This window comes from Streptomyces sp. NPDC046909, from assembly GCF_040644695.1.
Lineage (GTDB): Bacteria > Actinomycetota > Actinomycetes > Streptomycetales > Streptomycetaceae > Streptomyces.
The window spans coordinates 1-57,264 of sequence record NZ_JBEYXC010000020.1; the positions used below are offsets into that span (position 1 = coordinate 1).

The 57,264-nt window shown below is 70.8% G+C and carries 49 protein-coding genes and 1 pseudogene (1 of these 50 only partly in view); 17 read left to right on the plus strand and 33 right to left on the minus strand.

Annotated elements, in window-relative coordinates:
- Positions 1 to 90: 90 nt before the first annotated feature.
- Together ABZ928_RS44380 and ABZ928_RS44385 are read left to right on the plus strand one after the other, a co-directional pair.
- A pseudogene (locus tag ABZ928_RS44380) lies at positions 91 to 282 on the plus strand (peptide ABC transporter ATP-binding protein); the annotation flags it as partial.
- Positions 282 to 1,217, plus strand: a complete 936-nt coding sequence (locus ABZ928_RS44385; protein ID WP_361532650.1) for a dihydrodipicolinate synthase family protein — start codon at positions 282 to 284, stop codon at positions 1,215 to 1,217. The pseudogene ABZ928_RS44380 and the gene ABZ928_RS44385, both read left to right, overlap by 1 nt.
- 3 nt (positions 1,218 to 1,220) lie before the next feature.
- Here ABZ928_RS44385 and fxsT read toward each other — a convergent pair whose 3' ends face one another.
- From fxsT to leuA, 6 genes are all read right to left on the minus strand, one after another.
- Positions 1,221 to 3,662 carry an FxSxx-COOH system tetratricopeptide repeat protein gene (gene fxsT, locus ABZ928_RS44390; RefSeq protein ID WP_361532653.1) on the minus strand — a complete coding sequence of 814 codons (2,442 nt, stop codon included), beginning with the start codon at positions 3,660 to 3,662 and terminating at the stop codon, positions 1,221 to 1,223.
- A 51-nt stretch (positions 3,663 to 3,713) separates the two neighbouring features.
- Positions 3,714 to 4,394 carry a response regulator transcription factor gene (locus ABZ928_RS44395; protein WP_361532656.1) on the minus strand — a complete coding sequence of 227 codons (681 nt, stop codon included), beginning with the start codon at positions 4,392 to 4,394 and terminating at the stop codon, positions 3,714 to 3,716.
- Positions 4,391 to 5,662 (minus strand): histidine kinase, encoded by a 1,272-nt coding sequence (locus ABZ928_RS44400; RefSeq protein ID WP_361532659.1) that lies wholly within the window; start codon positions 5,660 to 5,662, stop codon positions 4,391 to 4,393. Before ABZ928_RS44400 ends, ABZ928_RS44395 begins: the two co-directional genes overlap by 4 nt.
- Before the next feature lie 118 nt (positions 5,663 to 5,780).
- Positions 5,781 to 7,880, minus strand: coding sequence for an MMPL family transporter (locus ABZ928_RS44405; protein WP_361532662.1), 2,100 nt, complete (start codon positions 7,878 to 7,880; stop codon positions 5,781 to 5,783).
- A 221-nt stretch (positions 7,881 to 8,101) separates the two neighbouring features.
- A complete protein-coding gene (locus ABZ928_RS44410) occupies positions 8,102 to 8,797 on the minus strand; it encodes a TerB family tellurite resistance protein (RefSeq protein WP_361532665.1) in 696 nt (231 codons plus the stop codon).
- A 263-nt stretch (positions 8,798 to 9,060) separates the two neighbouring features.
- Positions 9,061 to 10,782, minus strand: a complete 1,722-nt coding sequence (gene leuA / locus ABZ928_RS44415; protein ID WP_361532668.1) for a 2-isopropylmalate synthase — start codon at positions 10,780 to 10,782, stop codon at positions 9,061 to 9,063.
- Between the two features lie 319 nt (positions 10,783 to 11,101).
- Here leuA and ABZ928_RS44420 point away from each other — a divergent pair, with 319 nt between their 5' ends.
- Genes ABZ928_RS44420 through ABZ928_RS44435 form a run of 4 tightly spaced genes read left to right on the plus strand, consistent with a single transcriptional unit; the run spans position 11,102 to position 15,098 of the window.
- A complete protein-coding gene (locus ABZ928_RS44420; RefSeq protein ID WP_361532671.1) occupies positions 11,102 to 12,172 on the plus strand; it encodes a M4 family metallopeptidase in 1,071 nt (356 codons plus the stop codon).
- A 43-nt stretch (positions 12,173 to 12,215) separates the two neighbouring features.
- Positions 12,216 to 12,482, plus strand: coding sequence for a protealysin inhibitor emfourin (locus ABZ928_RS44425; protein ID WP_361532674.1), 267 nt, complete (start codon positions 12,216 to 12,218; stop codon positions 12,480 to 12,482).
- 58 nt (positions 12,483 to 12,540) lie between these two features.
- Positions 12,541 to 13,863, plus strand: coding sequence for a GH1 family beta-glucosidase (locus tag ABZ928_RS44430; RefSeq protein ID WP_361532677.1), 1,323 nt, complete (start codon positions 12,541 to 12,543; stop codon positions 13,861 to 13,863).
- On the plus strand, positions 13,860 to 15,098 hold the full coding sequence (locus ABZ928_RS44435; RefSeq protein WP_361532680.1) for an MFS transporter: 1,239 nt from the start codon (positions 13,860 to 13,862) through the stop codon (positions 15,096 to 15,098). The genes ABZ928_RS44430 and ABZ928_RS44435 overlap by 4 nt, the downstream gene beginning before the upstream one ends.
- Here ABZ928_RS44435 and ABZ928_RS44440 read toward each other — a convergent pair.
- On the minus strand, positions 15,095 to 15,949 hold the full coding sequence (locus ABZ928_RS44440) for an NAD(P)-dependent oxidoreductase (protein WP_361532683.1): 855 nt from the start codon (positions 15,947 to 15,949) through the stop codon (positions 15,095 to 15,097). The genes ABZ928_RS44435 and ABZ928_RS44440 overlap by 4 nt on opposite strands.
- A 136-nt stretch (positions 15,950 to 16,085) precedes the next feature.
- Between ABZ928_RS44440 and ABZ928_RS44445 the strand changes: the two genes are divergently transcribed.
- Entirely contained in the window at positions 16,086 to 16,940 is an 855-nt protein-coding gene (locus ABZ928_RS44445) for a helix-turn-helix transcriptional regulator (RefSeq protein WP_361532686.1), read from the plus strand.
- Here ABZ928_RS44445 and era read toward each other — a convergent pair.
- Positions 16,937 to 17,905 carry a GTPase Era gene (era, locus tag ABZ928_RS44450; RefSeq protein WP_361532689.1) on the minus strand — a complete coding sequence of 323 codons (969 nt, stop codon included), beginning with the start codon at positions 17,903 to 17,905 and terminating at the stop codon, positions 16,937 to 16,939. The two genes, ABZ928_RS44445 and era, sit on opposite strands and share 4 nt — an antisense overlap.
- Positions 17,906 to 18,047: 142 nt before the next feature.
- Between era and ABZ928_RS44455 the strand changes: the two genes are divergently transcribed.
- Positions 18,048 to 19,382: an ammonium transporter gene (locus ABZ928_RS44455; RefSeq protein WP_361532692.1), complete on the plus strand. Its 1,335-nt coding sequence runs from the start codon at positions 18,048 to 18,050 to the stop codon at positions 19,380 to 19,382.
- A complete protein-coding gene (locus ABZ928_RS44460) occupies positions 19,379 to 19,717 on the plus strand; it encodes a P-II family nitrogen regulator (RefSeq protein WP_361532695.1) in 339 nt (112 codons plus the stop codon). The genes ABZ928_RS44455 and ABZ928_RS44460 overlap by 4 nt, the downstream gene beginning before the upstream one ends.
- 50 nt (positions 19,718 to 19,767) lie before the next feature.
- On the opposite strand, the gene ABZ928_RS44465 is transcribed toward ABZ928_RS44460, so the two are convergent.
- The 8 genes from ABZ928_RS44465 to ABZ928_RS44500 form a co-directional block, all read right to left on the minus strand.
- A complete protein-coding gene (locus ABZ928_RS44465; protein ID WP_361532698.1) occupies positions 19,768 to 20,823 on the minus strand; it encodes a DUF916 domain-containing protein in 1,056 nt (351 codons plus the stop codon).
- A 174-nt stretch (positions 20,824 to 20,997) separates the two neighbouring features.
- A complete protein-coding gene (locus tag ABZ928_RS44470; protein WP_361532701.1) occupies positions 20,998 to 22,308 on the minus strand; it encodes a beta-xylosidase in 1,311 nt (436 codons plus the stop codon).
- A 187-nt stretch (positions 22,309 to 22,495) separates the two neighbouring features.
- The gene (locus tag ABZ928_RS44475; protein WP_361532703.1) at positions 22,496 to 22,969 is read right to left on the minus strand and encodes a hypothetical protein; all 474 of its coding nucleotides are present in this window, start codon (positions 22,967 to 22,969) and stop codon (positions 22,496 to 22,498) included.
- 245 nt (positions 22,970 to 23,214) lie between these two features.
- Positions 23,215 to 23,568, minus strand: coding sequence for a cytidine deaminase (locus tag ABZ928_RS44480; protein WP_361532705.1), 354 nt, complete (start codon positions 23,566 to 23,568; stop codon positions 23,215 to 23,217).
- A gap of 23 nt (positions 23,569 to 23,591) precedes the next feature.
- On the minus strand, positions 23,592 to 23,951 hold the full coding sequence (locus ABZ928_RS44485; RefSeq protein ID WP_361532707.1) for an MmcQ/YjbR family DNA-binding protein: 360 nt from the start codon (positions 23,949 to 23,951) through the stop codon (positions 23,592 to 23,594).
- The gene (locus tag ABZ928_RS44490; RefSeq protein WP_361532710.1) at positions 23,948 to 25,249 is read right to left on the minus strand and encodes a hemolysin family protein; all 1,302 of its coding nucleotides are present in this window, start codon (positions 25,247 to 25,249) and stop codon (positions 23,948 to 23,950) included. Before ABZ928_RS44490 ends, ABZ928_RS44485 begins: the two co-directional genes overlap by 4 nt.
- Entirely contained in the window at positions 25,246 to 25,743 is a 498-nt protein-coding gene (gene ybeY / locus ABZ928_RS44495; RefSeq protein ID WP_361532712.1) for an rRNA maturation RNase YbeY, read from the minus strand. The genes ABZ928_RS44490 and ybeY overlap by 4 nt, the downstream gene beginning before the upstream one ends.
- 13 nt (positions 25,744 to 25,756) lie before the next feature.
- Entirely contained in the window at positions 25,757 to 26,815 is a 1,059-nt protein-coding gene (locus ABZ928_RS44500; protein ID WP_361532715.1) for a PhoH family protein, read from the minus strand.
- Between the two features lie 277 nt (positions 26,816 to 27,092).
- On the opposite strand from ABZ928_RS44500, the gene ABZ928_RS44505 reads away from it, so the two are divergent.
- Entirely contained in the window at positions 27,093 to 27,806 is a 714-nt protein-coding gene (locus ABZ928_RS44505; protein ID WP_361532718.1) for an FAD binding domain-containing protein, read from the plus strand.
- Positions 27,807 to 27,842: 36 nt separating this feature from the next.
- Here ABZ928_RS44505 and ABZ928_RS44510 read toward each other — a convergent pair whose 3' ends face one another.
- The 3 genes from ABZ928_RS44510 to ABZ928_RS44520 all read right to left on the minus strand — a co-directional run bounded on the left by ABZ928_RS44510 (position 27,843) and on the right by ABZ928_RS44520 (position 31,466).
- Positions 27,843 to 28,997, minus strand: a complete 1,155-nt coding sequence (locus ABZ928_RS44510) for a PfkB family carbohydrate kinase (protein ID WP_361532721.1) — start codon at positions 28,995 to 28,997, stop codon at positions 27,843 to 27,845.
- Positions 28,998 to 29,280: 283 nt separating this feature from the next.
- Positions 29,281 to 30,573: a glucarate dehydratase family protein gene (locus ABZ928_RS44515; protein ID WP_361532724.1), complete on the minus strand. Its 1,293-nt coding sequence runs from the start codon at positions 30,571 to 30,573 to the stop codon at positions 29,281 to 29,283.
- Entirely contained in the window at positions 30,570 to 31,466 is an 897-nt protein-coding gene (locus tag ABZ928_RS44520; protein WP_361533067.1) for a 5-dehydro-4-deoxyglucarate dehydratase, read from the minus strand. Before ABZ928_RS44520 ends, ABZ928_RS44515 begins: the two co-directional genes overlap by 4 nt.
- A gap of 149 nt (positions 31,467 to 31,615) precedes the next feature.
- On the opposite strand from ABZ928_RS44520, the gene ABZ928_RS44525 reads away from it, so the two are divergent.
- Both ABZ928_RS44525 and ABZ928_RS44530 read left to right on the plus strand, forming a co-directional pair.
- Complete coding sequence (locus tag ABZ928_RS44525) at positions 31,616 to 32,401, plus strand: IclR family transcriptional regulator (RefSeq protein ID WP_361532727.1); 786 nt, start codon at positions 31,616 to 31,618, stop codon at positions 32,399 to 32,401.
- A 222-nt stretch (positions 32,402 to 32,623) separates the two neighbouring features.
- Positions 32,624 to 33,832, plus strand: coding sequence for an MFS transporter (locus ABZ928_RS44530; protein WP_361532730.1), 1,209 nt, complete (start codon positions 32,624 to 32,626; stop codon positions 33,830 to 33,832).
- Positions 33,833 to 33,878: 46 nt separating this feature from the next.
- Here the strand turns inward: ABZ928_RS44530 and ABZ928_RS44535 are convergent, their stop codons facing one another.
- The 5 genes from ABZ928_RS44535 to ABZ928_RS44555 are packed head-to-tail and all read right to left on the minus strand — an operon-like array spanning position 33,879 to position 40,041.
- A complete protein-coding gene (locus tag ABZ928_RS44535; RefSeq protein ID WP_361532733.1) occupies positions 33,879 to 34,871 on the minus strand; it encodes an adenosine deaminase in 993 nt (330 codons plus the stop codon).
- Positions 34,872 to 34,916: 45 nt separating this feature from the next.
- Positions 34,917 to 35,822 carry a ribonuclease Z gene (locus ABZ928_RS44540; protein WP_361532736.1) on the minus strand — a complete coding sequence of 302 codons (906 nt, stop codon included), beginning with the start codon at positions 35,820 to 35,822 and terminating at the stop codon, positions 34,917 to 34,919.
- 6 nt (positions 35,823 to 35,828) lie between these two features.
- Positions 35,829 to 36,182 carry a histidine triad nucleotide-binding protein gene (locus ABZ928_RS44545; RefSeq protein WP_361532739.1) on the minus strand — a complete coding sequence of 118 codons (354 nt, stop codon included), beginning with the start codon at positions 36,180 to 36,182 and terminating at the stop codon, positions 35,829 to 35,831.
- A 49-nt stretch (positions 36,183 to 36,231) separates the two neighbouring features.
- Positions 36,232 to 39,444, minus strand: coding sequence for a S41 family peptidase (locus ABZ928_RS44550; protein WP_361532742.1), 3,213 nt, complete (start codon positions 39,442 to 39,444; stop codon positions 36,232 to 36,234).
- Positions 39,445 to 39,501: 57 nt separating this feature from the next.
- Positions 39,502 to 40,041 (minus strand): hypothetical protein, encoded by a 540-nt coding sequence (locus tag ABZ928_RS44555; RefSeq protein WP_361532745.1) that lies wholly within the window; start codon positions 40,039 to 40,041, stop codon positions 39,502 to 39,504.
- A gap of 131 nt (positions 40,042 to 40,172) precedes the next feature.
- Here ABZ928_RS44555 and ABZ928_RS44560 point away from each other — a divergent pair, with 131 nt between their 5' ends.
- Complete coding sequence (locus tag ABZ928_RS44560) at positions 40,173 to 40,595, plus strand: hypothetical protein (protein WP_361532748.1); 423 nt, start codon at positions 40,173 to 40,175, stop codon at positions 40,593 to 40,595.
- Here ABZ928_RS44560 and ABZ928_RS44565 read toward each other — a convergent pair.
- From ABZ928_RS44565 to hrcA, 5 genes are all read right to left on the minus strand, one after another.
- Positions 40,537 to 40,929 (minus strand): VOC family protein, encoded by a 393-nt coding sequence (locus ABZ928_RS44565; RefSeq protein WP_361532751.1) that lies wholly within the window; start codon positions 40,927 to 40,929, stop codon positions 40,537 to 40,539. The genes ABZ928_RS44560 and ABZ928_RS44565 overlap by 59 nt on opposite strands.
- A 16-nt stretch (positions 40,930 to 40,945) precedes the next feature.
- Entirely contained in the window at positions 40,946 to 41,698 is a 753-nt protein-coding gene (locus tag ABZ928_RS44570) for a 16S rRNA (uracil(1498)-N(3))-methyltransferase (RefSeq protein WP_361532754.1), read from the minus strand.
- On the minus strand, positions 41,695 to 42,798 hold the full coding sequence (locus tag ABZ928_RS44575; RefSeq protein ID WP_361532757.1) for a nitronate monooxygenase: 1,104 nt from the start codon (positions 42,796 to 42,798) through the stop codon (positions 41,695 to 41,697). The genes ABZ928_RS44570 and ABZ928_RS44575 overlap by 4 nt, the downstream gene beginning before the upstream one ends.
- A gap of 158 nt (positions 42,799 to 42,956) precedes the next feature.
- Positions 42,957 to 44,093 carry a molecular chaperone DnaJ gene (dnaJ, locus tag ABZ928_RS44580; protein WP_361532760.1) on the minus strand — a complete coding sequence of 379 codons (1,137 nt, stop codon included), beginning with the start codon at positions 44,091 to 44,093 and terminating at the stop codon, positions 42,957 to 42,959.
- Complete coding sequence (hrcA, locus tag ABZ928_RS44585; protein WP_361532763.1) at positions 44,094 to 45,110, minus strand: heat-inducible transcriptional repressor HrcA; 1,017 nt, start codon at positions 45,108 to 45,110, stop codon at positions 44,094 to 44,096.
- 151 nt (positions 45,111 to 45,261) lie between these two features.
- Here hrcA and ABZ928_RS44590 point away from each other — a divergent pair, with 151 nt between their 5' ends.
- Both ABZ928_RS44590 and ABZ928_RS44595 read left to right on the plus strand, forming a co-directional pair.
- The gene (locus ABZ928_RS44590) at positions 45,262 to 45,993 is read left to right on the plus strand and encodes an MBL fold metallo-hydrolase (protein WP_361532766.1); all 732 of its coding nucleotides are present in this window, start codon (positions 45,262 to 45,264) and stop codon (positions 45,991 to 45,993) included.
- Positions 45,994 to 46,024: 31 nt separating this feature from the next.
- On the plus strand, positions 46,025 to 46,828 hold the full coding sequence (locus ABZ928_RS44595; protein ID WP_361532769.1) for a DUF3097 domain-containing protein: 804 nt from the start codon (positions 46,025 to 46,027) through the stop codon (positions 46,826 to 46,828).
- Between the two features lie 85 nt (positions 46,829 to 46,913).
- Here the strand turns inward: ABZ928_RS44595 and hemW are convergent, their stop codons facing one another.
- On the minus strand, positions 46,914 to 48,146 hold the full coding sequence (hemW, locus tag ABZ928_RS44600) for a radical SAM family heme chaperone HemW (protein WP_361532772.1): 1,233 nt from the start codon (positions 48,144 to 48,146) through the stop codon (positions 46,914 to 46,916).
- Positions 48,147 to 48,188: 42 nt separating this feature from the next.
- Entirely contained in the window at positions 48,189 to 50,102 is a 1,914-nt protein-coding gene (locus tag ABZ928_RS44605) for an ATP-binding SpoIIE family protein phosphatase (RefSeq protein ID WP_361532775.1), read from the minus strand.
- A gap of 102 nt (positions 50,103 to 50,204) precedes the next feature.
- Between ABZ928_RS44605 and ABZ928_RS44610 the strand changes: the two genes are divergently transcribed.
- Positions 50,205 to 54,365 (plus strand): HAMP domain-containing protein, encoded by a 4,161-nt coding sequence (locus ABZ928_RS44610; protein ID WP_361532778.1) that lies wholly within the window; start codon positions 50,205 to 50,207, stop codon positions 54,363 to 54,365.
- A gap of 12 nt (positions 54,366 to 54,377) precedes the next feature.
- Complete coding sequence (locus ABZ928_RS44615; RefSeq protein ID WP_361532781.1) at positions 54,378 to 54,950, plus strand: response regulator; 573 nt, start codon at positions 54,378 to 54,380, stop codon at positions 54,948 to 54,950.
- Between the two features lie 102 nt (positions 54,951 to 55,052).
- On the opposite strand, the gene ABZ928_RS44620 is transcribed toward ABZ928_RS44615, so the two are convergent.
- Together ABZ928_RS44620 and lepA are read right to left on the minus strand one after the other, a co-directional pair.
- A complete protein-coding gene (locus tag ABZ928_RS44620) occupies positions 55,053 to 56,927 on the minus strand; it encodes an AMP-dependent synthetase/ligase (RefSeq protein WP_361532784.1) in 1,875 nt (624 codons plus the stop codon).
- 248 nt (positions 56,928 to 57,175) lie between these two features.
- A protein-coding gene (gene lepA, locus ABZ928_RS44625) for a translation elongation factor 4 (RefSeq protein WP_361532787.1) crosses the window boundary here: on the minus strand, positions 57,176 to 57,264 show its final stretch. It continues 1,780 nt past the right edge of the window; 89 of the gene's 1,869 nt are visible here — the last part of the coding sequence; the start codon falls outside the window, past its right edge; its stop codon occupies positions 57,176 to 57,178.

Consider the following 57,264-nt stretch of genomic DNA (forward strand, 5'->3'; position numbering starts at 1 on the left):
ATGCTCCGCGACGGCACCTTCTACGAACCACGAGACCCCGAGCTGGCCGCCGCATGACCAGCTCAGCTTGACGAAGGACATAGAGGCACCCCCCCGACCGGCTGCCCTTTCCGCACCCGCTGCTGGAAGGCGGACGAGGAGTGCGCGACGCGCATGCCGGCCTTCTCGGCCGCGTCGGCCCCAGGACACCGCTTCCGCTGCCACCATCCGGTGGAGGAGGGTGAACAGACCCGCGACCTCGTACGCGCCCGCCCCGGCGAACCTCACGAAAGGGAGCCTTGATGACGATCCCCACCCCGCTGACCGGTGTCGTCCCGCCCGTCTGCACGCCCCTGACACCGGAAGGCGAGGTGGACGTGGTGTCGCTGCTGCGGCTGGTCGACCATCTGGTGGAGGGCGGGGTGCACGGCCTGTTCGTCCTCGGTACGACGTCGGAGGCCGCGTATCTGACGGACGGGCAGCGGCGTGTGGTGGTGGAGACGGTCACGGCCCATGTCGCCGGTCAACTCCCCGTCCTGGCGGGCGCGATCGACATGACGACCCCGCGCGTCCTGGAGCAGGTCGCTTCGGTGACGGCGGCGGGGGCGGACGCGGTGGTGGTGATCTCACCGTTCTACACGCGCACGCACCCGGTGGAAATCGCGCGCCACTATCGCCTGGTCGCGGCGGCGAGTCCGGTACCCGTGGTGGCCTACGACCTTCCTGTGGCCGTCCACACCAAGCTGCCCGCGGATGTGGTGCTGGAACTGGCGGCGGAGGGGGTGCTGGCCGGGTTGAAGGACTCCAGTGGGGATCTGGGGGCGTTCCGTGAGGTGATCACGGGCGCGCGAACGCGCGACGACATCACCGGCTTCAGCGTCCTGACGGGCTCCGAGCTGATCGTGGACGCGGCGCTGGCAGCGGGCGCGGACGGGGCGGTTCCCGGGCTCGCCAATGTGGACCCCGAGGGGTATGTCCGGCTCGACCGGCTGTGCAGAGACGGGGACTGGGAGGGGGCGCGGGCTGAACAGGAGCGGCTGAGCGCGCTGTTCGGGATGGTGCGGGTGGGGGATCCGGGGCGGATGGGCGGGAGTTCTTCAGCGTTGGGGGCGTTCAAGGCGGCGCTGTATTTGCGGGGGGTTATCGCTTGTCCGGTTACGGCGGAGCCTCAGGTGGGGTTGTCGGAGGGGGAGGTTGAGGGGGTGGGGAAGTATTTGGCGGGGGCGGGGTTGCTGTAGGGGTTAGGGGGTGGGGGTGTCGGTGCGGCGCAAGCGGGCAAGGGTCTCGGCGGTCCACAAGGTGTGGGGGTGGTCCTCACCCAGCAGCCGCCGTTGGCGGACCAGGGTGTCTTCCGCCAGCGCACGGGCCTGTTCCGGCCGGCCTAGCTCGGCCAGCGATTCGGCCAGGTCGTGGGCAGTGCGCAGAGTGTCTGGGTGGTCCTCACCCAGCAGCCGCCGTTGGCGGGCCAGGGTGTCCTCGCCCAGGGCGCAGGCCTGTTCCGTCTCGCCCAACTCCGACAGCCAGAAGGCAAGATTGCTCGCGGTGAGAAGGGTACTGGGATGGTCATCGCCCATGACACGGCGTTGCTCGTCGCGAGTGCCCTCGGCGAGCGCACGTGCCTGCTCGATCTCGCCCAAAGCCGCCAGATCGGCCGCAAGGTTGGAGGCGGTGCCCAGCGTTAGCCAGTTGTCCTCCCCCAGGGTCCGCCGTCGCCGGGCCAGAGTGTCCTCGCCCAGCGTGCGGGCCCGTTCGAACTCGCCCAGCGCCGACAGGCGGATGGCAAGATTATTGGCGGTGACCAGCGTGTCGGGGTGGTCCTCTCCCAGCAGCCGCCGTCGTCTGTCCAGGGTGTCACTGTCCAGGCGGAGGGCTTCGGCGGAGTCGTTGGTGTCGTCGTAGGCACGGGCGAGATTGGTGGCCGCGCACAGCGTGGCATCGTGGTCGGCGCCCAACTGCTCCGACCACGTTCGGTGAAGTTCCTGCAGGCGAGGCAGAGCGGCCTGGGGAGCCCCCCGGTCCATGAGATACCAGCAGGCCTCACACGCCGCGTACCGGGCGCCTCTGCTGGTGAGGTCGGCCGGCAGGACGAAGAGGTAGTGGGGGAGCAGATCGGGCCAGCGCGGCCACGTGCTCGGGTCGGACGCCTGGCCTGGGTACGCCGCGACCAACAGGAAGCCGGCATCACGGGCAGCCTGGACGCGCTGCTCGGGACTGAGCTGATCCCTGAGGACGGCCTGCGTCAGCCGGTGCAACTGGACACTGCCGCCCGCCACCCGAGCGAGCCCGAACCGCTCCACCGTCGACAGCACCCGCCGCAGAACCCGCGGCTCGGACAACAACCGCACCATCTCCGTGCCGCCGCCCGTGGCCTCGGACGGATCGCAGGCATGCAGCGGGAACGGCTCGGGCGCCAGCAAGGCACACGCCCTCAACAGGTCGGCGGCGATGGGCTCCTGGGCCATCAGCCGCTCCATACTCAGGCTCACCTGCGCGGCCAGCGACCGTGGATAGTCCGGCGGAGTACCGTCTTCGGTCGCGGTAGCGGCGTTGCGCTTCAGCAGAACCAGATACCGATCAGGCGTAAAGGCCGTCAACCCCTCGGCAGCCTGCACCAATGCCAACGGCAGATCATCCAACGCCTCCGCCAGCCGATCCGCGTCCCCCTCGCTCAGCCCCCGACTGCGGGACCGCAACAGGGCGATCGACTCCTCGCGAGCCAGCACGTCGACGTCGACCGGCGTGGCCAGGTGATGCCACTGCGGGTTGCGGGAGGTGATCAGCACATGCCCCGCCCCGGCCGGCACATACGGGCCCAACGCGGCCGGATCCTCGGCATTGTCGAAGACGACCAGCCAGCGCGACCCAGCCCTCAGTCTCGTCTTCAGGGCCTGCAACGCCTCAGCCTGCGAGCTACCGGGCCGGACGTACTCAGCGGCAACCGCGAGTGCGGCCAACTGGTCGGGAATCAGGGCCGGATCCTCCGCCGCGACCCACCACGCCAGCTCGTACTCCCCACTGAACCGATGCGCGTACTCGATGGCCAACTGGGTCTTGCCGACCCCGCCCCGCCCATCCAGCGCCAGCACCGCGACCGTGTGCGAGCCTCCCAACCTGGTACGCACCTGCACCAGAAGCTCGTCCCGCCCGGTGAACCCGGCATTGCGCGCCGGAATTTCCCAGACCTCCGGCAGCGTCCCGGGCAACCGCGGCCCGGTCGACGCCCCCGACTGCTGCGACCGCCCCGCCCGACCCCCCTCCGGAAACCCCGGCGCCCGCCCCGGCACCCCAGGCGCCCCCGTCACCGCCCGCAACAGCGCCGCCCGAGCCTCGTCCTCCCCCAGCCCGAACAGATCCGGCGCCACCAACGACCGCAACAACGGCGGCGCAACCGCATCCTCGATCCGAACCGGCACCCACTTCTCCCGGGCCCCCACCACATCGGTCCACTCCTCGGTGGTGAACCGCCCGGTGTCGAAGTAAGCCCGCGAGAACAGGGCGACCATCCGGCCCTTCTCCAGAGCCCGCCGCATCTTCAGGACGAAGTTGTCCCCGGCCCCCCAGTGCCAGACGTCCAGCTCGACCTCGTACCCGGTCTCCCGCAACTGCCAGGCCACCCACTCCGCCCAGGCCCGATCCGCCCCCGCATGCGAGATGAACAGCCGCTCCCGGCCGACAGAGTCCACCGGCGCACCCCCGTACCCGTACCCGTCCCCGTACTCGTCCCTCCGTCGAGGTTAGACCGCACCCGCACCCCCCGGCGTCACCATCCCCGACTCATAGGCCACAATCACCAACTGCGCCCGATCCCGCGCCCCCAACTTCCCCATGATCCGGCTGACATGAGTCTTGGCGGTCAACGGACTCAGCCCCAACGCCTCCCCGATCTCCGCGTTGTTGAGCCCCCGCCCGATCAGCACGAGCACCTCACGCTCGCGCTCCGACAGACACTCCGGCCCGCCCGAGACCACCGGCACCGAAGCCGACGGACTCCGCAGCAGCCGCGCGATCAACCGAGCCGTAGGACCAGGCGACAGCAACGACTCGCCCGCCGCCACCGTACGAATCGCGTCCAGCATCTCCGCCGGCTTGGTGTCCTTGACCAGGAACCCCGACGCCCCCGCCCGCAACGCCTCCACGATGTTCTCGTCGGTGTCGTACGTCGTCAGGACGAGCACCTTCACGCCGGCCAGGTCCGCGTCCTCCGCGATCAACCGGGTCGCCTCGATGCCGTCCAGGTCCGGCATCCGAATGTCCATGACGACAAGGTCGGGCCGCGCGACCCGCACCAGCTCCACCGCCTCCCGCCCGCTCCCCGCCTCCCCCACGACCTCCATGTCCCGCGCCGAGCCGACCAGCATCGCGAACGCGGCCCGTACCAGGGTCTGATCGTCGGCAAGCACCACACGGATCGTCATCGGACGCCTTCCCCCACCACTGTCGTCCCCCCTGTAGTCCCCCCGGTCGTCAACGGCAGCACCGCCCGCACCTCGAAACCACCCTCGGCCCGCGCCCCCGCGTCGAGTGTGCCACCCACACTGCGCGCCCTCTCCCGCATCCCGACCAGCCCGAAGCCGGGAGTCCCCGAGCCGCGGCCGTCCCCGGCCCCCGAGCCGCTCCCAGCCCCGCTCCCAGCCCCGCTCCCGCCGCCGGTTCCGTCGTCAATGACCGACACCCGGACAGCCCCCTTCTCCTCATACAGCGAGACCCGTATCGACGGCTCCGACCCCGCATGCCGCACCGCGTTCGTCAGCGCCTCCTGCACGATCCGGTACACCGCCGCCCCCACCGCCGGCGGCACCTCCCGCACCCGCAGCCGTACCTCGGACTCGACCCCCGCCCCCGCCAGCCGCGCCGCCTCCACCAGGTCGGGCAGGCCGTCCAGCCCCGGCAACGGCCCCCGCACCTCCCCCGCGACCCCCTCCTCCCGCAGCACCTCCAGCGTCGTACGCAACTCCCCCCGCGCCGAACGACACGTCTCCGCGATGTCCTCCAGCGCCTTCGCGACCGTCTCGCGGTCGAGACGCTCGGGGTCCGTGGACAGGACGTGGGCCGCCACCGACGTCTGCACGCCGATCAGCGTGATGCTGTGGGCGAGGAGGTCGTGCAGGTCACGGGCGATTCTCAGGCGCTCCTCCGCCACGCGCCGCCGTGCCTCCTCCTCCCGCGTCCGTTCGGCGCGTTCTGCGCGTTCGACGATGGCGCCGATGTAGTCGCGGTGTACGCGGACCGCCTCGCCGGTGATCGCGCAGGCCAGGATCCAGCCGGAGATGCGGATCAGCTCCACGCCCCGTTCGGGGTTGATCGAGAGGAGCATGATCACGCTCAGGCCGAGCAGAGTCGGCACCACGGTCAGGGTGCGGCGGCGGGGTCCGGCCACGGCGAGGGAGTAGATGGCGACCATGGTCACCGCGATCAGCCCGGAGTGGGCGTTGCCCAGGGAGTGGTAGCTGCCCTCCACGACGATGAGCGCGAGGAGCACGCCCATCGGATAGTGCCGCCGCCAGGCCAGCGTCAGCGCGGAGAGGCCGAAGAGGATCCAGCCGCCGACGTCCGGCGCGTGCGCGTTGTCGCCGCGCGCCACGAACGTCAGCGGGATCGACGCGAGGCCGATCGCCACCGCGAACAGCCAGTCGCGGCGGGTGGGCCGCTTGGCGAGGCGGCCGAGATGCTCCCTGATGGTCAACACGTGCTCCATCCTCACCGATGCGGCCGAAGGCCGGACCCCTGAGGCAATCCCCAGAAATCCGGCCGGTTCCCCCCTCCCTTTCCTCCCTCCCTCACCCCTCACTGCCTCATCTCTCTCAGCGCGCCCCCGCCGGCTCCGCCACCGGCTCGGGCAACTCCCCCTCCCCACCGGCCGGTTCCTTCGACAGCGCCCCCGGCCACCACACCTTCCGCCGCAGCGCCACACTCGCGCTGGTCACCAGGTACGTACGGACCAGGAACGTGTCAAGGAGCACCCCGACCGCGACCACGAAGCCCATCTCCACCAGGCTGACCAGCGGCATGTTGGTCAGCACCGCGAAGGTCGCCGCCAGGACCAGCCCCGCCGAGGCGATGACCCCGCCCGTCGTCCGCAGCGCGGTGAGCGCCGCCGTCACCGGGTCCGTGCCCTTGAGGGACTCCTCCCGCATGCGGTGCATCAGGAAGATGCCGTAGTCGACGCCGAGGGCGACCAGGAAGACGAAGGACAGCAGGCCGAGCCCGGGATCCATGCCCTCGAAGCCGAACACCGGGCCGAAGACGAGTCCGCCGATGCCGAGCGCCGCGCCCCAGACCGCGACCACGGCCGCCACCAGGATCAGCGGCGCCACCACCGACCGCAGCAGGACGATGAGGATCAGCAGCACCGAGACCAGGACGATCGGGATCACGATCAGCCGGTCGCGGGCGTTGGTGTCCTCCAGGTCCAGCTGCTGGGCGCTCGCTCCGCCGACGAGGGAGTCGTCGAGGCGGTCGCGCAGGGCCTTGATGGTCGCCGTCTCGCCCGCCGACTGGGGCGCGGAGGCCGCGATCACGGAGATCTCCGTCCAGCCACCACCACTACGGCCGCGCTCCGCACTGCTCACCCCCTGCGTCTCCTTGGCCTCGGCCAGCACCGCGGCGGCCCGGTCCGTGGGCGCGATCACCACGATCGGCTGGGTGCCCCGCTCCGGGTACGCCTTGCCCAGCGTCTCCATGGCGGCCACCGCGTCGGGCTTGGTGGTGAAGGAGTCCTCCTGCTTGAGGGCGCCGGGGAGATTCAGGGTCCCCAGGGCCAGCGCGCCCAGCAGGATCGCGCCGCCCGCGAGGACCGTCAGCGGCCTGCGTCCGGCCGAGTTGCCCATCGCCGCGAACAGCGAGCGGCGGGCCTTGGGGGTGCTGCCGTAGCGCGGGACGAGCGGCCAGAAGACGCGGCGGCCGAGCAGGACGAGGACCGCGGGGAGCAGGGTCAGCATGGCGAACAGCGCGCACAGGACGCCGACCGTGCCGAGCGGGCCCATGCCCCGGCTGGAGTTGAGGTCGGCGGCGAGCAGGCACAGCAGCCCCGCGGCGACGGTTCCCGAGGACGCCAGGACCGCCGGTCCGCATCCGCGCAGTGCGGCGACCATAGCGTCGTACGGCCGCTCGACGCGCCGCAGTTCCTCCCGGTACCGGGAGACGAGCAGCAGCGCGTAGTCCGTCCCCGCGCCGAACACGAGGATCGTCATGATGCCCGAGCTCGCGCCGGTCACGGACGTCCCGAACCACTGGTTCAGCCCGTACGCCACGCCCATCGACAGATAGTCGGCCATGCCCGCGACGGCGAGCGGCACCAGCCACAGGAACGGGCTGCGGTAGATCAGGATCAGCAGGAGCGCGACGACCGCGGCGGTGGTGTAGAGCAGCGGCCCGCCGAGCGAGTTGTAGACCTCGGCCGCGTCCGTCTGGAGGGCTCCGGTGCCGCCCACGTCGACGCTCAGCCCGCCCTCGCTGTGCGCGATGTCCCGTACGTCGTTGACGAGCGCGTCGCGCGCCTTCTCGTCGGTCCCCGGCTCGTTGCTCGCCACCGGATACATCAGGGTGGTCCCGTCCTTGGACGGAACACCCCGGGGTTCGCCGGTCAGCCGGTGCGCCCCGACGATCCGGTCGATCTGCGCCGCGGCCGTTGCCCTGTCCGCCGCGGTCAGCCCACCGTCCCGGTGATAGACGACGACCATCTCGGTGGCCTCACCGCCCGGCAGCCGGTCCTGGATCTTCGCGACCTGCGTGGAGTCGGCGCTCGCCGGCAGATAGTCGACCGCCCGGTCGCGCTGGACGTCCTTCAGCTGCGAGGCGAACGGCGAGACGATCGCCAGCACGGCGATCCACAGCCCGAGCACGAGCCACGGCACCGCCCGCCCCCGCCGGACAGACCGGATAGTTGTCCTTGCGGCCCCCATGAGTCGGGCTCCCTTCGGTCGGGTGTCTGGATCGGTCTCCAGACTCCCGGCCCACGGGTCCCGATTCGTCGGACGGCAGGTCGAGTTGGGGGCTACACCGGAGGGCGTCCCTCCGGCACCGTTACTCCCTGGGGAGTATCCGAGGGCGTACGACGACGAGGGCGCCGCTCATGCACATGCCACGGCCGGTCCGGCACATGCCACGGCCGGTGCGGTCGGTCCTACGAGGGCGTACGCGCCGCCGCCAGCAGCCGTGTCACATCGTCCGCGCAGATGGTGAGCGCCGCCCCGACGGTCGCGAGGGCGTCCCGCTCGGCGGGCGTGTACGGCCCGTCGGCGAGGGCGATCCGCGCGCCCTGGAGCAGGATCGATTCACGCCCGGCCGGCGCGAGGTGCGGGGCCAGCGGGTCCAGCGCCTCGTGGAGCTCTATGGCGAGGCCCGCCCCGCAGGGTTCCCCGAAGACCCGCCCGGTGTCCGCGGCGAGCGCCTCGACGAGGGCGCCCAGCTGGTCCTCCGTACAGTCGTCGAAACCGGCGGCCCTGACGGTGGCGGCGGCCGCCTCCAGCGACGTACGCGAACAGATACCGCCCGCGGCGAGCACCGCGAGGGCGACGGTGTGGACGGCGTCGCGGAGCATCGCGGAGAAACGGGTCGTGGTGGGGTGGTCGAGGACGTCGGTGCCGAAGTGCCGTTTGCAGGCGGCACACTCCACGACCGGCCCGGTCTCGCCGCGCGGCAGGACGGGCATCCCGAGGAGCGTGAACCGGCGCCGGCCGGTCAGCCGCTGGTAGTTGCGGTCACCGCCGCACCCGGGGCAGAAGAACTCCCCGTCGCCCACGGGCGTCCACGCGGTGCGGGTGCCCAGAAGGCGCGCAGCCCTGGCGGCCTGGCCGTTTCGTCCCCGTCCTGGCAGCACGTCGCACCTCCGCGTAACGGCACGGCAACATCGCCGTGCTGGCGTGATGTTAGCCACATCGGAGACGCGTAGTCAGTACCCCGGACGAGACCTTCCCGTGACCTGCACAGTCGAATGGCCGGAAAGCAGCGGGCCCCGCCCGCCTGGATACGGCGGACGGGACCTCAAAACGCCGGTGCGGGAGACGCACCTAGGGGCGCGGGGAACTGCGCGACCAGCCACGACGGCGCCGCAGCCGCACCACCTCCCCGCGAGGCACCCTCTTAGCGAGCCGCCCGGTTGACGGCGGAGACGACCGCCTTCAGCGACGCACGTGTCGTGTTCGCATCGATCCCGATCCCCCACAGCACCTTGCCGTCGATCGCGCACTCGATGTACGACGCGGCCTGCGCGGACGCACCCTCGCTCATCGTGTGCTCCTGGTAGTCCAGCAGCCGCGCATCGATGTCGACCTTGGCCAGCGCGTCGAAGAAGGCCGAGATGGGACCGTTGCCGCTACCGGTCAGCACGGTGTCGACACCGTCCACCGTGGCCTCGACCTTGAGCGTGTCCACACCGTCCGTGTCGGTGGTCGACTGCCCGTTCTTGACCTGGATACGACCCCACGGGTTCTCGGGGTTCGGCAGGTACTCGTCCTGGAAGACGTTCCAGATGTCGCCGCCGGTGACCTCGCCGCCCTCGGCGTCGGTCTTCGCCTGGATCAGCTTCGAGAACTCGATCTGCATCCGGCGCGGCAGGTCCAGCTTGTGGTCGTTCTTCAGGACGTACGCGATTCCACCCTTGCCGGACTGCGAGTTGACGCGGATGACGGCCTCGTACGAACGGCCCACATCCTTCGGGTCGATCGGCAGGTACGGGACCGCCCACTCGATGTCGTCGACGGTGACGCCCTTGGCCCTGGCGTCGGCCTCCATCGCGTCGAAGCCCTTCTTGATGGCGTCCTGGTGGGAGCCGGAGAAGGACGTGTAGACCAGGTCGCCCACGTAGGGGTGGCGCGGGTGGACCTCCATCTGGTTGCAGTACTCCCACGTGCGACGGATCTCGTCGATGTCGGAGAAGTCGATCTGCGGGTCGACGCCCTGGGAGAACAGGTTCATGCCCAGGGTGACCAGGTCGACGTTGCCGGTGCGCTCGCCCTGGCCGAACAGACAGCCCTCGACGCGGTCGGCGCCGGCCATCAGCGCCAGCTCGGCCGCCGCCACCGCCGTACCGCGGTCGTTGTGCGGGTGGACGGAGATGACGACGTGCTCGCGGCGGGAGATGTTGCGGCTCATCCACTCGAAGCGGTCCGCGTGCGTGGAGGGGGTCGAACGCTCCACCGTGGCGGGCAGGTTGAGGATGATCTCGCGGCCCGGGCCGGGCTGGTAGACGTCCATCACCGCCTCGCAGACCTCCAGGGCGAAGTCCAGCTCGGTGTCGGTGAAGATCTCGGGGCTGTACTGGTAGCCGAACTCGGTCTCCGGGCCCAGCAGCTTCTCCGCGTACTCCATGACCAGCCGCGTGCCGTCGACGGCGATCTGCTTGATGTCGTCCTTGGAGCCGCGGAAGACCACACGGCGGAAGACGGGAGCGGTGGCGTTGTACAGGTGGACCGTGGCGCGCTTGGCGCCCTTCAGGGACTCCACCGTGCGCTCGATCAGGTCCTCGCGGGCCTGGGTCAGTACGGAGATGGTGACGTCGTCCGGGATCGCGCCCGGCTCCTCGATGATGGAGCGTACGAAGTCGAAGTCCGTCTGGCCCGACGCCGGGAAGCCGACCTCGATCTCCTTGTAGCCCATCTTGACCAGCTGGTCGAACATCCGGCGCTTGCGCTCGGGCGACATGGGGTCGATCAGGGCCTGGTTGCCGTCGCGCAGGTCCGTGGAGAGCCAGCGGGGGGCGACGGTGATCCGGTTGTTCGGCCAGGTGCGGTCCGCGATGTCGACCTGCTCGTACTGGCCGTACTTGTGGATCGGCATGGTGCTGGGCTGCTGGCGGTTCGCCATGATGCGGGGGCTCCTCAGGGTGTCCGGAAGGACGGCCGACGACGCAACGCCAAGCTCCGCGGGGAGGGAGTCGACCTGGCTTACAGGCCCTCGCCGCGGCAGCTAAGGAGAAGCAGCCCGAAACGCATGATGCGAAGCATGCTAGCCGAGCCTCTCCGGATGCGGGGCGCCGTATCAGTATGCGGGACTCGGGGGACGAAGGGGACAAAAAGTGCGCTATACCACTTCGGTCCGGACCTCCGGGCTCCTTATCCCTACATTTCACCAATCATGGTTGCGGGTAGTGACAGGGGCATAACTCAGTGCAAGGGTGCCGGGCATGACGACTCACGGGGGCTACGAGCCCGTCTTCTGCACCGTCGTACCACCCCATGTCCTCGACAAGCTCGCGCAGGCCGAGGACTCCACGCTCGCCGATCCCGCTCGCAGGACGCTGGAACGCGACGCGTACGAGCGCACCCACCGCCGGCTGACCACGGTCGTCGGCGCCCCGTCCATCACCGCACCCGTCGGCGCGGAGCCGGGCAAGCCGCACCGCACCCTCTACGACGCCCGGCACCGCACCGACCTGCCCGGAAAGAAGGTCCGCGCCGAGGGCTCGGACCCCGGCAAGGACGCCACGGTCAACCGCGCCTACGCGGGCCTCGGCGCCACCTTCGACCTGTACCTCAAGGCGTACGAGCGCGACTCCATCGACGGGAACGGCCTCCCGCTGGACGCGACCGTCCACTACGACGAGAACTACAACAACGCCTTCTGGAACGGCGAGCAGATGGTGTTCGGCGACGGCGACGGCGAGATCTTCCTCGACTTCACCATCCCGATCGACGTCATCGGCCACGAGCTCACCCACGGCGTCACCCAGTACACGGCCAACCTCACTTACTTCGGCCAGCCCGGCGCGCTCAACGAGTCGATGTCCGATGTCTTCGGCTCCCTCATCAAGCAGCACACCCTCGGCCAGACCGCCGCCGAGGCCGACTGGCTGATCGGCGCGGGCCTCCTCGCCCCCCGCGTCACCGGCTCCGCCCTGCGCTCCATGAAGGCCCCGGGCACGGCGTACGACGACGACGTCCTCGGCAAGGACCCGCAGCCCGCGACCATGGACGACTTCGTCCGCACCGGCCGCGACAACGGCGGCGTCCACATCAACTCCGGCATCCCCAACCACGCGTTCTACATCGTCGCCACCACCCTCGGCGGCCACGCCTGGGAACGGGCCGGACAGATCTGGTACGACGTCCTGACCGGCGGCCAGTTGAAGAAGGACGCCCTGTTCACGGACTTCGCCACGCTCACGGTCGCCGCGGCCAAGGACCGCTACAAAGACGGCGAGGAACTCCAGGCCGTACTGAAGGCGTGGGAGCAGGTCGGGGTGCGCACTTCGTAGTCCGGCACTGGAAGAGATCCACGTTCCGTACTAGAAGAGATCCATGCGTATTCAGGTGACACGCTCCGGTGGGTTCGCGGGCATCGAACGGCATGCCGAGGTGGACACCACGGGACGGCCCGATGCCGCGGAGTGGCACGCGCTGGCCGAGCAGGCGCTCGCCGCCGGCCGGCGCCTGCCCTCCGTCGGCGTGCCCGACGGCTTCCACTACGAGATCACCGTGAACGGCAGGACCGTGTACTGCGCGGACCCCCGGCTCACGGAGGAACAGCGGACGCTGATCTCGCGCGTGCTGAAGGAAGGCGCGTAACTCGTTCTTCACGCCTGCCCGTTGACTTCCGTTACCGACGGTACGGATGATCCGGCGCATGGCGACTGAAGAGCATCCGATACCCCCGTTCCCGGCCGGCTTCCTGTGGGGCGTCTCGACCTCGGCGCATCAGATCGAGGGCGCGGCGGAACTGCGCGAACCCTCCGTCTGGGACGCCTTCACGGCCGAGCCGGGACGGGTGAAGGACGGCTCGACGGCCGCGGTGGCCGTCGACCACTACCACCGCTACCCCGAGGACGTGGCGCTCCTGGCCGACCTCGGCGTGGACGCGTACCGCTTCTCGATCTCCTGGCCGCGGGTGCGTGCGGAGGGCGGCCTGGACTTCTACGACCGTCTGGTCGACGCCCTGTGCACGGCGGGCGTACGACCGGTCCCGACCCTCTTCCACTGGGACCTGCCGACGGCCCTTCAGGAGAAGGGCGGCTGGCTGGAGCGGGACACGGCGGCGCGCTACGCGGAGTACGTCTCGGCCGTGGCCGAGCGGCTCGGCGACCGCGTGAAGAAGTGGATCACCATCAACGAGCCCGCCGAACACACCCTGTTCGGCCACGCGTTGGGCGCCCACGCGCCGGGCAAGCAGCTGATGTTCGACGCGCTGCCGGTCGCCCACCACTTGCTGCTGGCCCACGGTCTGGGCGTGCAGGCCCTGCGGGCGGCGGGGGCGAGTGACATCGGCATCGCCAACTCCCACGGCCCGACCTGGCCCGCCTCGCAGGAGCAACCCGACCTGGAGGCGGCGGCGTTCTACGACCTGCTGCTGAACCGGCTGTTCGCCGAGCCGGTCCTCCTGGGCGAATACCCGGACGGGCTGGGCGACTTGATGCCGGGCGACGTGGCGGCGGACCTCAAGGTCATCTCGGAGCCCCTGGACTTCTACGGCGTCAACTACTACGCGCCGACCCGCGTGGGCGCGCCCCAGGGCGCCGACATCGAGTTCGGCGGACTGACGATCCCCGCCGAACTCCCCTTCTCCGTCCAGCAGATCGAGAACGTCCCGGTCACCGACTTCGGCTGGCCGGTGGTCCCGGAGGGGCTGACGGAAGTACTCACCGGTTTCCGGGAGCGGTACGGCGACCGACTGCCGCCCGTCGTCATCACCGAGAACGGCTGCTCGTACGAGGGCGTCCACGACCAGGCCAGGATCGCCTACCTGGACGGCCATGTGCGGGCCCTGCACAAGGCGGTGGAGGCGGGCGTGGACGTCCGCGGGTACTTCGTGTGGTCGCTGATGGACAACTTCGAGTGGGCCGAGGGGTACGCGCAGCGGTTCGGGCTCGTCCATGTGGACCTCGACACCCAGGAACGGACGCCGAAGGACTCGTACCGCTGGTTCCAGGAGCTGCTCCGGACCCAGGGATGACCACGGCCCTCAAGGAGCCGGTGGACCGGGTCGGCCCGGGCTGGACGACGGCCCTGTCCCTGTCCAACGTGGCGATCTGGGTGGGCTGGTACGGCCCGCTCCAGATCCTCCTGGCCCGGCAGGCGGAGGACTTCGCGCCCGGCACCGGCATGTCGAAGGAGACGCTGCTGGCGTGGGTGACGGGGGTGGGCGCGGTGGTGTCCTTGGCCGCGAACCCCTTCTTCGGGGCCCTGTCGGACCGCACCACGGCCCGCCGGGGCCGCCGCACGCCCTGGATCGTGGCCGGGGCGGCGGGCGGCGCCCTGTCGCTGCTGCTGCTCGCGGGCGCGGGCGGGCTGTGGCTGATGACGCTGGGCTGGTGCCTGGTCCAGCTGACCCTGAACGCGTCCTTCGCGGCGGTGACGGCGGCGGTCCCGGACCGGGTGCCGCGGCTCCAACGGGGCGTCGTGGGCGGCTGGTTGGGGGCCGCGCAGATCCTGGGCGCGGTGGCCGGGACGGGCCTTGCGACGGCCGCGGGCGGGATCGCCGCCGGGTACGTGGCGTGCGCGGGGTTCGTGGTCGCGGGGGTGCTGCCGTACGTGCTCCGGTACGAGGATCTGCGGCTGCCGGTGGCCGACCGCCCGGCATGGTCCTGGCGTTCCTTCCTCCACGGCTTCTGGCTGAGCCCGCGCCGCTACCCGGACTTCGGATGGGCATGGCTGACCCGCTTCCTGATCAACCTCAGCAACGCGCTGGTGATCCTCTACCTGCTGTACTACCTGCGGGACCGGCTGAGGTACGACGACCCCGAGCAGGGCGTGCTGATCCTGACGGCGGTGGACAGCGTGGCGCTGCTCGCGACGGTCGTGGTGGGCGGCGTGTGGTCGGACCGGGTGGGCCGGCGCAAGCCGTTCGTGAAGTGGTCCGGGGTGCTGATGGCGGCGGCCACGGCCCTGCTGGCGGTCTGGCAGACCTGGGCGGGCGCGATCGTCGTGGCGGCGCTGCTGGGGGTGGCCCTCGGAGTGTTCATGTCGGTCGACTTCGCGCTGATGACGGACGTCCTGCCGGAGGCCCGCGACCGGGGCAAGGACCTAGGCGTCATCAACGTGGCGAACGCCCTCCCCCAGGTCGCCGCCCCCGCCCTCGCCGCGCCGATCGTGACGCACCTGGGCGGATACCGGGTGCTGTACGTGGTGGCGGCGGTGGTGGGGCTGGCGGGGGCGGTGCTGGTGGAACGGATCAAGGGCGTGGATTAGAGGGCTCCGGCGTCCCTGGCCGCGTAGACCGACGGAAAGACCGGCCGGTATCCCAGCTCCCTCCGGATCCGTTCCGTGGACATGATGACGAGCCACGGGTCGGGGTCGGTGCGGTCCTGGAGCTCGGCCGGGACGTCGACGCCGTTCAGCTGGTGCAGCTCCACCGCCGTGACGGGGGCGTCGTCGGCGATGTTGTAGATCCGGCCGGCGACACCCGGCGCGTGCAGGATCCGCAGCAGTCCCTGGGCGACGTCCACGTGGTGCCCCATGTGCAGCCGCTGCGTCGCCGCCCAGTTCCCGGCCCACATCAGGGACTGCGCGAGATGCGGATCCCCCTCCCCGTACACGAACGGCAGCCGGGCGACCCGCACGTCCAGCCCCGCCATCGCCAGCAGCTCCCGCTCCGCCCGCGCCTTCGACTCGGGATACGCACCCCACATGGACCCACCGGCCCGGCTCTCGTCCTCCTCGGTCACCGGGCGCCCCCGCCCCGTGCCGTACACCAGCCCCGTACTGACCTGCACGAACCGCTGGACGCCGGCGGCGAGGGCGGCGTGGCCGAGGGCGATGGCGGCGTCCCCGTTGACGGCCCGGGCCTCGTCGTCGGGCACCCCGCGGAAGGCGGCGGCGACGTTGACGACGGCGTCCACCCCGGCGACGGCCTTCCCGAGGGCGGCGTCGTCACGCAGATCCCCGACGACGACCTCGGCGCCGAGTTCGGCGTACGGCTCCCCGCGGGCGGCGTCCCGCACGAGGACCCGGACCCGCTCGCCGGGCCTGCTCTGGGCGATCAGCCTGGGCGTGAACCGCCGCCCGACCTGCCCGGTGGTCCCTGTCACCAATGTCAGCATGTCGCTGCTCCTCTCGTGACCTCGTCACCTCGTCGCCGACCAGCCTGGGCCGGGGTCGGGGGTGGCGGGAGAGACCTCTGGATCAGGGGATCGACACTCCCTGGATAAGCCGGGCGGGTTGCCGCAGCCTGGAGAGGTGAACCGAACCGAGCTCGCCGACTTCCTGCGCCGGGGGCGCGCCCGACTGGAACCGTCGGACGTGGGTCTGGCACCGGGGGCCCGCCGCCGTACACCGGGCCTGCGGAGGGAGGAGGTGGCGGCGCTGGCGGGCATGTCGGTGGACTACTACACCCGCCTGGAACAGTCCCGGGGCCCTCGCCCGTCCCGCCAGATGCTGACGGCACTGGCCCGCGCCCTCCGCCTCACCGAGGACGAACGGGACCACCTGTTCCACCTGACGGGCGAGGAGCCGCCGCGCCGGGAGCCGACGTCTGCACACGTACGCCCAGGTCTCCTGCTGGTCCTGGACCGCCTGCACGACACCCCGGCGCACGTGGTGACGGACTGCGGCGAGGTCCTGGCCCAGAACGCGATGTCGAGGGCCCTGACGGGAGACGCCCTGGCCCGCCCGCCCCGCGACCGCAACTTCCTCCGCCGCTTCTTCCTGGACCCGGCGTCACGGGACCTCTTCCCCCCGGAGGACATCCCCGCCCACGCCCGCGCCCACGTGGCCAACCTCCGAGCGGTCTCAGCGGCCCGCCCCGACGACCCGGCACCGGCCGCGCTGGTGGCCGAACTCCGCACATCGAGCAAGGAGTTCGCAACCCTCTGGAACGACCACGAGGTGGCCATCCGCCGCCAGTCCACCAAACGCTTCCGCCACCCGGCAGTAGGCCTCCTGGAGCTGGACTGCGAGATCCTCCTCAACCAGGACGACCACCACCTGCTGATCATCCACACGGCCCGCCCGGGCACGGACTCGTACGAACGCCTGCGGCTGCTGCGGGTGGTGGGGTTGCAGGACATGACCCCGCAGGGAGCGACTCCCTAGAACCCCAGCTTCCGCAACTGTCGAGGATCCCGCTGCCAGTCCTTCGCGACCTTCACATGCAGGTCCAGGAACACCGGCGTACCCAGCAGCGCCTCGATCTGCTTGCGGGACTTGATGCCGACCTCCTTGAGGCGCTTGCCCTTGGGGCCGATGATGATGCCCTTCTGGCTGGGGCGCTCGATGTAGACGAAGGCGTGGATGTCGAGGAGGGGTTTGTCGGCGGGGCGGTCCTCGCGGGGGAGCATCTCCTCCACCACGACCGCGATGGAGTGGGGGAGCTCGTCGCGGACGCCTTCCAGCGCGGCCTCGCGGATCAGTTCCGCGATCATGACCTGCTCGGGCTCGTCGGTGAGCTCACCGTCGGGGTAGAGCGCGGGTCCCTCGGGGAGCATCGGGATCAGGAGGTCCGCGAGCAGGTCGACCTGCTTGTTCGCGGTCGCCGACACCGGCACGATCTCCGCCCACTCGATCCCCAGCTCCTTACCGAGCTGGTCGATCGCGATGAGCTGCTCGGCGAGGGTCTTGGAGTCGACGAGGTCGGTCTTGGTGACGATCGCGACCTTCGGGGACTTCTTGATCCCGGCGAGCTCCTTCGCGATGAAGCGGTCACCGGGACCGAGCTTCTCGTTCGCGGGGAGGCAGAACCCGATGACGTCGACCTCGGCCCACGTCGCACGGACGACGTCGTTGAGCCGCTCGCCGAGCAGCGTGCGCGGCTTGTGCAGCCCAGGCGTGTCGACCAGGATCAGCTGCGCGTCGGGCCGGTGCACGATCCCCCGTACCGTGTGCCGGGTCGTCTGCGGCTGGTTGGCGGTGATCGCCACCTTCTGCCCGACCAGAGCGTTCGTAAGGGTGGACTTGCCCGCGTTGGGGCGGCCCACGAAGCAGGCGAAGCCCGCGCGATGGGCAGCCCCGGACTGCTCAGACGGCTCGGATGACTGACTGCGAACGCTCATGCGGCCCATTCTCCCTGATCCACGGAGCCCCGCCGCACCGTGAGCTTCCGGTAACCCGTACGCAATGAAACGCCATGGAAACATATACGTACGCAAGCAGAAATACACAGCGGTGACCCTCTGACGAGCCCCCACCCCGTTGGAGACCCCCATGTCCTTCGCCGCGCCCCTCGCCGCAGCGCGCATCGACACCGGCGACACCGCCTGGCTGCTCGCCGCCACCGCCCTCGTCCTGCTGATGACCCCGGGTCTGGCCCTGTTCTACGGCGGCATGGTCCGCACGAAGAGCGTCCTCAACATGCTGATGATGAGCTTCGTGTCGATCGCCCTGGTGACGGTGGTGTGGCTGGCCGCCGGTTACTCCCTCGCCTTCGGTGACGACATGGGCGGCGGCCTCATCGGCGGCCTGGACCACATCGGCATGTCCGGCATCGGCCCCGACAGCGTCCAGGGCACCGTCCCCACCGTCCTCTTCGCCACCTTCCAGCTGACCTTCGCGATCATCACCGCCGCACTCATCAGCGGCGCGATCGCCGACCGCGCGAAGTTCGGGGCCTGGCTGGTCTTCGTACCCGTGTGGGCGCTGCTCGTATACGTTCCCGTCACCCACTGGGTCTGGGGCCCCGGCGGCTGGATCCTCGACAAGCTCGGCGCGCTCGACTTCGCGGGCGGTCTCCCGGTCGAGATCACGTCCGGCGCCTCGGGTCTGGCCCTGTGCCTGGTCCTCGGCCCGCGCCTCGGCTTCAAGAAGGACGCGATGCGTCCGCACAACCTCCCGATGGTCATGCTCGGCGCCGGCCTGCTCTGGTTCGGCTGGTTCGGCTTCAACGCGGGCTCGGCCCTCGGCGCCAACGGCCTCGCCGCGGCCGCCTTCCTCAACACCCTCGCAGCGGGCTGCACGGGCCTGCTCGGCTGGCTCTTCGTCGAGCAGAAGCGCGACGGCCACCCCACCACCCTGGGCGCCGCGTCCGGCGCGGTCGCCGGCCTGGTCGCCATCACCCCCTCCTGCGGCTCGGTCTCCCTCCTCGGCGCGCTCGTGGTCGGCCTCGCCGCCGGTGTCGTCTGCTCGTACGCCGTGAGCTGGAAGTTCAGGTTCGACTACGACGACTCGCTCGACGTCGTCGGCGTCCACCTGGTCGGCGGCGTCATCGGCACCCTCCTCATCGGCGTCTTCGCCGTCGAGTCGATGACCGGCGGCCCCGAGGGACTGGCGTACGGCGGCGGCCTCGCCCAGCTCGGCAAGCAGCTGGTGGCCGTGGTCGCCGTGGCGGCGTACGCCTTCACCGTCACCTACGGCATCGGCAAGCTGCTCGACAGGACGATCGGCTTCCGCGCGAGCGAGGAGCAGGAGCACACCGGCCTGGACCTTACGGTGCACGCCGAGTCGGCATACGATCACGGCGTCCTGGGCCACGGCGCCCCGGTCAGCTCCTCCGTCGTGATCCCCTCCGCGCCCGCCACGAAGAAAGCCAAGAGCCAGGCATGAAGCTCATCACCGCCATCGTCAAGCCGTACCGCCTCGACGAGGTCAAGACCACCCTCCAGGAGCTCGGCGTCCACGGCCTGACCGTCACCGAGGCCAGCGGCTACGGCCGCCAGCGCGGCCACACCGAGGTCTACCGCGGCGCCGAGTACCAGGTCGACCTCGTCCCCAAGGTCCGCATCGAGGTCGTCGTGGACGACGCCGACTCGGACGCCGTCATCGACGCGATCGTCAAGGCCGCCCAGACCGGCAAGATCGGCGACGGCAAGGTGTGGGCCCTGCCGGTCGAGACGGTCGTACGGGTACGGACGGGCGAGCGCGGCCCCGACGCACTCTGAGCCGGAGCTTCACAAAGGAGCCCCGGCCGCACAGAGGGGCCTCACCCGGATCACCGCCGCGCACCTCGTGACGACGCGGAAGCCGGCTCCCGCCGCACCGCCCGTGGTGGCCGCCCCTCGGAGGACCCACCGGCGCCGTCCGTCGGGCGTCGGCCGCCCCCGGCCCGTGCCCGCCGCGCCCGGACCAGCAGGACGACGCCCACGGCCACGACCACCAGCAGCACCCCCGCCATCAGCCAGGGCAGCGCGAAGAACGAAGCACTCGCCGACTCCCGCGTGTCCCGCGCGCTCGCCGTGAGCGTCACGTCCCCCCAGTCCAGCTGAGGCGCGCCCTGCCAGGGCTCGGTCAGTTTCACGCGCTGGCCGGGAAGCAGCTCGGAGGGGATCCTCACGAGGTCGCGGGCGAGCAGCGTACGGCCGAACAGGCCGGTCGCCCGCAGCTCCACCTTCGGGTTCAGGGTGACGTTGCCGGTGTTGCGCAGGGTGTACGAGATGGTCGCCGCGCTGTCCCCGAAGCCGGGCACGAGCGGCTGGTGGTGGCTGACATGGACGTCCTCGACGGAGATCGCGGACAGCGTGGGCCCGCCGACCCGGAGGTAGACGCGGGCGGCGACGGCCCGCTGCACGCCGAGCGCGACCGAGCCGTCGCCCCGGTCGATCCGCTCGTCCAGCGCGACGATCGCGCCGGGATGGTCCCCGGGTTCGGCATCGCGCGGCACCTTCAGCGTGAAGGGCACGGTGACCTTGCCGTGCGCGGGCACGGTGACCCGGTTCTTGGCGGGCTTCGCCCACACCCCCACCCCGCGCATCCTCTCCTTCACGGTGCGCACGGCGAACCCGCCGTCCCGCTCGGTGTTGTAGGCGTCGGCGGAGTACAGCCGGAACGTCATGGGCCGCGCCGTCTTGTTGGCGACGACCACCTTGTCCTGGATGGTCCGCCCGGGATCGGCGGAGAGGTAGAAGTAGGGCCGCTCGGCCACCTTCTTGGCGGCGGGGTAGACGGACCAACTCCCGTTGTCGGCGGCGGAGCTGGGCGTGGCGGGCAGGGCGAGACCCAGGAACGGGCTCAGGAACAGGCTCAGGAGGAAGACGTACAGCTTGCGCATGGGTGCGGACTCCCCACGGGGACTGAGCGGGCCAGGCGAAGTGCGGCGCGGTCCAGCCGCGCCCAAGGGGCGCGGGAACTGCGCGACCAGCCACGACGGCGCCGCAGACGATCGATGGCATGACACGGCACCCCCAGCGGAGCGTGCGGGCGGGTGCGGGCGCCCGCCGTACGGTCAGCTGAGCGTGAGGGTGAGGACGCCGGAGTACGTGCCCGGAGGTGTGAACGCCGGTACGTTCAGGGAGAGTTCGGCGTCCGCCGTGAACTGGCCGCCGGTCACCGTGCCGGCCGGCGCCGAGGCGAGGGTCGCCCCCGCGGAGCCCACCGTGCCGGGCGAACCGGCCTGGCAGGTGCTCGGGCTGCCCGCCTTGGTGGTGCAGGCAGGGGTCCAGCTCAGCGCCCCGGCATCGATCTTGGCGCCGGGAGCGGTGAAGTCGGTGACCTTGCCGGTGAGGGACCAGCCCGCGACTCCGCCACGGAAGTCCTTGACGGTCACGGAGTTGAGGTCACCGGTCGAGGCCCCGCCGACGCCGTAGTCGACCGCCGTCAGCGAGACGGCGTCCCCGGCCTGGGTCATGGACAGCGTGCCGCCCTTCACCGTGGTGGTGAGCTTCTGCGCGTTGTCGGGGACGGGCGTGTTGTCGATGACGGTGTAGGCGGCCGGACCGGCCCCCAGGTCGGCGCTCCAGCTGCTGCCCTCGTAGGCCACGACCCCGGTCGTCGTCTTGTCGTTGACGACCAGCGACCCGCTGATGGCACCACCCGCGTCCGCGGTCACGGTCGCCGTGTCCGCGGTCTGGCTGGAACCGGAGCGTCCGGCGAGGGTGACGGTGGCGCCCGGGGTGAAGTTGCCGCCGGTGACGGTCACGCTGTCACCGGGGTTCCCGGAGGCCGAACCCAGCGCGATGGCACGGGTGTTGGGCGCGGGCGCGTCGCTCGCCGTGACGGTCTCGGAGACCGGGGCGGGCGGGTTGGTGACCGCGCAGGGGGTGTCCAGCTCCAGGATGTAGCTGGTGTGGATGTTGTAGTCGCCGGGCGAGAGCGTGATGGCGCCCGCGGTGGTGACGGTGAAGGTGCCGGTCATGCTGAACCCCGGGAACGGGGCGTTGCCCGCGACGGGGTCGTTCTTCTTGGGTCCGACGACGGTCACGTCCCCGGTCTGCGCGCCGCCGAGGGTGACCTTCCCGGACGGCGTCATGATGTCGGCCGGCAGGCTGATGGCCGTGGGGTTGCTGGCGGCGGGCGTGACCACGGTGTAGGTCACGGTGACGGTGTCGCCGACCTGGGGAGTGGCGTCGTCGACGGTGATGATCGCGGTGGTGGTGCCGTCGATCGGCGGGATGCCGGCGACGGCGGGCGGGATGCAGTGCGTGGCGAAGTCCACGTTGCTCGCGGCCCCGGCCGGAGCGGCGAGCGCGCCCCCGGCGGTGACCGCGAGCGCGGTCGCCCCCAGCAGCGACGCCAGTCGGCGTCTTCGGTCTCTCATGGTTGGTTGCCCCCTCTGCGGGATGCGGGCGCGGCGGCTCTTCCGCGCCGACAGGGGGCATTGATGTGTGGATAGCGTGAGAAGTCAATGGACGTGCGGCTGTGAACTGATGGAGCGTCAGTTCACGGTGACGTGGATGAACTGACGCTCCACACCGGGCAGTTCGGCTGCCGGGTTTTGCAGATTCTCAGTCGAACACGAACGGTCCGGGCGACTGCGGCCCGGTCGCCGTGCAGGTGACGGTGATCCCGAGCACGACGATCTGCAGCGAGCCGCCGTACGCCTCCAGGCTGTCGCCGGAGGCCACGGTGCCGCTGAGCGGACCGACGGTGACGGGGTCACCGGCGGTGAGGGCGGGGTTCTCCGTGCCGCTGAAGGTGGTGGTGCCGCCGCTCGCGTTCACCAGGGTGAGGGTGGAGGTGATGGAGTCCTCGGCCAGCGCGATCGGCGCGGTGATCGCCGAGGTGACGGTGATGGTCGCGGACGTACCGTCCTGGGTGGCGGCGAGGGTGGCCTCGCCACTGCCGAAGCTTCCGCAGTCGGCCGTGATCGTCGCCGTGCCGGGGGTCACGGCGACCGCGGCGGGCGCGAACGCCAGCCCGCTCAGCGCGAACGCCCCGACCGCCAGTGCCGCACCGGTACCGAATCGTTTGCCTCTCATGGGGTTCCGACTCCCTTCCCATATAGGGAAATTGCCATGTGGGGATGGTGGGGAAGAACCCGAACGGCCCGCCTGCGGGCGTGGTGCGGAACGCTCCGCGTGGGGGGTGGCGGGGTCAGATCTGACGGACCGTCGGAACTGTCGGTTCCATTGATGCGCGAGAGACTGAAGACGGCAAGGTTCAATTTCGGCCGACCCGGGAGCGTGGGGGCCAGAGGGTACGGAGGTGCGCGGCGCCCCTGGGCTCAGCCCGCGGTCACCGTCGTCCGCACGGCCCCGTCCGCCCCGGCCACCAGCACCGGCGTCTCCGCCCCGCCCAGATCCCGTACCGCGGCGAGATCCTCGGCGGGCACCGACTCCGCGTCCGTGACGACCGCCGCCGCCTCCAGGGACTTCGCCCCGGACGCCACCGCCATCGCCACCGCCGTCCGCAGCGCGCTCAGCTTCAGCGAGTCCAGGGCAACGGTCCCCGCCACATACGTACGTCCCGTCTCGTCCCGTACGGCCGCCCCCTCGGGCACACCGTTACGGGCCCGCGCGGAGCGGGCCAGGGTGACGATCTTGCGGTCCTCGGGGTCGAGCGTGCTGCTGTCGGTCATGGGGTGAGCATAAACACCGCGGCTCAGGGCCGGTCGAGGCGGAGCCGCTCCGCGCGCGGCAGGCCCGCCACGACGAGGTCGTACGAGTCCTCCACCAGCTCCCGCACCAGCCGGTCCGGCAGCGCCCCGTCCACCGTCACGGTGTTCCAGTGCCGCTTGTTCATGTGATAGCCGGGGATGATCAGCCCCTCGTACTCGCCCCGCAGCCGGACCGCGTCCTCCGGGTCGCACTTGAGGTTGACCTTCAGCGGCCGGGCGTCGATCCAGCTCAGCGCGAACATCTTGCCGAGCACCTTGAAGACGGAGATCTCGGGGGCGAAGGGGAACTCCTCCACCGCCTCGTTGAAGGACAGACAGAAGGCGCGCAGCTCCTTCGGGGTCACTCCTCCTTCGCCTCCTCCTCCGTCGCCGCTTCCACCGGCTCCACCAGCACGGTCACGATCTTGTTCCGCCGCCCGGCCGCCGCCTCCGCGGTCAGCCGGAGCCGCCGCCCGTCGGGCAGTTCGACCACGGACGACGCGCCCGCGATCGGCACCCGCCCCAGCTCCTTCGCGAGCAGCCCGCCGACGGTCTCGACGTCCTCGTCGTCGTACTCGTCGAGCCCGTACAGCTCGCCCAGGTCGGTGATGTCGAGGCGGGCGGTGACCCGGTACCGCTCCTCGCCCAGCTCCTCCACCGGCGGGAGTTCACGGTCGTACTCGTCGGTGATCTCGCCGACGATCTCCTCGAGGATGTCCTCGATGGTGACGATGCCGGCCGTGCCGCCGTACTCGTCGATGACGACGGCGACGTGATTGCGGTCCTGCTGCATCTCGCGCAGCAGATCACCGGCGTTCTTGGTGTCCGGCACGAAGGCGGCCGGGCGCATCGCCGTCGACACCAGCTCGCTCTCCGCGTCCCGGCTGATGTGCGTCTTGCGCGCCAGGTCCTTGAGGTACACGATCCCGACGATGTCGTCCTCGCTCTCCCCGGTGACCGGTATGCGCGAGAAACCCGACCTGAGCGCGAGGGTGAGGGCCTGACGGATCGTCTTGTACCGCTCGATCACCACGAGGTCGGTCCTCGGCACCATCACCTCCCGTACGAGGGTGTCGCCCAGCTCGAAGACCGAGTGCACCATCCGGCGCTCGTCGTCCTCGATCAGCGACTCCGCCTCCGCGAGATCGACCAGCGCCCGCAGCTCCGCCTCGGAGGCGAACGGGCCGCGGCGGAAGCCCTTGCCGGGGGTGAGCGCGTTGCCGATGAGGATCAGCAGGCTCGGGATCGGGCCCATGATCCGCGCGAGCGGCAGCAGGACGTACGCCGCCGCCGTGGACGTGTTGAGGGGATGCTGGCGGCCGATGGTGCGCGGGGAGACCCCGACCGCCACGTACGACACCAGCACCATGACCCCGATGGCGACCAGCAGCGCCTCGGTCGTGCCGTCGAACTCCTGGAGGCAGGCGTAGGTGACCAGCGCGGCCGCCGCCATCTCGCAGGCGACGCGGACCAGCAGCGCCACATTGAGATAGCGCGTCGGGTCGGCGGCGACCTGCGCGAGCTTGGCGCTGCCGCGCCGCCCGGACCGTACCGCCTCCTCCGCGCGGAAGCTCGACATACGGGCGAGGCCCGCCTCCGCACAGGCGGCGAGCCACGCTACGACGACCAGGGCGATCGCGCCCGAGACGAGGGGAAGACTCATGACACGGTCGGGGCGGGAGACGGACCGGTCAGCCCCTTCTCGGCCCTCCACCCGTCCACGATGGCCGCCTGGAGACCGAACATCTCGGCCTTCTCGTCCGGCTCCTCGTGGTCGTACCCGAGCAGATGCAGCACCCCGTGGACGGTGAGCAGCTGGAGCTCCTCGTCCATGGAGTGCTGGGTCTCGGCGTCCTCGCCCTGCTTCTTGGCGACCTCGGGGCAGAGCACGATGTCGCCGAGGAGGCCCTGCGGGGGCTCGTCGTCGTCCTTGCTGGGCGGCCTGAGCTCGTCCATCGGGAAGGACATGACGTCCGTCGGCCCCGGCAGGTCCATCCACTGGATGTGCAACTGCTCCATGGCGTCGGCGTCCACGACGATCACCGAGAGCTCGGAGAGCGGGTGGATGCGCATCCGCGCGAGCGCGTAGCGGGCGATGTCGAGGATCGCCTGCTCGTCGACCTCGGTTCCGGACTCGTTGTTGACGTCGATCGACATGGTGCTGGGTTGTCTACTTCCGCTTGTTACGGCCGCCCTTGTGGGTGCCGTTCTCCGTACCGTGGTGGCTGTCGTACTTCTCGTACGCGTCGACGATACGGCCGACCAGCTTGTGCCGGACGACGTCCTGCGACGACAGGCGGGAGAAATGGACGTCGTCGAGGCCTTCGAGGATGTCCTGGACCTGACGCAGACCCGACTTGGTGCCGTTGGGCAGGTCGACCTGGGTCACGTCACCCGTGATCACGATCTTCGAGTCGAAGCCGAGACGGGTGAGGAACATCTTCATCTGTTCGGGGCTGGTGTTCTGAGCCTCGTCAAGAATGATGAAAGCATCATTCAAAGTTCTTCCACGCATGTACGCCAGGGGCGCGACCTCGATGGTCCCGGCGGCCATGAGCCGCGGGATGGAGTCGGGGTCGAGCATGTCGTGCAGCGCGTCGTACAGCGGGCGCAGGTAGGGGTCGATCTTCTCGTAGAGCGTGCCGGGCAGGAAGCCCAGCCGCTCGCCGGCCTCCACGGCCGGACGGGTCAGGATGATGCGGTTGACCTGCTTGGACTGGAGGGCCTGCACCGCCTTGGCCATGGCGAGGTAGGTCTTGCCGGTACCGGCGGGGCCGATGCCGAAGACGATCGTGTGCTTGTCGATCGCGTCGACGTACCGCTTCTGGTTCAGGGTCTTCGGTCGGATCGTGCGGCCGCGCGAGGAGAGGATGTTCTGGGTGAGGACCTCGGCCGGGGTCTCCTGGCCGTCCCCCTCGCCGTTCTCACTCGCTCTCAGCATGGCGATAGAGCGTTCCACTGCGTCCTCCGTCATCGGCTGTCCGGTGCGGAGCACCAGCATCATCTCGTCGAACAGGCGCTGGATGAGGGTGACTTCGGCCGGGTCGCCGACCGCGCTGACCTCATTGCCCCGGACATGGATGTCGGCCGCCGGGAAAGCCTTCTCGATCACGCGCAGGAGGGAGTCGCCGGACCCCAGCACGGTCACCATGGGGTGCTGGGCGGGGACGGTGAACTGTGCTCTCGCCTGCCCCTGCGCGGGTGTGCGATCTGTGGGTGTCTGAGTCATGGGCCGGCTCTGTAGGCCTTGCTCGTCCTCCTCGAAACGACTCGCCCGCCACATGGGCGGCCTGGCGATTTCAAGGGTACGCCGGGGGACTGACAACCCCGTAGGCCTTTTCGTGCGCCCGTCCCCAGGGGCGCACCGGCCGGTGAGGGCGCCCTGCGTGAAACGGTGAGCCCTGCATGCGACCCCCGCGCGCGTGGGCAGAATCCGCCCCGTCGGTGCCACACATGTTCGGGGCGGAGCGGTGTCCTCGCCCGCCCGCCGGGGAAAGAGGTCGGCCGTGCGTTTGCGTCTGCCCACATCCGTGTCCGAGGCACAGGAGTGTCTGTCCGAGGGAGCGATACCCGTCGGCGGTGCCACGCTTCAGTGGGCCGTCTGGCAGCGGGACGGCTTCCCGGCGCAGGCGATGTCGCTGCGCGAGGTGCCGGAGGCGAATGTGCTCGGTGCCGAGGAGTTGGGGGCGGCGGTGCTGCTGTCCCGGGTCGACGACCGGGTGCCGGAGGTACTGCGCCGGGCGGCGTCCCGGGTGGGCACGGGGGCCGTACGCCGGGCCGCGACGGTCGGCGGCAACATCGTCGGCAGCACCCTGCGCTGCCTGCTCCCCGCCGCCCTCGTCCTCGATGCCCGCGCGACGGTCCTGGACGCGGAGGGCACCTACGAGACCGACCTCGCCGAACTCACGGCGAAGCGCCCGCTACTCCTGAACCTCCGCTGGCGCACCCCACTGGCGAGCAGCCACCGCAAACTCCCGGACGAGCCGGGCGGGCAGCCGCCGCTGGTGGTCGCGGCCGCGGTGACGGAGGGGCTGCTCCGGGTCGCCGTACGGGACGGCTACGACGTGCTGTGCGAGACCGTGGAGTACGGGCCGGGACGGGGCACGGAGACCGGGCGCGTCCTCGACGCCTTGGACGGTACGTCGCTGGGCGCGCTGCCGGAGGCGGCCCGCGGGGTGGTCCACGAAGAGGTGACGGCGATCATCGCCCAAGGCGCCTGACCCGAGCCGGGCCCTTGTTGTTGCTTGCTCCGTCCCTCACGCCGACTTGCGGAACCCGATCGTCGGTACCGCGCGCCGCAGCGGCCAGGGCCGTACCTGCTCCTCCGGGACGAGGTCCGCGAGGAACCCGTACCGGCGCAGGGCCGTGGGGTCCTGCCCCTCGACGGACTGGACCTTGCGCCACCAGGCGCCGATCTCGGACCAGCCGGGCGCGGAGAGCGAGCCGCCGAACTCCTGGACGGAGAGGGCGGCCGTGAGTCCCGCGAAGGCGAGCCGGTCGGCGAGCGGCCAGCCCGCGAGGGTGCCGGTGACGAACCCGGCCACGAAGACGTCACCGGCGCCGGTGGGGTCGAGGGCCTCCACGGCGATGGCGGGCACCTCGGCGGTCTCCCCGGTACGCCGGTCCACGGCGTACGCGCCCTCCGCACCGAGGGTGACGACCGCGAGCGGTACGTGCGCGGTGAGGGCGTGGGCGGCCTCGCGGGGGCAGCCGGCGCCGGTGTAGCGCATGGCCTCCTCCGCGTTGGGCAGGAAGGCCTCGCAGTGCTCCAGATCGGCGAGCCCCGCGAGGTCCCACGCGCCGGTGTCGTCCCAGCCGACGTCGGCGAAGATCCGGGTGCCCTCGCCGGCGGCCCGGGCGATCCAGGGCTCCCGCTTGCCCGGCACCAGGGAGGCGACGGCGGCACGCGCGCGTGGAGGGTGGTCGGGCGCGGCTTCTTCGGGGGGCGGCTCATGACCGTGCGAGACCATGGTGCGCTCACCCTCGTACGCCATGGAGACGGTGACCGGGGAGTGCCAGCCGCTGACGGTACGGGACGGCGAGAGATCGATACCTTCGCCGGTCTCCAGGGCGTCCCAGCAGTACTCGCCGTAGTGGTCGGAGCCGAAGGCGGCGGCGAGGGAGGTCTTCAGCCCCAGCCGGGCCAGCGCGGTGGCCATGTTGGCGACGCCTCCGGGGCTCGACCCCATCCCGCGCGCCCATGACTCGGTCCCGCGCACCGGCGCGGAGTCGAGCCCGGTGAAGATGATGTCGAGGAAGACAGGACCGGTGAGATACACGTCCCAGGGCGGATCGTCCGGGGTGCGCAGCCCGGCGAGCGGATCGACCTGGGCCTGACACTCCCCGGCCGCACGCTTGCCTCGGCTGTCGTACGACGGCCCCTTCCCGACGGACGCGTTGGACGCGATCACGGTGCGCTCCCTGACGTGGTGCGGATTCAGCCAGTCTGCACCACACCACTGACAACACGCCGCCGCTCAGCTCCCGACACCTCCCGAACGGCCGCCGCACCCACGCCCCCGCATCTCAACGCCGGCCCAGGTATTTCAGCCCGTCCGGCGTTTGAGGACGAGGCCCCTTCAGGGCCGAAAAGCGGGGTCTGGGGACGCAGCCCCCAGGAAGGGCGGGGTCGAAGGGGCGGCAGCCCCTGGGGATGGGACGGGTAGGGGCGGCGGGGGCGAGGAAAAGCCAGGACTACCAGCGAGGCACGCCCGGCGTGACCCACCCCGGCTCAGCGACCCGCATGGCCGCCGCGTCATCCCGCTCCCGCATCCCCCCGTCGTCCTCGACCCACCGCCGATGCAGAAACTCCACCTTCTCCCGATCGAGTTCGACCCCGAGCCCAGCCGCGTCCGACACCGCCACCCGACCCCCCTCGAACGAAAGCCGAGAGGTCAGCACATCCTCCGGCTGCCACGGATAGTGCGAGTCACAGGCATGCTGAAGATTCGGCACCGTCGACGCCACATGAGTCATCGCGGCCAACGAGATCCCCAGATGCGTGTTGGAGTGCATGGACACCCCCACCCCGAACGTCCGGCAAATAGCCGCAAGTTGCTGAGTGTTCCGCAACCCACCCCAGTAATGGTGATCCGACAGCACCACCTGAACGGCATCCTTGGCGAACGCCTCCGAGATCTCCGCGAAGGTGGTCACGCACATATTCGTGGCGAGCGGCACATCCGTCCCCGCGGACACCTCAGCCATGGCGGCGGTACCGAGCGCGGGATCCTCCAGATACTCCAGCACCTCCCCCAACTCCTCCGCCACCCTCAGCGAAGTAGCCACACTCCAGGCCCCGTTGGGATCAAGCCGCAGCGGATGCCCAGGGAACGCCTCGGCCAGCGCCCGCACCGCCGCGATCTCCTCGTCCGGCGGAAACACACCCCCCTTGAGCTTGAAGGAGGTGAACCCGTACCGCTCCTTGAACAACCGCGCCTGCGCCACCACCCCGGCCGGATCGAGAGCGGCGCCCCAATCGTCCTTCTCACAGGCGGCGACGCCCGAGGGATGATCGGCCCACTTGTAGAACAGATAGGCGCTGTACTCGACGGAGTCCCGCACCTTCCCCCCGAGCAGCGCGTGCACGGGCAGCCCGAGCGCCTTGCCGAGCGCGTCGAGACAGGCGACCTCGAACCCGGAGACGACGGACAGCCGCAGCTTGTCCGCGGTCTGCACCCCCCGCAGCCCCCCGACATCGACCTGCCCGGCGACCCGCGACGAGTCGACGGCGACCTCCTCCGCGACCGTGAACAACCCGTTCAGATCGGACACTTGACGCCCCACCAGCTTCGCCGCGAACGGCCGGGCCAACTCCAGATACTTGGTGTCGCCGTACGTCTCACCGACCCCCGTCACCCCGTCCGCGGTCTCCACCTCCACGATCAGCCGAGGGGTGTACGGCTGGTGCACCCCCTGCGTGTTGAGCAGCGGCGGATCGGCGACGAGGATCGGCGTGAGCCGTACGTCCGTGATGGTGAGGTTCACAGGGTGGCTCCTACGAGATCGAGTCCGGTGACGAGCAGGTGCTTCAGATCGCCCAGATCGGCGGCGGAGGGGTCGGCGAGAGGCGCACGCACGGGCCCCACCGGCCGCCCCCGCAGCCGAGCCGCGGCCTTGACCAGCGACACCGCGTACCCGGGCACACGGTCACGGAGTTCGACGAGCGGGACGTAGAAGTCACGGAGCAGCTTCTCGACCGTCCCCTCCTCACCGCCCTTCAACGCGCCGAAGAAGGCGTTCGCGATCTCCGGCGCGAAGGCGTGCACGGCGGATGAGTAGGCGGGGACACCGACGGCGGCGTAGGCGCGGGCCTGGATCTCGGCGGTGGCGGCGCCGTTGAAGAAGAGGAAGCCGTCGGGGGCAGCAAGGGTGAGGCGCTGGAGCCGGTCGAGGTCGCTGTGCCCGTCCTTGAGGCCGATGACGGTGGGGAGGGCGGCGAGCCGCCGGAACGCCTCGGCGCCGAAGGCGACTTGGCCGCGCTGATAGGCGATGAGCGGCAGCGGGGTCCGCGCGGCGATCTCCTCGACCTGCCGTACGAGCCCCTCCTGCGGCGCGGCGACGAGGTAGTGCGGCAGCACGAGCAGCGCGTCGGCGCCGGCCTCCTCGGCGATCCGCGCGAACCGGACGGCCTGCGCCCAGCCGTACCCGATCCCGGCGACGACGGGCACCCGCCCGCCGGCCTCCTCGACGGCCACCGAGACGACGGTCCGGTACTCGTCCTCGTCCAGCGAGAAGAACTCACCGGTGCCGCAGGCGGGAAAGACGGCACCGGGCGAAGTGGCGATCTGCGCGGCGACATGGGCGCGGAAGCCGTCCGGATCGAGCGAGCCGTCGGCGTGGAAGCTGGTCAGCGGGAACGACAGCACGCCGCCCGCCATGCCCTCGCGCAGCCGCCGCACCACGGGCCCCGTATCGCGACTCACTATCACTCATCTCCCCATGTAGACGTAATCCACATATAGAGATGGAGATTAGATACACGAACACGAACCGTCAATGGCCCACCACCTCGGATTACGATCGGCACATGTCAGAGACAGGGGGCGTGCGCGAAGTGAAGTCGGCCGCGCGGACGGTCGAACTGCTGGAAGTGCTGGCCGCACGCGGAGACCGCCCCGCCCGCCTCCAGGAGCTGGCCGACGGGCTGGAGGTGCCGCGCAGCTCGATGTACGCGCTGCTCCAGACCCTGATCTCCCGAGGCTGGGTCCGCACCGACGTCACCGGCTCCCTCTACGGCATCGGCATCCACGCCCTGCTGACCGGCACCAGCTACCTGGACTCCGACCCGCGCGTCCGCGTCGTACGCCCCTACCTGGACGAGGCGTCCGAGGCACTCGGCGAGACGATCCACATGGGCCGCCTGGACGGCCACGACGTCGCCTACCTGGCCACCCGCGAGTCCCACGAGTACCTGCGCACGATCAGCCGGGTCGGCCGCCGCCTCCCGGCCCACGCGGGAGCCCTGGGCAAGGCCCTCCTGGCCGAACGCCCCGACGCCGAGCTCCCGCCCGCCCCCTACGCGTCCCTGACCCCCAACACCCACACCACCCGCGACACCCTCACCGCCGACTTGGCCGAGATCCGCACCCGCGGCCACTCCGTCGACCGCGAGGAAGGCGTCCTCGGCATCGTCGGCTTCGGCTTCGCCCTCCGCTACGACTCCCCCGCCCAGGACGCCATCAGCTGCTCGGTCCCGATCGCCCGCCTGACCCCGGACCACGAGGAACAGATCATCGCGGTGATGCGCGAGATCAGAGCCAAGATCGAGGCGACGGTACCAACGACGGGCGGCGCGGCGGTCCGCTGGCGCTAGGTGTACTGATCACGAGCGGAACGGGACCGAGATCAGGCGCCCGAAAGCGGTCTCGCCTACCCCCTCCCCCGCACCCGAAACTCAAGGTGCCCCAGATCACACCCCCCACTCTTCTTCTCGAACCGCGTGCTTGATACAAATTGCCCGCGCGTTCCTGTCCGTCGACGGTCGTCGCCCAACCCCCTTTTCGAGCCGCTTCTTTCGCATGCCCTGGGAACGCCCGTGTCCGCCCCCCGCACCACCGCCTGGCCTCTCGTCGCCCTTTTCACGGCCGGGTACCTGGCCCCCTACCTGATGCCGACCACCGTCGGCCGCCTCGACTCGGGGCTCCCCCTCACCGCCTCCGAGGCGGGCGCCGTAGGCAGTGCGCTGCTGCTGAGTTCGGCGTCGGCGGGCTTCCTGCTGGCGTCGCGGGTCGACCGCGTCGGCGCCCGGAGACTCGCCCGCATCGGCCTCGCCCTCGCCGCCGCCGGCTACGGCTGCGCCGCCCTGAGCAGCACCGTCGCCCTGGTCGTCGTAGGCGCGATGCTCGGCGGATTCGGCTCCGGCACGGCCACCTCGGTCGCCGCCACCGGCATCGCCGCCCAGCGCGACCCTCACCGCACGACCACGCTGGGCCTGCTCTGCGTCTCGGCCCTGGCGGGCGCCGTCTACCTGACCGTCCCGCACCTGGGCCAGGGCCACGGCCAGCCCCTGGCAGCGATCGCCCTGACGGCGCTGGCAGCCTGGCCCCTGACGACCCGTCTCCCCCTCCACACGGCCACCCCGGAGACCCGCCGCCCGAAGTCCCCGCTCCCCCACCTCCGCGCCGGCCTGATCCTCGCCGCCACCCTCCCCTGCTGGTCCCTCGCCCAGAACGCCCTCTGGGGCGTCAGCGGCCGCATCGGCCTCACCCAGGCCCACCTGACCGAGGCCACCGTAGGCGCGGTCTTCGCGATCGCCCTGGGCGCAGGCCTCCTGGGAGTCATCGGAGCAGGCGCCTTGGGCCCCCGCCTCGGCTACGCCCTCCCCATCGGCGCCGGCACGGCCCTGATCACCGCATGCATAGTCCTGAGCGCCTCCGCGACGGACCTCACGACCTTCGCCACCGGCGAGATCGCCTGGAACCTGCTCTACCCGATCGTCCTGTCGTACGTCATAGGCCTGGCCGCCTCTCTGGACCCCAAGGGCAGATGGGCGGTCCTGGTGGGCTCGGCCTCATCCCTGGGCACAGCAGCGGGCCCCCTCGCAGGAAGCCTCCTCTCGGCCCAGGCAGGCTTCCCGACGATGGGCGCGGTCCTGGCGGCAATCCTGCTGCTGATAGCCGTCCCCATGACGGCGGTAGCACGGAGGGCGACCACCCGCACCATGCCGGTGGTCGAAATCACGGTCGAGACCTCCACTGTCCCAACCCGAACCGCATACGAAACGGCAGCCGTAGCGCCCCGCTAAGGGGCGCGGGGAACTGCGCGACCAGCCCCCACACCCCCGCAGACGACTACGAAAACTCGTACGCCTCAACCTCCGCCAGATATCGCTCGCGCCGCTCCTCGTCATGCTCCAGGAAGGACGCGACAAACGAGTTCCGGGCCAACTCCCGCAACCGCTCCTCGCCCAGGCCCAACGCCGAGCGCACCGCGTCGAAGTTGTCCCCGGCGTACCCCCCGAAATAGGCCGGGTCGTCGGAGTTGACCGTGCACACCAACCCCGCCTCCAACATCGCCGGCAACGGATGATCTCCCAGCACATCAACCGTCCGCAGCCGCACATTGGACAACGGGCACAACGTCAACGGCACCCGCTCCCGCACCAGCCGCGCCACCAGCTCGGGATCCTCCATGCACCGCAGCCCGTGGTCGATCCGCTCGACCCCGAGCACGTCCAGCGCCTCGACGATGTAGGAGGGCGGCCCCTCCTCCCCCGCGTGGGCGACCCGCCGCAGCCCGAGCGCCGCGGCGGCCTCGTACACCTCCCGGAACTTCACCGGAGGATGCCCCACCTCGGCGGAGTCGAGCCCGACACCCACGATCCGGTCGAGGTACGGCTTCGCGGCCTCCAGCGTCTCAAGGGCGGACTCGGCGGACTCGTCCCGCAGGAAGCAGAGGATCAGCTGCGTGGAGACACCGTGGTTCGCCTCGCTGCTGCCGAGCGCCCGCCACAGCCCTTCCACGACCGTGCCCATCTCCACGCCGCGCGCGATGTGCGCCTGCGGGTCGAAGAAGATCTCGGCGTGCCGGACGCCCTGGGCGGCGGCACGGGCGAGGTAGGCGTTGGCGAGGTCCTCGAAGTCGCGCTCGGTGCGCAGGACGGCCATGAGCTCGTAGTACAGGTTCAGAAAGGACTGGAGGTCCTCGAACCGGTACGCCTTGCGGAGCGCGTCCGTGTCGGCGTACGGCAGCTCGACGCCGTTGCGGGCGGCCAGCGCGAACGCGAGCTCGGGCTCCAGCGTGCCTTCGATGTGGAGGTGCAGTTCAGCTTTGGGGAGAGGCATCGCAGCATCGTACGGGTGTTTCCCCGACGTACCGGAATCCCCGCTTCAGCGCCGTTTGGGCAGCGGCACCCGCAGAAGGTCGTGGGCGACGGTCAGCTCCCCCTCGAACCCCGCGGCCCGTGCCTGCCGTTCGAACTCGTCGGGGTCGGTGTAGCGCTGGCTGAAGTGCGTGAGCACGAGATGCCGTACGCCCGCCTCGCGCGCGACCGCCGCCGCCTGCCCGGCGGTCAGATGCCCGTGCTCGACCGCCAGGTGCGTGTCCTCGTCCAGGAACGTCGACTCGATGACGAGCATGTCGCACTGCTCCGCCAGGGCGTACACCCCGTCGCACAGCCGGGTGTCCATGACGAACGCGAACCGCTGCCCGCGCCGCACCTCGCTGACGTCCTCCAGCGAGACCCCGCCGACGGCCCCTTCCCGCTGGATCCGCCCCACGTCCGGCCCCTTGATGCCGTGCGCGGCGAGGCGGTCGGGCAGCATGCGGCGCCCGTCGGGTTCGGCGACGAGATAGCCGTACGACTCGACGGGGTGGGAGAGCTTGCGCGCCTCCAGCACGTAGGACGAGGACGTGCCCAGCACGCCGTCCTCGCTCACCGGCGCCTGGGTGAGCTCGACCGTCTCCCGGTACGCGGTGGCGTACCGCAGCCGGTCGAAGAAGCGCTGGCCGGACTGGGGGTAGTGGGCCGTGATCTCGTGCGGGACCCGGTCGAGGTTGATGCGCTGGATGACGCCGGCGAGCCCGAGCGAGTGGTCGCCGTGGAAGTGCGTGACGCAGATCCGGTTCAGGTCGTGCGCGGCGACGCCCGCCCGCAGCATCTGCCGCTGGGTGCCCTCGCCGGGGTCGAAGAGGATGCCCTCGCCGTCCCAGCGGAGGAGGTAGCCGTTGTGGTTGCGATGGCGGGTGGGGACCTGGCTGGCGGTGCCGAGGACCACCAATTCACGTACGGACACGGTGGTTTACCCGGGGGGCCATTCCAGGCCGCGGCCGCCGAGGACGTGCGCGTGGGCGTGGAAGACGGTCTGGCCGGCGCCGGCGCCGGTGTTGAAGACGATGCGGTAGCTCTCCAGCTTGTCCTCGTCGGCGACGGTCTGCGCCTCGCGGAGCAGGTCGGCGGCGATGGCCGGCTCGCCGGTGGCGAGGGCGGCGGCGTTCTCGTAGTGGACCTTGGGGATCACCAGGACGTGGGTGGGTGCCTGGGGGTTGATGTCCCGGAAGGCGACGGTCGTGTCCGTCTCACGGACGATCGTCGCGGGAATGTGCCCTTCGGCGATCTTGCAGAACAGGCAGTCGTCCTGCGGTTCCCCTGGCATGTGGTGTCCCTTCGGGTCGCGGGTGTGGGGGCATCGTAACCAGGAGGGCCTAGGCGGGCAGTCCGGGCGGGGTCTTGGCCGGGCTGTTCTCCAGCGCCTCCAGAGCCAGCCTCACGGCCTCGTCCAGCTGGACGTCCCGGCCGGCGGCGTGGTCCTGGGGACGCTGGACGACCTCGACGTCCGGGTCGACGCCGTGGTTCTCGACGCCCCACTCGTAACCCTCCAGCCAGAACGCGTACTTGGGCTGGGTGATCAGGGTGCCGTCGACGAGCCGGTAGCGGCTGTCGATGCCGATCACCCCGCCCCACGTGCGCGTGCCGACGACCGGGCCGATGCCGAGCGCCTTGATGGCCGCGTTGACGATGTCGCCGTCGGAGCCGGAGAACTCGTTCGCCACGGCGACGACCGGACCGCGAGGCGCGTCCTGCGGGTAGCTGTACGCCCGCATCCCGCGCGGCAGCGCCCAGCCGACGATCCGCCGGGCCAGTTTCTCCACGACCAGCTGGGAGGTGTGGCCGCCGCGGTTCTCCCGGACGTCGACGACGAGTCCCTCGCGGGCCACCTCGACGCGCAGGTCGCGGTGGATCTGGGCCCAGCCGGGGGCCTGCATGTCGGGGACGTGGAGATAGCCGAGGCGGCCGCCCGACCTCTCGTGGACGTAGGCGCGGCGGTCGGTGACCCAGGCGTGGTAGCGCAGCGGTTCCTCGTCGGAGATCGGTACGACGACGGTGTGCCGCACCTCGCCCCCGCCGGCCGGGGAGACGGTCAGCTCGACCGGCTTGCCCGCGGTGCCGACGAGGAGGGGCGCGGGGCCGGTGACCGGGTTGACGGGGACTCCGCCGACGGCCACGATCGCGTCCCCGGCGCGTACCGCGACGCCGGGTGCGGCGAGCGGGGAGCGGGCGTCGGGGTCGGAGGTCTCGGTGGGCAGGATCCGGTCGATCCGCCAGCTGCCGTCCTCGTGGCGGGAGAGGTCCGCGCCGAGCAGCCCCTGCCGGGGCCCGTGCCCGTGGCCGCCGCGCGGGACGACGTAGGCGTGGGAGGTGCCGAGTTCGCCCTGCACCTCCCACAGGAGGTCGACGAGATCGTCGTGGGTGGCGACGCGGTCCACGACCGGGCGGTAGCGGTCGAGGACGCCGGTCCAGTCGACGCCGCTCATGTCGGGGCGCCAGAAGTGGTCCCGCATGATGCGGCCGGTCTCCTCGTACATCTGCCGCCACTCGGCCGACGGGTCGACGGTCTGCCGGATCCGGGAGAGGTCGACGGTGATGTTGGTGTCGCCGTCGTCGTCGGCGGCGCGCCGGTCGCTGGGGACGACCTTCAGCCGCCCGTCGGTCCACAGCAGGATCCGTTTGCCGTCGCCGCTGACGGCGAAGTGGTCGGCGTCGGCGGCGAGATGCTCCAGGCGCTGCTGGGCGAGGTCGTAGCGCTCCAGCTCGGTCTTGGGGTCGGGGTCGTCGGGGGTGGCCCGGGAGGAGCCGAGGACGCCCTGGACGGGGTGGCGCAGCCACAGCACGCCGTCCTTGGCGGCGCGCAGGTTGGAGTAGCGGGCCGCCTCCACCGGGAACGGCACGATCCGGTCGGCGAGGCCTTCGAGGTCGATCCGGGTGGCCCGGGTGCCCTCGCTGTCGGGGGTCTCGTCCTTGTCGGGTGCCTCGAAGGGGCGGCCGTGCCGCTGCGGGCCGAACGGCGAGGGCGTGGTCGCGGCGAGGGTGATCAGGTGCGGGCGGTCGCCGACGACGAAGGCGAGGTCGAAGACGTGCTCGTCGTAGACGGGGTCGAAGGAGCGGGTCGAGAGGAAGGCGAGGTGCTTGCCGTCCAGGGTGAAGGTGGGCGCGTAGTCCTGGAAGCGGAGCGGGGTCGCCTCGGTGACCGACAGGTCGGTGGTGTTGGCAAGGCGGAGCTGGCGCAGCGGGCGCGGGCCGGGGTGCGACCAGGCGAGCCACGCCGAGTCGGGTGAGAAGACGAGGCCGGAGACGTCTCCGTCCGCGCTGCGGTCGACCTCCCGGACCTCGCCGGTCTCCCGCTCGACGAGCAGGACGCGTCCGTCGTGCGCGGCGACGGCGGCCCGGCTGCCGTCGGGTGCCATGGCGAGGCCGAGGACCCGGCCGAGCTGTCCGGCGGCGAGGCGGCGCGGGGTGGCGCCGGGGGCGAGGCCGGTGGCGGGCGCGAACTCCAGGGCGTCGTCGCCCTCGGCGTCCGTCACCCACACCACCCACTCCTCGCCCTCCGTGCGGAAGGTGCGGGGCAGCCGGGCCCGTACGCCGGGCTGGGCCGCCAGCGTCCGGGTCGGACCCGAGCGGTGAGTGACCCAGTGCACGGCACCCCGGACGCCGACCGCGCTGCCGCGCGCGGTGTGGTCGGGGGCGGCGGAGCCGAACCAGCCGGCGGCGTCCACGGGGAAGGGCTGCCGGTCGGTGCGCTGTCCGCCGAGCCGGATGTCGAGCCGGCGCGGCTCGGCGCCCTCCAGGTCGTCCAGGAGCCACAGTTCACCGGCGGAGACATAGACGACCCGGGTGCCGTCACCGGCCGCGTGCCGGGCGTAGAAGCCGTCGAGCGGGGTGTGCCGCCGCAGATCGGACCCGTCGGCGAGGGAGGAGTACAGCGCGCCGACGCCTTCGTGGTCGGAGAGAAACCCGATCCGCTCCCCGGCCCACACCGGGAACTCGATGTTCCCGTCGAGGTCCTCATGCAGCCGTACGAACTCCCCGGCGCCTTCCCCGTCGCGGACGTCCCGGTCGATCCAAAGCTTGCCCGCGGTGCCGCCCCGGTACCGCTTCCACCAGGCGGCCTCGCGGCCCATCGGCGCGGACAGCAGCACGGTGCTCGGCCCGAACGCGACCCCGCCGACGGGCCCGTACGGCAGGACGCTGGAGGGCCCTCCGTCGAGCGGGACGGCGTGTGCCCAGGAACGGCGCAGGCTCGCCTGGCCGTGGGTGGTGATCGCGAGGACCTGTCCGTCGGGGGTCCAGTCGCGTACCTGGGTGCGCCAACTCCCCCAGTGGGTCAGGCGTTTCGCGGGTCCGCCGTCGACCGGGGCGATGTGCACCTCGGGGGCGCCGTCCCGGGTGGAGGTCCAGGCGACGGTGGTGCCGTCGGGCGAGATGCGCGGGGTGGAGACCGGGACGTTGTCGGCGCTGACCCGCCAGGCCCGGCCGCCGTCGAGGGGGGCGATCCATACGTCGTCCTCGGCGGTGAAGGCCACCAAGTCGCCGTGCAGGTGCGGGAATCGGATGTACGAGGGCGTCGCGGGCTGTGTCACCCGGTCAGCCTATGCAGGGGCGGTCGCCGTCGGACAGGGCTTTGGATCACTTGGCGGTCACTTGCCCTGGACGGGCCGGCAGTCCGGGTACTTGTCGCACCAGATGGTCTCCGTGACGGTCACGGTGACGGTGGCCTCGGGCCCTCCGTTGCCGCCCGGGTTGTTGGGCTCGGGCGAGGCGTTGCAGTTGCCCAGGCCGTTGACCTGGAACCACTGCTTGCCGTCGATCTTCGCCGTCAACTCGCCGCGGACGCACTGCCCGTTGACGACCCGGGTGATCTTCCCGTGGACGTCGATGTCCTTGCCGTCGGTGGTCTCGCCCGTGCAGGTGACCTCGGCGACGGCGTTCTCGGTCGCGGTGGGCGTGGGCCGGTTGCCGTAGGTGGCGTGGCAGGTCAGCCACTGCACCTCGGCCTTCTGCCGGTTCAGCTCCCGTGTCACGGTCTGGTCGGTGGTGTACGCCACGGACGCGGAACTCAGCCCCGCCGGATCACAGGCGACGGCCCCGCCGACGGCGACGACGGCAAGGGCGGCACCGGCGGCGACCCGCCGCCCGCGGCGGCCTCGCTGCTGCCAAAACCTCCTGAATGCCCCCATGGAGGGCAGCTTCCCACTGTCCCGCCCGACGCGGTAGAGCGCATTGGGACACTCATCCCACAATCGAGTGAAGATCGACGCCCGCGGAAAACCCGGAGACCGGGCGGTGTCCGTCCGCCTAACGTGCCGGTATGCGCAACGACCGCCGCCTCCGCCGACTCGTCGTGGACGAGAACACGGCGTACCTGTGGAACTTCCGCCAGACGAAGGGCGCCGACGGCGTCTGGCGCGACACCGTCACCCTGCACCGGGACGGCGACCGCACCCGGTTCGTCTTCCGAGCGGGCGGCGCAGGCTCGGGCCGGTACGTCTCCGAGGGCGACATCTGGTTCCAGGGCTGCGCGGTCGACGGCCGGGGCAGCGGGATCAATCTCCGCGAGCCCGCCGTCGTACGCGCCCTGCTCGACGAAGCGACCCGGCGCGGTCTGCTGCGGCCCGGCGACCGGGAGTTGGACGGCTGGGACCTCTTCTACGCCGTCGAGGCGGCCGTCGATCTCAAGCGCGCAGCAGCAGCCACTCCTGCAACTCCACCAGGTTCCCCTCCGGGTCCTTGAGGTGGGCGACCCGCATCCGGTCGGTCATGGGTGCGGGCCCGTGCAGCAGGACGGCACCCCGCTCGACGATCTGCGCGCAGTAACCGTCGAGGTCGTCGACGCGCAGCACGACCAACGACCGGTGCCCGCTGGCCTCGTCGCCCAGCTCCCCCAGGATCCCCGCCATCATGGCCCGGTCCTGGAGGGCGATCCCGGCGGAGCCGGTCGCGGGGCTGAACTTCTCGTACGGCCCCTCGGTCGCCCCCGACTGCGGCTTGAGGCCGAGGACTTCGGCGTAGAAGCGGTAGCAGAGGGGGAAGTCGGTGACGAGCAGCCGGACTTGAGCGAGTTCCAAGAGGTTCCCCTCGGTGTCAGGACCAGCGGCCGGTGCGGGCCAGGAGCACGGCGGTGGCCGCGGTCCCGGCGGTCGACGTACGCAGCACGCTACGCCCCAGGACGTACGGCTTCGCCCCCGCTTCCGTGAACAGCGCCAACTCGTCCTTGGCGACGCCCCCTTCGGGGCCGACGACCAGCACGATCTCGCCCTCGGTGGGGAGTTCGGCGGTGGCGAGGGGCGCGCTTGCGTTCTCGAAGTCGGAGTGGAGGACGGCGGCGAAGTCGGCCTCGGCGAGGAGCGCGGCGACCTGCTTGGTGGTGGCGAGGTCGGCGATCTCGGGGAAGCGCACCCGGCGGGACTGCTTGCCGGCCTCGCGGGCGGTGGCCCGCCATTTGGCGAGGGCCTTCAGGCCGCGGTCGCCCTTCCACTGGGTGATACAGCGGGCCGCCTGCCAGGGCACGATCGCGTCGACGCCGGTCTCCGTCATGGTCTCGACGGCGAGTTCACCGCGGTCGCCCTTGGGGAGGGCCTGGACGACGGTGATGCGGGGTTCCTCGGGCGGCTCCTCGGCGACCGTGTCCAGCTGGACGATCAACCGGTCCTTGCCCTCGGTGCCGAGCACCACGCAGTCGGCCCAGCGGCCGGTGCCGTCGGTGAGGATGACGTCCTCGCCGGGCGCGAGCCGCTTCACGGAGACGGCGTGGCGGCCCTCGGGACCGTCCAGGACATAGCGTCCGCCGGGGCCGGAGTCGGCGAAGTGCTCGACGACGAACACGGGAGCCGTCATCGGACGTCACCGCCTTCCGGGAACTCAGGGAACTCGGGGAAGACCGACAACGCTGTCCTCGCGGCGGCGAGTTCACCGGCCAGGACCTCCACGAGCTGCCCGGCGGGCAGGTCGCGTGCCATGCGGTGGCCCTGTCCGGCCCACAGCGCCATGCCCTGCGCGTCCTTGGCCTTGGCGGCGGACTTGCGCAGCGGTGAGGTGAGGTGGTGGACCTCGGGGTAGGCGGCGGGGGCGTAGCGGCCGTGCTCGCGCAGGAAGCGGTTGACGAGGCCGCGGGCGGGGCGGCCGGAGAAGGCGCGGGTCAACTCGGTGCGGACGAACAGGGGGTTGGTGAGCGCCTCCTTGTGCACGGCGGCGGCACCGGACTCGGGGGTGGCGAGGAAGGCGGTGCCGAGCTGGGCGGCGCTCGCCCCGGCGGCGAGGACGGCGGCGATCTGGCTGCCGCGCATGATGCCACCGGCGGCGACGACCGGGATGCCGACGGTCTCGCGGATCTGGGCGACGAGGGAGAGCAGCCCGATCCCGGCGCCGTCGCTGTCGGGGACGTCCCGATGGGTTCCTTGGTGTCCGCCCGCCTCCACGCCCTGCGCGATGACCGCGTCCGCGCCGGCCCGCTGCACCGCGAGGGCCTCCTCCGGGGTGGTCGCGGTGACGAGGGTGAAGGTGCCGACGCGGCGGAGGGATTCGAGGACGTCGGGGGTGGGCGCGCCGAAGTGGAACGACACAACCGGCACGGGGTTGTCGAGGAGCACGGCGAGCTTGGCGTCGTATCCGTCGTCCCGGCCGCTGTCGGGGTCGCCGAGCTCGGTCTCGTACCAGGCGGCCTCGCCGGCGAGCTGGTGCGCGTAGACCTCCACGGCGGCGGGATCGGCATACTCCGGCTGCGGCATGAAGAGGTTGATCCCGAAGGGGCGCCCGGTGAGCCCCCGCAGCTGCTTGATCTCCTGGTACATCCCGTCCGCGGTCTTGTACCCGGCGGCGAGGAACCCGAGCCCCCCGGCGTCGGACACGGCGGCGGCGAGCTGCGGCACGGAGACGCCGCCCGCCATGGGGGCCTGCACGATCGGATAGGGGAAGAGATCGGTCAGCGCGGAGGACATGACCGCATGTTGTCACGTCCTCCGAACAAGTCCGAATCCGGCCTTCCGCTGGCATAGGCCAGGGGAATGGGCGGCGGGTGAGGGCCCTGACCACTGGTCGAGGACCAGTGAAATCCGGCTACCCGCACCCGCACTCGGCGACCGTTTCCGCGCTCCCGTCATCGACCGTTGAAGGCGTCCTTCAGCCGCGAGAACAACCCCTGCTGCCCCGGCTGGAACTGCCCCGTGGGCCGCTCCTCGCCGCGCAGCTTCGCCAGTTCCCGCAGCAGGCGCTCCTGCTCGGGGTCGAGCTTGTTCGGGGTCTGGACCTCGACGTGGACGATGAGGTCGCCGCGGCCGCCGCCCCGCAGATGCGTGACACCGCGGCCGTGCAGCGGGATCGACTGCCCGGACTGGGTGCCGGGACGGATGTCGACCTCCTCCATGCCGTCGAGCGTCTCCAGCGGCACCTTCGTGCCGAGCGCCGCCGCCGTCATCGGGATCGTCACCGTGCAGTGCAGATCGTCGCCGCGCCGCTGGAACATCGCGTGCGGCAGTTCGTGGATCTCGACGTACAGGTCACCGGCCGGACCGCCACCGGGCCCGACCTCGCCCTCACCGGCGAGCTGGATCCGCGTGCCGTTGTCGACACCGGCCGGGATCTTGACCGTGAGGGTACGGCGCGACCGTACGCGACCGTCGCCCGCGCACTCGGGGCACGGCGTCGGAACGACCGTCCCGAACCCCTGGCACTGCGGACACGGCCGGGACGTCATGACCTGGCCCAGGAAGGACCGCGTCACCTGCGACACCTCACCGCGACCGCGGCACATGTCACATGTCTGGGCCGAGGTCCCCGGCGCCGCGCCCTCACCGCTACAGGTGGAGCAGACGATCGCGGTGTCGACCTGGATGTCCTTCGTGGTGCCGAAGGCCGCCTCGTCGAGCTCGATCTCCAGCCGGATCATCGCGTCCTGGCCACGCCGGGTCCGCGACCGCGGACCGCGCTGCGAGGCCGTACCGAAGAACGCGTCCATGATGTCCGAGAAGTTCCCGAACCCACCGGCCCCGAAGCCGCCCGCGCCACCGCCGCCGGCCTGCGAGAGCGGGTCGCCGCCGAGGTCGTAGACCTGCTTCTTCTGCGGGTCCGACAGCACCTCGTAAGCGGCGTTGATCTCCTTGAACCGCTCCTGGGTCTTCGGATCCGGGTTGACGTCCGGGTGCAGCTCGCGTGCGAGCCGACGGAACGCCTTCTTGATCTCATCCTGCGACGCGTCGCGGCGCACGCCGAGAACGGCGTAGTAGTCCGTGGCCACTTACGACTCCGCCAGGATCTGTCCGACGTACCGTGCCACTGCGCGTACCGCTCCCATCGTTCCCGGGTAATCCATGCGGGTCGGTCCGACCACGCCGAGCTTGGCGACTGCCTCGCCGCCCGAACCGTAGCCGACCGACACGACGGACGTGGAGTTGAGTCCCTCATAGGCGTTCTCATGACCGATGCGTACGGTCATGCCCGAATCCCCGGCCTCACCAAGCAACTTGAGAAGCACGACCTGCTCCTCAAGGGCTTCGAGCACCGGTCGGATAGTGAGGGGGAAGTCATGTCCGAAGCGGGTGAGATTGGCGGTGCCGCCGATCATCAACCGCTCCTCGTTCTCCTCGACGAGTGTCTCCAGCAGGGTGGAGAGCACGGTCGAGACGGTGCCGCGGTCCTCGATGTCGAAGCCCTCCGGCAGGTCCTCCACCAGGTGCGGCACATCCGCGAAACGGCGTCCCGCGACCCTGCTGTTCAGCCGCGCCCGCAGATCGGCCAGCGAGGCCTCTCCGAAGGGCGCCGGGCAGTCGACCATGCGCTGCTCGACCCGCCCGGTGTCCGTGATGAGGACGAGCATCACGCGCGCGGGGGCGAGCGAGAGCAGCTCCACATGCCGGACGGTGGACCGGGTCAGCGACGGATACTGCACGACGGCGACCTGCCGGGTGAGCTGAGCGAGCAGCCGTACCGTCCGCGCGACGACATCATCGAGATCGACGGCGCCGTCGAGGAAGTTCTGGATGGCCCGCCGCTCGGGCGCGGTCATCGGCTTGACGCCGGCGAGCTTGTCGACGAAGAGCCGGTAGCCCTTGTCGGTGGGGATCCGCCCGGCGCTGGTGTGCGGCTGGGCGATGAACCCCTCGTCCTCCAGGGCCGCCATGTCGTTGCGGATCGTCGCCGGCGAGACACCGAGGCTGTGCCGCTCGGTCAGCGCCTTGGAGCCGACCGGCTCCTCGGTGCCGACATAGTCCTGGACGATGGCGCGCAGCACCTGAAGCCTGCGTTCACTCAGCATCGCGCACACCTCCAGAGGTCGTTCCCTTGGCGCTTCGCCTGGCACTCTTCACATCCGAGTGCCAGCGTTCCCCGGCCCAGTGTACGGCGGTGGGGTACCGCCCCGGCAAGGTCGGTCCGGCCACGGCCTCCCGTACGGCTAGCGTCGCCGTATGACGGTGACTTGGGAAGAGCTGGGGTGGGAGCGGGTGGCGGCCGGGGTCGGGCGGTGCCGGCTCCCTGGCTGGGACTGCACGGCGGGTCTGGTCGTCGGCGAGGGTACCGCTCTGGTGATCGACGCCGGGTCGAGCCTGGCTGAGGGCGCGCGCATCCGCGCCCAGGCGGAGACCCTCGCGGGCCGGCGTGTGACCCATCTCGCGCTGACACACCCCCACTTCGACCACGTGTTCGGGGCAGCGGCGTTCACGGACGCGGAGGTGTTCGCCCCGGTGGGCATGGACACCCTCTTCGCCCAGCACCACGCGCGCGAGGAGCTGCGCTCGGACGCGATCCGCAACGGCCTGGAGGAGGCACTCGCCGATGAGGCGGTGTCGGCGCTGCCCCGCCCCCGCCACCACGTCTCCGGCGAGTGGACCCTCGACCTCGGCACCGGCCGCCAGGTCCTCCTCGCGAACGTCGGCCCCGGCCACACCGCCCACGACCTCGCGGTCCTCGTCCCCGGCTCCCCCGAGGTGGTCTTCTGCGGCGACCTGGTCGAGGAGTCCGGCGAACCCCAGGCGGGCCCGGACGCCGTACCGTCCCACTGGCCGGCCGCGCTCGACAGGTTGTTGGACCTGGGCGGCGAGGACGCACTGTACGTGCCTGGTCACGGAGCGGTGGTGGACGCGGCCTTCGTACGACGCCAGCGCGACGCCCTGGCCACGAGGTTCGGCGTGTCGCGCTAGGTCGGCCGGGGCTTCTCCTATCGTCATCCGAATGCGCCAGTACTCCGCCGACCTGACCCCGCCCTGGAAGAAGCCGAAGCCCGTCCCCGAGGTCCCGGCGGAGCCCGGCCTGGTGGTCGAGGAACCCGGCACCGGCTTCTGCGGCGCGGTGATCCGCTGCGAGGCGGGCACGGTGACCCTGGAGGACCGCTTCGGCAAGCACCGGGTGTTCCCGCTGGAGCCGAGGGGCTTCCTGCTGGAGGGCCGGGTGGTGACGCTCGTCCGCCCGACAGGCATTACGCCGGTACGTCCCTCCCGTACGGCATCCGGCTCGGTGGCCGTCCCCGGCGCACGCGCACGCGTGGCCCGCGCGGGGCGCATCTACGTCGAGGGCCGGCACGACGCCGAACTGGTCGAGAAGGTCTGGGGCGACGACCTGCGCATCGAGGGCGTGGTCGTGGAGTACCTGGAGGGCGTCGACGACCTGCCGAGGATCGTGGAGGAGTTCGCGCCGGGCCCGGACGCCCGTCTGGGGGTGCTCGTGGACCACTTGCTGCCGGGCACGAAGGAGTGGCGCATCGCGGAGGCGGTGACGAGCGAGCACGCCCTGGTCGTCGGCCACCCGTACATCGACATCTGGGAGGCGGTGAAGCCGTCGTCCCTGGGCATCGCGGGCTGGCCGCGGGTGCCGCACGGGCAGGACTGGAAGACGGGCGTGTGCCGGGCGCTGGGCTGGCCGCCGGAGAACACGGGGGCGGTGTGGCAGGCGATCTTGAAGAGGGTGACCTCGTACAAGGACCTGGAGCCAGAGCTGCTGGGAAGGGTGGAGGAACTGATCGATTTCGTCACGGCGTAACTCGGAGCGCTCATAGGCGCAGGCGCACTGCACCAACCTAAGGGGCGCGGGGAACTGCGCGACCAGCCCCCACCGGCCCGCAGACTCAATCGACGAGGTCCCTCACCACCGCATCGGCCAGAAGCCGCCCCCGCAGGGTAAGCACGGCACGCCCCTCCTCATAGGGCCCCCCATCCAGCAGCCCCTCCGACAGCGCCCGCCGAGAAGCCGCCAGCCCCTCCTCCCGCAGCAGCGACAGCGGCACCCCCTCCCGAAGCCGCAGCTCCAGCAGGATCCGCTCGACCCGCCGGTCCTCGTCCGAGAGCAGCTCACGCCCCGCCCCCGGCGACTTCCCCGCCGCCAGCGCGGCCGCGTACGCGCCGGGATGCTTGACGTTCCACCAGCGCACCCCGCCCACATGCGAGTGCGCTCCGGGCCCGGCCCCCCACCAGTCCGCGCCCCGCCAGTACAGCTCGTTGTGGAGGCACCGCCCGGCCTCGGAGGTGGCCCAGTTGGACACCTCGTACCAGTCGAAGCCCGCCGCCGAGAACGCGTCCTCGGCGATCAGATACCGGTCCGCGTGGACGTCGTCGTCGGTCATCGGCACTTCACCCCGCCGGATCCGACGGGCCAGCTGCGTCCCCTCCTCCACGATCAACGCATACGCGCTGACGTGGTCAGGGCCCGCCCCGATCGCCGCCTCCAGCGAGGCCCGCCAGTCGTCGTCGGACTCCCCCGGCGTGCCGTAGATCAGATCCAGGTTGACGTGCTCGAAGCCCGCCGCCCGAGCCTCCGCCACGCACGCCTCCGGGCGGCCCGGCGTATGCGTACGGTCCAGCACCTTCAACACATGCTGCTTCGCGCTCTGCATGCCGAAGGAGATCCGGTTGAAGCCGCCCTGCCGCAGCGTCGCGAGGTACGCCGGGTTCACCGACTCCGGATTCGCCTCGGTCGTCACCTCCGCGTCCGGCGCGAGCCCGAACTCGTCGCGGATCGCCGCGAGCATCCGTACGAGATCGCCGGCGGCCAGCAGCGTCGGCGTACCGCCCCCGACGAACACCGTACGGACGGGACGCGGGTCGTCGCCCAGCACCTTCCGGGCCAGGCGGATCTCGTCGATGAGGGTGTCCGCGTAGTTGTCGCGGGAGGCCAGCACCCCGCCCGTGCCGCGCAGCTCGGTCGCCGTGTAGGTGTTGAAGTCGCAGTAGCCGCAGCGGGTCGCGCAGTACGGGACGTGGAGATAGAACCCGAGGGGGCGGTCGGCGGACCCGGCGAGGGCGGACGCGGGGAGCGTGCCGTCGTCGGGGACGGGCTCGCCGTCGGGGAGTGCGGAAGGCATGCGGTCCATTGTCCAGCACTGGGAGGAGTCCCCCCGTAAAGGTCACTCCGCTTGCAGCACCAGCAGCGCCAGATCGTCCTCCGGCGGGCGCATCCCGAACTCGTGCACCAGCCTCTTGATCCGCTCGGCGATCAGCGGAGCCGGCAGCCCCGCGCAGCCTTCGAGGGCCGTCGCGAGGCCGTCCGCGTCGTCGAACTGGCGGGAGCCGCAGCGGCGCTCCGTCACCCCGTCCGTGACGGCCAGCAGGGTGTCCCCCGGCCGCAGCTCGAAGGTCTCACTCGTGTACGTCTCGTCCTCCACCACGCCGAGGAGGGTCTGGGGGCGGGCGGCGGTGCGGACCTCGCCGCCCGCGCCGAGGAGTAACGGGAGGGGGTGGCCCGCGGAGGCGAGGGTGCAGTGGACGCCGCCGTCGAAGGGGGCGAGTTCGCCGTAGAGGAGGGAGAGGAAGCGGGTCTGGGGGCCGTCGCCGGCCAGGGAGCGGCCGCCCGCGGCGACGAGGGCGCGGGCGGCGGCGTCGGCGGCTTCCGTGGCGTCGTCGAGGAGGAGCTGGTTGAGGCGGTCGAGGACGTCGGCGACGCGGTAGCCCTCGCGGGCGAGGAGCCGCAGCCAGGGGCGGGCGAGGCCGATGACGACGGCCGCCTCGGGGCCCTTGCCCTGGACGTCGCCGACGGCGAAGCACCAGCGGCCGTCGCCGGCCGGGAAGAGGTCGTAGAAGTCGCCGCTGGGGCCGTTCTTGTCGTACGGCTCGTAGACGAGCGCGCTGCTCATCCCGGGGATCTCGGCGACCGCGCCGGGCAGCAGGCCGCGCTGGAGGACGGCGCTGATGGTGGCCTGGCGGGCGTACTGGCGGGCCGCGCCGATGGCGAGCGCGACACGGCGGCCGAGGTCCTCGACGAGGCCGGTGATCTCGTCGGGGAAGCGCAGCAGCCCGGACCGTCCGATGACGAGCGTGCCGAGCGGCCGGCCGCCGGCGATCAGGCGGTACGCCAGTGCTGTGCCGTGTGCTCCGTGCGTGCCCAGCGCCTCGCCGGGCCAGGGGAACGGCACGGGTCCGGAGCGGGGCGGTTCGGCCGGTCTCGGGGGGTCCTTCTCCAGGGCGCGGCGCAGTTCCTCGATGCGGCTCTCGTGGCCGTGCCAGACGCGGGCGAGCCGGGGTCCGGAGCCGCCGAGCCCGTCGGCTCCCCAGCCTCCGCGTCCCATGTGCTCGTCCTCCAGCCAGACCGCGCACCAGTCGGCGAGGCGCGGCACGATCAGCTGTCCGGTGAGCGCGGCCACGAGGTCCTCGTCGAGCTGTCCGGCGAGCAGGTCGGAGGCCTCGGCGAGGAAGGACAGGGCACCGCGGTTGAGCCACTCCCGGTCGCGTTCGGCGCGCCGGGGCTCGGGCGCGAGGCCCTCGGCGACTTTCAGGCCGCGCTCCAGCGCGCGCTCCCCGGCGTATGCCTCGATCTCCCCGACGGCCGCGCCGTCCGCGTCGGTCAGCCGCGCCCACACCGTCTTGGTGCCCCTGCGGTAGGTGATGCCCCAGGACTCGGCGAGCGTGGCGACAAGGCGCAGGCCGCGGCCGTACTCCGGGGTGCCGTACGGTCCTTCGGGCTCGCCGCCGCGCGGGGCGCGCGAGGGGTGGTGGTCGGAGACCTCCACGACGAGGGCGCCGGTCTCCTCCATCCGGCACTCCAGCTCGACGTCGGTGCCGGCGTGCACGACCGCGTTGGTGACGAGTTCGCTGACCACCACGACGGTGTCGTCGGTCAGCCGGTCGGTGAGCAGTCCGGAGCCGGGAAGGCCCAGTTCGGTCCATTCGGTGAGCGCGGCGCGCAGCAGTGCGCGGGCGGCGCCCGGCGCGAGGGAGCTACCGGAAAGGGTGGCGTGCGCCCGGGCGCACAGGAGCGCTTCGGAGGGCACAGGCGCATCAGAGGCACCGGGATCGGTCTCCCGTTGCGTCGGAATGGCCCCCATGTCCAGCTCCCCGAGCAGTTCGGACGAATACGCCTCAGTCGATGCGGACAGAGTGACAGACTGACTGCGCCCATAAGCGCCGAGTTACTGAAGTGGGCCGCCATGAGTGAGAACAGTGCTACGCGTGTGCTCGAAGACGGACAGAATCACGACCAGATTCGAGCATCGGATCTGCGTCCGCTGCTCGCCGCGATGACAGCCGCTCGGGACGGACACTTCTCGAAGGTTCAGGAAGCGGGGCAGCACGGGATCACCGCCGAGCTGACCGCGATCTTCAACCAGCTGGTCGACCGGAACGTCCATTTCACCACCGAGGTCCAGCGGGTGAAGCGGGAGCTGGTCCGGCACGGCCGGCTGGACGAGCGGCTCTCCCCGAGCCCCGGCGCGGGCGCCTGGGCGTCCCGGGTCTCCGATGTGAACCAGCTGCTGGACGCCCTGGTGGCCCCCGCGGCCAACGCGACCCGGGTCCTGGACGCGGTGGCCGGCGGTGATCTGACCCAGCGGGTCGATCTCCACGACGGCAACCGTCAGTTGCGGGGGGATCTGCGGCGCCTGGGCCGGGCCGTGAACAAGATGGTCGACCAGTTGTCCCTGTTCACCGGTGAGGTGACGCGGGTCGCCCGTGAGGTCGGTACCGAGGGGCGGCTGGGCGGGCGGGCCAAGGTGCAGGGCCTGTCGGGCAGTTGGCGGGATGTGACCGAGGCGGTCAACACCATGGCGTCCCGGCTGACGGCCCAGGTGCGGGACATCGCCCTGGTGACCACGGCGGTGGCGCGCGGCGACCTGACCCGTACGGTCACCGTCGAGGCGACCGGTGAGCTGCTCGAACTGAAGCTGACCGTGAACACGATGGTGGACCAGCTGTCCGCCTTCGCCGACGAGGTGACCCGGGTGGCCCGCGAGGTCGGCACCGAGGGGCAGCTGGGCGGGCGCGCGCAGGTGCGGGGTGTGTCGGGTGTCTGGAAGGACCTCACGGACAACGTCAACTTCATGGCGTCGAACCTGACTTCACAGGTGCGGAACATCGCCCAGGTGACGACGGCCGTGGCGAACGGCGACCTCAGCCAGAAGATCACCGTGGACGCGCAGGGCGAGATCCTGGAGCTGAAGTCGACCATCAACACCATGGTCGACCAGCTCTCCGCCTTCGCCGACGAGGTCACCCGCGTGGCCCGCGAGGTCGGCACCGAGGGCAATCTCGGCGGGCGCGCCCAGGTACGGGGGGTCTCCGGTGTCTGGAAGGACCTCACCGACAACGTCAACTTCATGGCGGACAACCTGACTTCGCAGGTCCGCAACATCGCCCTGGTGTCGACGGCCGTGGCCCAGGGCGACCTCGGCAAGAAGATCACCGTCGAGGCGAAGGGCGAGATCCTGGAGCTGAAGTCGACCATCAACACCATGGTCGACCAGCTCTCCGCCTTCGCCGACGAGGTCACCCGCGTGGCCCGTGAGGTCGGCACGGAAGGCAACCTGGGCGGTCAGGCGCAGGTGCGGGGTGTGTCGGGTGTCTGGAAGGACCTCACCGACAACGTCAACTTCATGGCCCTGAACCTGACTTCGCAGGTGCGCAACATCGCCCAGGTCACCACCGCCGTCGCCAACGGCGACCTCTCCAAGAAGATCACCGTCGACGCCCGCGGCGAGATCCTGGAGCTGAAGGACACCGTCAACACCATGGTGGAGCAGCTGCGCGCCTTCGCCGACGAGGTGACCCGGGTGGCCCGCGAGGTCGGAACCGACGGCCGACTGGGCGGCCGGGCGCAGGTGTTGGGCGTGTCGGGTGTGTGGCGTGATCTGACCGACAACGTCAACTACATGGCGGACAACCTGACTTCGCAGGTGCGGAACATCGCCCAGGTCACCACCGCCGTCGCCAACGGCGACCTCTCCAAGAAGATCGACGTGGACGCCCGCGGCGAGATCCTGGAGCTGAAGACCGCCATCAACACCATGGTCGACACGCTGTCCTCCTTCTCCTCCGAGGTCACCCGCGTGGCCCGCGAGGTCGGTTCCGAGGGCCAACTCGGCGGCCAGGCACGGGTCGAGGGCGTGTACGGCACCTGGAAGCGCCTGACGACGAACGTGAACGAACTGGCGTCGAACCTGACCACCCAGGTCCGCGCGATCGCCGAGGTCGCCTCCGCGGTGGCGCAGGGCGACATGTCCCGCTCGATCACGGTGGAGACGCAGGGCGAGGTCGCCGAGCTGAAGGACAACATCAACCTGATGGTGGCCAACCTCCGCGAGACGACCCGCGCGAAGGACTGGCTGGAGTCCAACCTGGCCCGTCTGGCTGCGCTGATGCAGGGCCACCGGGACCTGATGGAGGTCGCCGACCTGCTGCTGCGCGAGCTGACCCCGCTGGTGAACGCCCAGTACGGCGCGTTCTTCCTGGCCGATCCCGATGAGGACGGTGCCTCTCTCCGCACAACCGTTCCTGCGAAAGGGCTCGCGTTCATCGCCGGGTACGGCTCGGCGCAGGGCGCGACCGTCGAGACCGGGGGCCTGCCGGTGCACGGCCTGGTCAGGCAGGCGGCACGCGAGAAGAAGCGGATCCTCGTCGAGGAGGCCCCGCCGGACTACATCAAGATCAACAGCGGGCTCGGGGAGGCGGCGCCCACGAGTGTGGTCATCATCCCGATCCTCTTCGAGGACAAGCTCCTCGGCGTGATCGAGCTGGCGTCCTTCTCCCGCTTCTCCGACGTCCACCTCGCCTTCTTCGACCAGTTCGTGAACACCATCGCCGTCGCCATCAACACGATCATCGCCAACTCCCGTACGGAGTCCCTGCTCGGCGAGTCCCAGCGGCTGGCCCGCCAGCTCCAGGAACGTTCCGACGAACTCCAGAAGCAGCAGGCCGAGTTGCAGCGCTCGAACGCCGAACTGGAGGAGAAGGCGGCCCTGTTGGCGACGAGCTCCCAGTACAAGTCGGAGTTCCTGGCGAACATGTCCCACGAACTGCGGACCCCGCTGAACTCCCTGCTGATCCTGGCGAGGCTCCTGTCCGACAACCCGGACGGCCATCTCTCCGACCAGGAAGTCCAGTTCGCGACGACGATCCACAGGTCGGGCTCGGACTTGTTGCAGCTGATCAACGACATCCTCGACCTGTCGAAGATCGAGGCGGGCCGCATGGACGTACGCCCGAAGAAGCTGCCGCTGATCAAGCTGCTCGACTACGTCCACGCCACGTTCCGCCCGCTCACCCTGGACCGGGGGCTCGCGTTCGAGGTGGCGGTCGGCGAGGACGTACCGCGCGAGATGTACTCGGACGAGCAGCGGCTCCAGCAGATCCTGCGCAACCTGCTCTCCAACGCCATCAAGTTCACCGCGACCGGCCGGGTCGAGCTGCGGGTCAACCGGATCCTGGACACCGAGCACACCCTGGTCCGCGACACCGACCAGGTGATCGCGTTCTCCGTCACCGACACCGGCATCGGCATCGCCGCCGAGAAACTCCCGGTGATCTTCGAGGCGTTCCAGCAGGCCGACGGCACCACCAACCGCAAGTACGGCGGCACAGGGCTCGGTCTGTCGATCAGCCGGGAGATCGCCGGCCTGCTGGGCGGCCGGATCGTCGCCGAGAGCGAACCCGGCCGGGGCTCGACCTTCACGCTGTACGTCCCTGTCATCAGCCCCGGCCACACGGCGACCGGCCCGACCGCCGAGGACCGCGCCCTGCCGGTGCCGGAACAGCTGTCGACCGAGCCCTTCACCTCCGCCGACGTCGACGACTCCTGGCCGACGCCCACCAAGCTGGAGGCGTGGAAGACGGGGCGGGCGGGCCAGGTGCTGCCCGGGCGGCGGGTGCTGATCGTCGACGACGACATCCGCAACGTCTTCGCCCTGACCCATGTCCTGGGCCGGGTCGGGATGCCCGTGCTCTACGCGGAGAACGGGCGCGAGGGCATCGAGACGCTGGAGCGCAATCCGGACGTGGAGCTCGTCCTGATGGACATCATGATGCCGGAGATGGACGGTTACGAGACCATCGCCGCCATCCGCCGCACCGCGCGCTGGAGCGGCCTGCCCATCGTCGCGCTGACCGCGAAGGCGATGCCGGGTGACCGCGAGAAGTCGATCGCGCGGGGCGCCAACGACTACGTACCCAAACCGGTCGACGTCGATCAGCTGCTGACCGTCGTGTGCGCGCTCCTGGACCCCGAGGGCGGGGAAGACTCCGAAGAGGCCGAGGGCGACTCGGAGACCGAAGCACCGGACCCGACGGGAGAAGTGCCGGTCCCGCCGACGACTGAATGAGGCACAGTCACCATGAGCGCTGAGGCAACGACCGAAGAGCGCGCCAGCATCCTCCTCGTCGACGACATGGAGGACAACCTGGTAGCCCTGGAGGCCGTCCTGGGGTCCCTCAACGAGCCACTGGTACGCGCGCGTTCGGGCGAGGAGGCGATGAAGGCGCTGCTCCGCCAGCAGTTCGCCCTCGTCCTGCTCGACGTCCGCATGCCGGGCATGGACGGCTTCGAGACCGCCGCGAACATCAAACGGCTCGACCAGACCAAGGACGTCCCGATCATCTTCCTGACCGGCGCGGAGGACGACTCCGGCTACGCCTTCCGCGGCTACGCGACCGGCGCCGCGGACTACTTGACCAAGCCCTTCGACCCTTGGGTGCTACGGGCGAAGGTCACCGTGTTCCTGGACCTGCACCGCAAGAACCTCCAGCTGGAGCGGCTGCTGGCACAGGACCAGGCGGACCAGAGTGAGGTGAGCGGCAGACTGGCGGCTCTGGAGGCGGAGTTGGAGGGGGAGACCCCACCGGACCTGGCAGCACTGCGCGCCGAGGTCCGGGAACTGCGCCGACTGGTAAGCAGGGGCCGCCTGTAACGCCCCGTAAGGGGCGCGGGGCTGTTTCGATATGCGGCTCCGCCGCGTGGGCGCGACAAGCCACGAACCAGCCGCAGCCGCCGCGCAATCCCCCGCCACCCCCTACTTCTCGCGAGCCCCGGCGTACATCTCCTCGATGAGGTGCTTGTACTCCCGCTCCACAACCGGCCGCTTCAGCTTCAGGCTCGGCGTGATCTCACCGTGCTCCACGTCGAGGTCCCGCGGCAGCAGCCGGAACTTCTTGATGGTCTGCCAGCGCTGAAGCCCCTCGTTGAGCTCCTTCACATACCCCTCGATGAGAGCGACCGTGCCCGGCGCGGCCACGACCTCCGCGTACGACTTGCCGTCGAGCCCGTTCTCCTTCGCCCAGCCGAGGATCGACACCTCGTCCAACGCGATGAGCGCCGTGCAGAAGTTCCGGTCGGCGCCGTGCACCAGGATGTTGGAGACGTACGGGCACACCGACTTGAACTGCCCCTCGACCTCGGTCGGCGCGATGTACTTGCCGCCGGAGGTCTTGAAGAGGTCCTTCTTGCGGTCGGTGATCCGCAGGTACCCGTCGGGCGAGAGCTCACCGATGTCCCCGGTGTGGAACCACCCGTCGGCTTCCAACACCTCCGCGGTCTTCTCGGGCAGCCCGTGGTAGCCCTCCATGATGCCGGGCCCGCGCAGCAGGATCTCCCCGTCCTCGGCGATCCGCACCTCCGTGCCGGGCAGCGGCTTGCCGACCGTGCCGGTGCGGTAGGCCTCCCCCGGGTTCACGAAGGACGCGGCCGAGGACTCCGTAAGACCGTAACCCTCAAGGATGTGGATGCCGGCGCCGGCGAAGAAGAACCCGATCTCCGGGGCGAGGGCCACGGAGCCGGAGACACAGGCGCGCAGGTTGCCGCCGAAGGCCTCGCGGATCTTGGCGTACACCAGCGCGTCGGCGACCTTGTGCTTGGCCTCCAGGGCGAACGGGGCGCTCGCGGTGCCGGTGCGGCGGAAGTTGTCCTGGGTGACCTTGGCGTACTCGCGGGCGACGCCGGCCGCCCACTGGAAGATCTTGTACTTGGCGCCGCCGCCCGCGCGGGCCTTGTTGGCGATGCCGTTGTAGACCTTCTCGAAGATGCGCGGGACAGCCGCCATGTACGTCGGCTGCACGACCGGCAGATTCTCGATGATCTTGTCGACGCGGCCGTCGACGGCGGTGACGTGCCCGACCTCGATCTGGCCCGAGGTGAGCACCTTGCCGAAGACGTGGGCGAGCGGCAGCCACAGGTACTGCACGTCCTCGGCGCTGATCAGGCCGGTCGCGGCGATGGCCTTGGCCATGTACGCCCAGTTGTCGTGCGGGAGCCGGACGCCCTTGGGGCGGCCCGTGGTGCCCGAGGTGTAGATGAGGGTGGCGAGCTGGTCCTTGGTGATCGCTCCGACCTTCTCCTTGATCAGGTCGGGGTCCTTCTCCAGGCGGGCGGCGCCCCGGGCCTCCAACTCGGCGAGGGTGAGCACCCGGTCGCCGGTCTCCACACCCGCGCCGTCGAAGACCACGACATGGTGGAGGTCGGGCAGCTCGGCCTGCTTCTGCTGCGCCTTGGCCAGCTGCTCGGCGTTCTCCGCGAACAGCACCCGGCTGTCGGAGTCGGAGACGATGAACGCGGACTCGTCGGCGTTGGTCTGCGGATACACCGTGGTCGTGGCGGCGCCGGCGCACAGGATGCCGAGGTCCGCGAGGATCCACTCGATCCGCGTCGAGGAGGACAGCGCGACCCGCTGCTCCGGCTGCACCCCGAGCTCGATGAGCCCGGCGGCGATGGCGTAGACCCGCTCGGCGGCCTGCCCCCAGCTCAGCGATTTCCACTCGTCGGGGCCCTCACCGGAGGCGGCCGGCACCGGGTACCGGTACGCCTCGGCGTCCGGCGTGGCCTCGACGCGCTCCAGGAAGAGGGTCGCCACGCTCGGCGGACGGTTCTCGATCAGGGTCTGTGTGTCGCTCACGACATCCTCCGGGGCCCGCGACAGTGCGGCGGCTGGCTCAGTGCGGCTGGTGGCTCAGTGCGGCTGGTGTGCTGCTCGAGTGTTGTTTAACTCACGAGTAACCATCGAGTGGAGATCAGACTAGAACGCGACCGCCGCCTGCGTAAGGGGCGACGGCCTGTCACTTCGTACAGAGAGCGACCCTACGCATGCGTAGGGGCCCGTCACGCTCATACGTGACAGGCCCCTGTTTTCGCGGGAAAACGCGGCTACTTCTTGCCCTTGCCGGCACCCGCGCTGTCGTCGCTGCTCAGTACGGCGATGAAGGCCTCCTGCGGAACCTCCACAGAGCCCACCA

Excerpts from the sequence above, each read along its gene's own strand:
- ABZ928_RS44595 (WP_361532769.1), top strand. The coding sequence starts at position 46,025 with ATGCGCCAGTACTCCGCCGACCTGACCCCGCCCTGGAAGAAGCCGAAG.
- ABZ928_RS44395 (WP_361532656.1), bottom strand. The coding sequence starts at position 4,394 with ATGACGATCCGTGTGGTGCTTGCCGACGATCAGACCCTGGTACGGGCC.
- hrcA (WP_361532763.1), bottom strand. The coding sequence starts at position 45,110 with ATGCTGAGTGAACGCAGGCTTCAGGTGCTGCGCGCCATCGTCCAGGAC.
- ABZ928_RS44455 (WP_361532692.1), top strand. The coding sequence starts at position 18,048 with ATGTCCTTCGCCGCGCCCCTCGCCGCAGCGCGCATCGACACCGGCGAC.
- ABZ928_RS44605 (WP_361532775.1), bottom strand. The coding sequence starts at position 50,102 with ATGGGGGCCATTCCGACGCAACGGGAGACCGATCCCGGTGCCTCTGAT.
- ABZ928_RS44465 (WP_361532698.1), bottom strand. The coding sequence starts at position 20,823 with ATGCGCAAGCTGTACGTCTTCCTCCTGAGCCTGTTCCTGAGCCCGTTC.
- ABZ928_RS44490 (WP_361532710.1), bottom strand. The coding sequence starts at position 25,249 with ATGAGTCTTCCCCTCGTCTCGGGCGCGATCGCCCTGGTCGTCGTAGCG.
- era (WP_361532689.1), bottom strand. The coding sequence starts at position 17,905 with ATGGGCCGCATGAGCGTTCGCAGTCAGTCATCCGAGCCGTCTGAGCAG.
- leuA (WP_361532668.1), bottom strand. The coding sequence starts at position 10,782 with ATGGCGAACCGCCAGCAGCCCAGCACCATGCCGATCCACAAGTACGGC.
- ABZ928_RS44500 (WP_361532715.1), bottom strand. The coding sequence starts at position 26,815 with ATGACTCAGACACCCACAGATCGCACACCCGCGCAGGGGCAGGCGAGA.
- ABZ928_RS44610 (WP_361532778.1), top strand. The coding sequence starts at position 50,205 with ATGAGTGAGAACAGTGCTACGCGTGTGCTCGAAGACGGACAGAATCAC.
- ABZ928_RS44615 (WP_361532781.1), top strand. The coding sequence starts at position 54,378 with ATGAGCGCTGAGGCAACGACCGAAGAGCGCGCCAGCATCCTCCTCGTC.
- ABZ928_RS44545 (WP_361532739.1), bottom strand. The coding sequence starts at position 36,182 with ATGCCAGGGGAACCGCAGGACGACTGCCTGTTCTGCAAGATCGCCGAA.
- ABZ928_RS44535 (WP_361532733.1), bottom strand. The coding sequence starts at position 34,871 with ATGCCTCTCCCCAAAGCTGAACTGCACCTCCACATCGAAGGCACGCTG.
- ABZ928_RS44420 (WP_361532671.1), top strand. The coding sequence starts at position 11,102 with ATGACGACTCACGGGGGCTACGAGCCCGTCTTCTGCACCGTCGTACCA.
- ABZ928_RS44405 (WP_361532662.1), bottom strand. The coding sequence starts at position 7,880 with ATGGGGGCCGCAAGGACAACTATCCGGTCTGTCCGGCGGGGGCGGGCG.
- ABZ928_RS44475 (WP_361532703.1), bottom strand. The coding sequence starts at position 22,969 with ATGAGAGGCAAACGATTCGGTACCGGTGCGGCACTGGCGGTCGGGGCG.
- ABZ928_RS44525 (WP_361532727.1), top strand. The coding sequence starts at position 31,616 with ATGTCAGAGACAGGGGGCGTGCGCGAAGTGAAGTCGGCCGCGCGGACG.
- ABZ928_RS44555 (WP_361532745.1), bottom strand. The coding sequence starts at position 40,041 with ATGGGGGCATTCAGGAGGTTTTGGCAGCAGCGAGGCCGCCGCGGGCGG.
- ABZ928_RS44560 (WP_361532748.1), top strand. The coding sequence starts at position 40,173 with ATGCGCAACGACCGCCGCCTCCGCCGACTCGTCGTGGACGAGAACACG.
- ABZ928_RS44575 (WP_361532757.1), bottom strand. The coding sequence starts at position 42,798 with ATGTCCTCCGCGCTGACCGATCTCTTCCCCTATCCGATCGTGCAGGCC.
- ABZ928_RS44440 (WP_361532683.1), bottom strand. The coding sequence starts at position 15,949 with ATGCTGACATTGGTGACAGGGACCACCGGGCAGGTCGGGCGGCGGTTC.
- ABZ928_RS44520 (WP_361533067.1), bottom strand. The coding sequence starts at position 31,466 with ATGGCGGGCGGCGTGCTGTCGTTCCCGCTGACCAGCTTCCACGCCGAC.
- ybeY (WP_361532712.1), bottom strand. The coding sequence starts at position 25,743 with ATGTCGATCGACGTCAACAACGAGTCCGGAACCGAGGTCGACGAGCAG.
- ABZ928_RS44570 (WP_361532754.1), bottom strand. The coding sequence starts at position 41,698 with ATGACGGCTCCCGTGTTCGTCGTCGAGCACTTCGCCGACTCCGGCCCC.
- ABZ928_RS44480 (WP_361532705.1), bottom strand. The coding sequence starts at position 23,568 with ATGACCGACAGCAGCACGCTCGACCCCGAGGACCGCAAGATCGTCACC.
- ABZ928_RS44430 (WP_361532677.1), top strand. The coding sequence starts at position 12,541 with ATGGCGACTGAAGAGCATCCGATACCCCCGTTCCCGGCCGGCTTCCTG.
- hemW (WP_361532772.1), bottom strand. The coding sequence starts at position 48,146 with ATGCCTTCCGCACTCCCCGACGGCGAGCCCGTCCCCGACGACGGCACG.
- ABZ928_RS44425 (WP_361532674.1), top strand. The coding sequence starts at position 12,216 with ATGCGTATTCAGGTGACACGCTCCGGTGGGTTCGCGGGCATCGAACGG.
- ABZ928_RS44590 (WP_361532766.1), top strand. The coding sequence starts at position 45,262 with ATGACGGTGACTTGGGAAGAGCTGGGGTGGGAGCGGGTGGCGGCCGGG.
- ABZ928_RS44470 (WP_361532701.1), bottom strand. The coding sequence starts at position 22,308 with ATGAGAGACCGAAGACGCCGACTGGCGTCGCTGCTGGGGGCGACCGCG.
- ABZ928_RS44435 (WP_361532680.1), top strand. The coding sequence starts at position 13,860 with ATGACCACGGCCCTCAAGGAGCCGGTGGACCGGGTCGGCCCGGGCTGG.
- ABZ928_RS44385 (WP_361532650.1), top strand. The coding sequence starts at position 282 with ATGACGATCCCCACCCCGCTGACCGGTGTCGTCCCGCCCGTCTGCACG.
- ABZ928_RS44460 (WP_361532695.1), top strand. The coding sequence starts at position 19,379 with ATGAAGCTCATCACCGCCATCGTCAAGCCGTACCGCCTCGACGAGGTC.